Raw genomic sequence first — 57,671 nt, forward strand, 5'->3', positions numbered from 1 at the left:
CCACGCTTCCACCTCTGACCTATCAACCTGATCATCTTTCAGGGTTCTTACTAGCTTGCGCTATGGGAAATCTCATCTTGAGGGGGGCTTCATGCTTAGATGCTTTCAGCACTTATCCCGTCCGCACATAGCTACCCAGCGATGCTCTTGGCAGAACAACTGGTACACCAGCGGTGCGTCCATCCCGGTCCTCTCGTACTAAGGACAGCTCCTCTCAAATTTCCTGCGCCCACGACGGATAGGGACCGAACTGTCTCACGACGTTCTGAACCCAGCTCGCGTACCGCTTTAATGGGCGAACAGCCCAACCCTTGGGACCGACTACAGCCCCAGGATGCGATGAGCCGACATCGAGGTGCCAAACCTCCCCGTCGATGTGGACTCTTGGGGGAGATAAGCCTGTTATCCCCGGGGTAGCTTTTATCCGTTGAGCGATGGCCCTTCCATGCGGAACCACCGGATCACTAAGCCCGACTTTCGTCCCTGCTCGACTTGTAGGTCTCGCAGTCAAGCTCCCTTGTGCCTTTACACTCTGCGAATGATTTCCAACCATTCTGAGGGAACCTTTGGGCGCCTCCGTTACTTTTTAGGAGGCGACCGCCCCAGTCAAACTGCCCACCTGACACTGTCTCCCACCCCGATCAGGGGTGCGGGTTAGAATTTCAATACAGCCAGGGTAGTATCCCACCGACGCCTCCACCGAAGCTAGCGCTCCGGCTTCTCAGGCTCCTACCTATCCTGTACAAGCTGTACCAAAATTCAATATCAGGCTACAGTAAAGCTCCACGGGGTCTTTCCGTCCTGTCGCGGGTAACCTGCATCTTCACAGGTACTATAATTTCACCGAGTCTCTCGTTGAGACAGTGCCCAGATCGTTACGCCTTTCGTGCGGGTCGGAACTTACCCGACAAGGAATTTCGCTACCTTAGGACCGTTATAGTTACGGCCGCCGTTTACTGGGGCTTCGATTCAGAGCTTCGCTTGCGCTAACCCCTCCTCTTAACCTTCCAGCACCGGGCAGGCGTCAGCCCCTATACTTCGCCTTGCGGCTTCGCAGAGACCTGTGTTTTTGCTAAACAGTCGCCTGGGCCTATTCACTGCGGCTCTTCGAGGCTATTCACCTCAAAAAGCACCCCTTCTCCCGAAGTTACGGGGTCATTTTGCCGAGTTCCTTAACGAGAGTTCTCTCGCTCACCTTAGGATTCTCTCCTCGCCTACCTGTGTCGGTTTGCGGTACGGGCACCTTTTATCTCGCTAGAGGCTTTTCTTGGCAGTGTGGAATCAGGAACTTCGGTACTAAATTTCCCTCGCTATCACAGCTCAGCCTTCGCGAGAGGCGGATTTGCCTACCTCTCAGCCTAACTGCTTAGACGCGCATATCCAACAGCGCGCTTACCCTATCCTCCTGCGTCCCCCCATTGCTCAAACGATAAAGAGGTGGTACAGGAATATCAACCTGTTATCCATCGCCTACGCCTTTCGGCCTCGGCTTAGGTCCCGACTAACCCTGAGCGGACGAGCCTTCCTCAGGAAACCTTAGGCATTCGGTGGATGAGATTCTCACTCATCTTTCGCTACTCATACCGGCATTCTCACTTCTAAGCGCTCCACCAGTCCTTACGGTCTAGCTTCAACGCCCTTAGAACGCTCTCCTACCACTGACATCAAAGATGTCAATCCACAGCTTCGGTGATACGTTTAGCCCCGGTACATTTTCGGCGCAGAGTCACTCGACCAGTGAGCTATTACGCACTCTTTAAATGGTGGCTGCTTCTAAGCCAACATCCTGGTTGTCTAAGCAACTCCACATCCTTTTCCACTTAACGTATACTTTGGGACCTTAGCTGGTGGTCTGGGCTGTTTCCCTTTTGACTACGGATCTTATCACTCGCAGTCTGACTCCCACGGATAAGTCTTTGGCATTCGGAGTTTGTCTGAATTCGGTAACCCGATGAGGGCCCCTAGTCCAAACAGTGCTCTACCTCCAAGACTCTTACTACGTGAGGCTAGCCCTAAAGCTATTTCGGAGAGAACCAGCTATCTCCAAGTTCGATTGGAATTTCTCCGCTACCCACACCTCATCCCCGCACTTTTCAACGTGCGTGGGTTCGGGCCTCCATCCAGTGTTACCTGGACTTCACCCTGGACATGGGTAGATCACCTGGTTTCGGGTCTACGACCACATACTCATACGCCCTATTCAGACTCGCTTTCGCTGCGGCTCCGTCTCTTCAACTTAACCTTGCATGGGATCGTAACTCGCCGGTTCATTCTACAAAAGGCACGCCATCACCCATGAACGGGCTCTGACTACTTGTAGGCACACGGTTTCAGGAACTATTTCACTCCCCTTCCGGGGTGCTTTTCACCTTTCCCTCACGGTACTGGTTCACTATCGGTCACTAGGGAGTATTTAGCCTTGGGAGATGGTCCTCCCTGCTTCCGACCGGATTTCACGTGTCCGGCCGTACTCAGGATCCACTCAGGAGGGAACGAAGTTTCGACTACAGGGTTTTTACCTTCTCTGACGGACCTTTCCAGGTCGCTTCATCTACCCCGTTCCTTTGTAACTCCATGTTGAGTGTCCTACAACCCCAAGAGGCAAGCCTCTTGGTTTGGGCTATGTCCCGTTTCGCTCGCCGCTACTCAGGGAATCGCGTTTGCTTTCTCTTCCTCCGGGTACTTAGATGTTTCAGTTCCCCGGGTATGCCTTCTATACCCTATGTATTCAGGTAAAGATACTGTTCCATTACGAACAGTGGGTTCCCCCATTCGGAAATCTCCGGATCAAAGCTTACTTACAGCTCCCCGAAGCATATCGGTGTTAGTCCCGTCCTTCATCGGCTCCTAGTGCCAAGGCATTCACCGTGCGCCCTTTCTAACTTAACCTAAAAGGTTTATAACTCTTACTTACATAAGAGAGAAAAACTAAAATGGCGATTACTCGATGTTTACTTTGCTTCTTCATTACGATTATCTAGTTTTCAAAGAACGAATGGTTTGAGAGAATTGCACTCTCAAAACTAAACAAACAAAGATCGATGCACAAACTGTTTTGTCTGGCTCATACGTCCAGCTTGTCTAGCTTCGGCTCCTAACTTCTCGGCCGTTTCGATCCGTCCCTACAAATCCAAAACCGGGATTTGCAGTGCCAGCTCTCCAACGTCTGTCGAAGTTGAACAGTCGCCTCCGCTTTTCCTATTATCCTTAGAAAGGAGGTGATCCAGCCGCACCTTCCGATACGGCTACCTTGTTACGACTTCACCCCAATCATCTGTCCCACCTTAGGCGGCTGGCTCCTTACGGTTACCCCACCGACTTCGGGTGTTACAAACTCTCGTGGTGTGACGGGCGGTGTGTACAAGGCCCGGGAACGTATTCACCGCGGCATGCTGATCCGCGATTACTAGCGATTCCGGCTTCATGCAGGCGAGTTGCAGCCTGCAATCCGAACTGAGAATGGTTTTATGGGATTGGCTAAACCTCGCGGTCTTGCAGCCCTTTGTACCATCCATTGTAGCACGTGTGTAGCCCAGGTCATAAGGGGCATGATGATTTGACGTCATCCCCACCTTCCTCCGGTTTGTCACCGGCAGTCACCTTAGAGTGCCCAACTAAATGCTGGCAACTAAGATCAAGGGTTGCGCTCGTTGCGGGACTTAACCCAACATCTCACGACACGAGCTGACGACAACCATGCACCACCTGTCACTCTGTCCCCCGAAGGGGAAAATCCTATCTCTAGGAGTGTCAGAGGATGTCAAGACCTGGTAAGGTTCTTCGCGTTGCTTCGAATTAAACCACATGCTCCACCGCTTGTGCGGGCCCCCGTCAATTCCTTTGAGTTTCAGCCTTGCGGCCGTACTCCCCAGGCGGAGTGCTTAATGCGTTAGCTGCAGCACTAAAGGGCGGAAACCCTCTAACACTTAGCACTCATCGTTTACGGCGTGGACTACCAGGGTATCTAATCCTGTTTGCTCCCCACGCTTTCGCGCCTCAGCGTCAGTTACAGACCAGAAAGCCGCCTTCGCCACTGGTGTTCCTCCACATCTCTACGCATTTCACCGCTACACGTGGAATTCCGCTTTCCTCTTCTGCACTCAAGTCCCCCAGTTTCCAATGACCCTCCACGGTTGAGCCGTGGGCTTTCACATCAGACTTAAAGGACCGCCTGCGCGCGCTTTACGCCCAATAATTCCGGACAACGCTTGCCACCTACGTATTACCGCGGCTGCTGGCACGTAGTTAGCCGTGGCTTTCTGGTTAGGTACCGTCAAGGTACCGGCAGTTACTCCGGTACTTGTTCTTCCCTAACAACAGAGCTTTACGACCCGAAGGCCTTCATCGCTCACGCGGCGTTGCTCCATCAGACTTTCGTCCATTGTGGAAGATTCCCTACTGCTGCCTCCCGTAGGAGTCTGGGCCGTGTCTCAGTCCCAGTGTGGCCGATCACCCTCTCAGGTCGGCTACGCATCGTCGCCTTGGTGAGCCGTTACCTCACCAACTAGCTAATGCGCCGCGGGCCCATCTGTAAGTGTCAGCCGAAACCGACTTTCAGCTTTTCCTCATGAGAGGAAAAGGATTATCCGGTATTAGCACCGGTTTCCCGGTGTTATCCCAGTCTTACAGGCAGGTTGCCCACGTGTTACTCACCCGTCCGCCGCTAGACTCCGAAGAGTCTCGCTCGACTTGCATGTATTAGGCACGCCGCCAGCGTTCGTCCTGAGCCAGGATCAAACTCTCCAAGAAAGTTGATTAGCTCATAAAAGTTACGTTGGCTCATGTTCTTTATATTAATAGAAGAAACACGATTAATATTGTTTGTATGCACGATTTTGTTTGTTTAGTTTTCAAAGAACAAATTCACTTTTAAAAGAAGTGAGAAGACTATCGTACGGCTTTTCTATTGATATTTCAATTTAAAATTATTTCCAATTCTAAACGAAATTTTTAATAACGAAAAGTCATTTCTTAAAAAGTGACAAAATATAATATATCACATTCTCCTTTTCAATGTCAATAAACTTTTAAAAGTTACGACTGCTTCCAAAAGGGAACTTTCATATATTAACATCACTGTCCTTATACACGCAATAGAAATTTCTCCCAAATAAATCAGATAAAATTTTTTTAGAAAGTTACCTCAATAATGCATCTACTCCCTGATAACTAAAATATAAACCAAAGCCAACTAGTGATAAACCAGAAATAATTGAAATAGCAATTAAACTTTTTACATTTAAAAGCTTGCGAAACCCTGTAGTTAATCCAGCGACAAAAAGATCCCAAAAAGTGAGGCCGAGGAAAATCATACTACTATAAATTAAAAGTGATTCTGTACCATTCGTTTGGGCTGTTTTTGCTAAGACGGACCCATAAATCCCTAACCAAAAAAGTATAGACAAAGGGCTTGTAATTGACATAATGAATCCGGTTAGGAAGCACTTAAATAACGACTCTTTTTGCCTGCTATAATTAAGGGTTATCGTATTTGCATTTTTAATACTTTCTACTCCTGAATAAATAAGAATAAATCCACCAAATAACCAAAGAAAAATTTGTACAATGGGAATACCAAGAAATTGAACCATCCCTAGATAGACTAACAGCATAAAAATACCATCAGCAATCATCGAGCCCACTCCTACCACCCAAGCATGCCAGAAACCATTCTTAATCCCCTTATCCAACCGAGCAGAATTTACCGGTCCAATGGGTGCCGCTAATGTAAATCCCAAGATTATGTAACCTGCCAAAATACTCATACTCAAGAAAACCACTCCGCTCTCACCAATGTGTTAACTTGTACATTTTATGAAAAAAAGCTAAAAACATGTCCCAAAAATAATTCGAATCCTTTCAATGAACGTGTGACATCTTTGAGAGTAATTACATGAAATATGGATTCGCTGGACAATATATAGAGGTGCTGTGCTTAAGGAAAGGTGGCACTTTGTATGAATAGACTTACTTATACACTGAGGAGGGCAACAATGGGTATACTAAGTGGAAATCCGAAAGAAGAGCCATTGCATTACGGTGAAGTTTTTGATATTTGGACTTCAGAATTAGTGGGAAACAGCATGATTGCCGGATATCAAACTTTGTTAAACCATGCCGGTGATGATGATTTAAAGAAATTATTAGTTGAAGCAATTGAAACCTGCCAACAACAAAAGAAACAAGTGGAAGAACTGTTAAAAGAAAATGGCGTTGGCTTACCGCCAGCTGCTCCTGAGCCTCCTGAAGCATGCCTAGAAGAAATTCCAGTTGGAGCAAGAATTCCCGATCCGGCCATTGCGGCAACTCTTGGTGCAGATCTGGCTGCTGGCTTAGTTGCATGCAGCCAGTTAATTGGGAAATCCATTAGAGAAGATGTTGCGATGATGTATGCGCAATTTCATGCTCAAAAGGTAGCACTTGGTGGAAAGGTCCTTCGTTTAAATAAAGAAAAAGGCTGGTTAATCCCACCTCCATTACACCTTAATAAACACCATGATTGTTAATAATTATCTCGTAAGAAAACACGGTTAGCTTTAACCGTGTTTTTTCTGTTTTTATACTAGCAATTTTCAAGTAACATGGGACATCTATTTGGTATAATAATTATGATTTAAAGAACATTTGAGGTGGCACCATGAAAAAAACGATTGGCATGTTTGCTCATGTCGATGCTGGAAAAACAACATTGGCCGAGCAGCTGCTCTATCATACGAAAACGATTAGACAAAGAGGCCGTGTCGATCATCAGGATACCTTTCTTGATACGCATGACATAGAAAAACAACGAGGAATTACAGTATTTGCTGATCAGGCGGTGTTTTCATACAACGATTCCACTTATTTTATGATAGATACACCTGGACATGTCGACTTTTCCCCTGAAATGGAACGGGCAATTCAAGTGATGGATTACGCGATTGTGATTATTAGTGCGGTTGAAGGAATCGAAGGACATACAGAAACCGTTTGGAATCTCCTGCAAAAACATCATGTCCCCACATTATTCTTTATCAACAAAGTTGATCGAGTTGGTGCAGATTCGGCTAGTGTTTTAGATGAAATTCGCAGTAACTTTACCACAGATGTTGTTGATATCACTGAAAAATTAATGGATGGTCAAATGGATGATGAACTGATTGAATTTATTGCTGAACGGGATGAATCCCTATTTGAAATATACATGGAATCTGGATATCAACCCTTACTTTGGTTAGAAACGATGAGGAAACTAGTAAAAGTAAATCAGCTTTTCCCATGTGTTAGTGGATCCGCTTTACAAGATATTGGCGTTGACAGCTTTCTTGAAAAACTAGATCTTTTAACATCTACAAATTATCCTAGTGAGGAACTTTTCGCCGGTCGTGTATACAAAATTCGCTATGATGAAAAAGGAACACGAATTACGTTTATTAAGGCACTGCGTGGAACATTAAAAGTCAGAGATGAATTAAGTTACAGTGTGGATGAGAAGCTACTCCACGAAAAAATCACTCAAATTAGACTTTATAATGGAAGTAAATTTAAAACGGTCGACCAAGTATCGGCAGGAGATATTTTTGCCGTAATAGGGTTGTCGGAAGTTTCAGCTGGAGATGGTTTGGGGTCATTAGAAGAAAGAGCAGAATACGAGATGATCTCTGCGTTAAAGTCAAAGGTTATATTCGAACCAACAATGAATGTGAAAGAAGTGTTGAGGTGTTTTAAAATGTTAAATGCCGAAGACCCTGCTTTAAATGTCACCTGGGAGGAACGCACCCAGGTGATCCACATTCATGTCATGGGGGTCATTCAACTTGAAGTTCTAAAACATGTAATTAAGGAACGGTTCTCTTTTGATGTCTCATTTGCAGATCCGGAAATCTTATATAAGGAAACAATTGATGCAACGGTTATCGGTTATGGTCATTTTGAGCCGCTCGGTCATTATGCCGAAGTCCATCTTAAATTAGAGCCGAGTGGGAGAAACACTGGGATTTCTTTCGAAAGTGTCTGTCATACCGATGATTTACCTGTTGGGACACAGAACGTTATTAAAAATCACCTGTTTGAAAAAGAGCATCATGGATTACTAACTGGGTCCCCTATTACCGACCTGAGGATCACCTTGGTAAATGGACGAGCCCATGTCAAACATACGTCTGGAGGAGATTTTAGGGAAGCTGCTTTTCGTGCACTGCGGCAAGGTCTTGAAAAAGCAACGAACATCCTGTTAGAACCTTTCTATGATTATAAAATAAAAATGGATTTAGAACATATGGGAAAAGTGTTAACAGACATTCAAAATGCACATGGCAGTTTTAACACTCCAATGATAGAAGGTAACAAAGCCATTTTAACTGGGAAAGTTCCAGTTGCTACCTTTATGAATTATGGCCCTGAGTTTGCTTCGATTACGCAAGGAAAAGGAACACTAAATCTTGTTGTTGGCGGTTATTACCCCTGCCATAATCCGAAAGCAGTTATGGAAAGAATCAATTACAATAAGGATGCTGATCCAGATTATACTTCGTCCTCCATTTTTTGCTCCAAAGGACAGGGTTATTCCGTACCTTGGGATGAAGTGGAAAGTGAAATGCATTGTATGTAAAGTTGACTTGGGTTTAGGGCAGCTATTGTCAACTGTCTCTTCAATTTTTCGATAGATTCGGTCATCAAGAGCCGCTATTGTCAACCGAATCTTCTCTTTTTTGATAGTGTCGGGCGTCTATACCCCCTATTGACGACCGATCCTTTAATTATTCCATAGTGGTGGTAGCCTATATCACGTATAGACGACCGTCCTCTCTATTTTTTCATAATTTCGGTCGTCAATCCTCATCCATTTAAGTCAATCTAAATCTTCTATCCAATGATCGGGTCTTCTTAATGTAGCTGGTAATTTAGTAGTACGATCGCCTTTTGCTGAATTAATTTGCGCTTGCGTCAGAAATAAACTATCTGTCAGATTAGCTCCTCGTAAATCAGCATCTCTCAGGTCTGCACCAATTAGATCTGCCACTCGCATGTCTGCTTTCCTAAGATCCGCTGCAATTAGCAATGCCCCTCTTAAATTAGTTCCTCTAAGGTCAGCCCCTTTTAAATTCGCACCTATGAAGTCTCGCTTTTTTATATGTTTCTTGGTCGAAATCTTTGCGCGTACAAGCTCGCTTGTATGGAGAAGTAACTCATTAACTATCACTCTATGAGCAGGAACATTTAACTCTAAAATAGTTTGAGGACTTAGAGTAGTAATCTTTTCCGTTTCTTCTATAGTTGACTTCAATTCATTAATAATAGGCTGCCCCTCATCCAAGCTAAGGGCTTCATACAAGTAACAAAGCATCTCATGAAGTTGCTGCATAATCGGAAATACCTCAAACATTTCTTTAGCTAAAGAAGGATTGTCGCGCCAATCGCTGCCCTTATAGGTAACTTGCGAAACCTTTTGACCTGCGCCAAAACACTCATATCCAACACAGCCTCTAAATCCTTCGTTTAGAAGATTCTTATGTATCCCACAACGAAAATCGGATTGCAAATTTGGACAAGGAGTACCACCGTCTTTGTCCATTGCAAAGTCAGCTGACTTCGCATAAGGCAAAGCCACACAACACAATCCAAAACAATTCAAACAATCCGAACGTAAACTATCATTATTTTTTATAAGTTGACTAGACAATCAAACCCCTCCTACTATTCTTCTAATTTACCACAAAAAACCTCCCATCCGAAAAATAAGATAAGAGGTTTTTTACATTAAGTCTATTTAGGTTAAAGCTTTTCGTTTAAGCGCACGACTGTTTAAATTTTTCCCATTCCAATGAGCCATTCCGCAAGCGATGAGTAATAACATACCAGTAACGATAAAGACACTGTGTACAGGGAAGATCCCACCCAAGAAACCACCAATAATCGGACCAATCATCCCGCCGATTTGGTTGGCTGTTTGGTTCAAACTAAATGCCCGGCCACGGAAATCCTCGGGTGTTGATTTGACAACAAGACCATTGAGCGCTGGGAAAACGGCACAGAAAAATATTCCAAATACAAAGCGAATCAACGAAAATCCCCAAATTTGACTGAATAATACTTGAGCGATAGTTCCTACCCCACCTCCCAGTAACCCAATAAATAAGACACGTTGAAAGCCAACTTTGTCTGCCCACTTCCCCCAAAAAGGAGCAAATAGCGCACTGGCAATTCCAGGCAGTGAGAACACCACTCCCGCTAATAAAGAGGCATTTTCGGAAGACCCTCCCAATTTTACGATATATAAAGGGAGTACAGGCTCAACGGTCATGATGGAACAGCTAGTAACCACTGTGAGGATAAGAACGAGGAAGAATGGACGGTTCGTCATAGCCAATTTTAAATCATTTCTAACTGAACCACGAACCTTACTAGGTGTGAAGTTTTCCTCCACTACCCAAAAAATGATAAGAAGAGTAGCAAGGAAAACGATCATCCCTGCACTGGCAAATGCCCACCGATTTCCCACCAAATGTGAAATCCCTCCACCTAATAAGGGACCAAGGATACTACCTGAGGCGGATGCTGACGAAATAAGGGAAAGTGCATAGCCCACCTTGTTACCAGGTGTATTAGTACCAATCAAAGCGATAGCACCAGGAATGAATCCACTTAATAATCCCTGCAAGATTCGCAGAACTAATATCTGATAAGGATTAGTGACAAAGGCCATTAACGTATAGATGGCAAAGAGGACAAACCCGGCCCGAATAATCATCGGTTTCCGTCCATATTTATCAGCCATCCTGCCCCAAAACGGTGAGGCGATTGCCCCTGAAAAGAAGGCTGCACTAAATAACAATCCTGCCCACAATTCCGTATGATCATGTACGCCTATTTGCAACAGGAAAATGGGCAAAAAGGGAATGACCATGGAAAAGCTTGCTGCTGTAAAAAAGACTCCGATCCAAAGTACCCACAAATTTCGTTTCCAGTTTAGCATGCTACTCCATCTCCCAAAGCTTAAATATATTTAGAAAATTTATCCGTTGGTAATATGGTCTATAATAACATACTAGTTAATTATTTTCATTTCCGAAATATTCGTAGTTAGAAATTTTACCGAAAAATATACTTAAAGATTCTGCCTTCAAAATAAATAACCATCCTAATGAATGGATGGTTACTGATACGGAATCTATTACAGCGTTTTTTCATTCCCAGAATTTTTCCTTACAAAATGAACAAGGAATGTTCCCGAGAACACAGCAATTAAGATCGAAAAGAAGACAAATTCATCTAATTGGTAACCAAATGCAGAGATAATCATTTTAATAGCAATAATGGCTATTAGGATAAAGGCCGTGATTTCAACTTCAGGAACTTTTTCAATTAATACTAAGAATAGTTGAGCTACCCCTCGCATCATTAAAATCCCAATCACACCGCCAATAAATAGGACCCACTCTTGGTTTGAAACCCCAAATGCTGCAATTACACTATCCAGACTAAAAGCAATGTCCATTAGTTCTACGGTTAAAACCGTTCGCCAAAAGCCGAATTTATTACTTTGAACTTCATCCTCGCCGTCATTATTCTTGATAAAGTTTTGAACCACAATCCAAAGTAAGTAGTGACCACCGACAATTTTTATCCAGCCAATATTAATTAACGTAACTCCTAAACCAATCGCTAAAATTCGGAAAAGGTAAGCACCAAAAATCCCATAGAATAACGCTTTTTTTCGTTGGTGTTTAGGTAAGTTCTTTACTAATAAAGCTAAAACGAGGGCGTTATCGGCAGAAAGTAAACCTTCTAAAATAACTAGTGTCCCTATCACGCCCCAACTCGTTGGGTTCATAAATACGTTCTTTAGGGCTTCTAGTGAAAAAAATGTACTATAGCTACTGATTATTTCATGTAGAAACTCCATTTTTTCTCCCTTTCTATTACTCTATTTTATGATCCTTGATCTAAATTGAAGTCCAGTGTTGGACCTTAGTGATTGTCCCGTCGCTGGGATATATTTAACCCCTCATTTAAATGTATGTAACGTTTAAGAATAAATGCTCCAAAAACATCCTTCCCTTACCCGATAACCAGAATAAGCCGAGAATTACCAATCCTTACTCAAAATTGGTTATTCTCAGCTTATTCTTAGACGTCTATTGGACATCCTTTTCTCGATCTTGTATCAACTTCACATTGTATTTCTCAATGGAATTCAACAAACTGCCGTCATAATTAGGATTAGGAATGTACCATGATTTTTTTGAAAAATAAATCCTCAGATCATCCGACTCAAAAATATAACCATGCCGGGCATAGATTTCATTTCTTGCTAAGCGAAGTTCATTTGGGGTAAGCAGTTCAAGTTCACTCATGGTTAATCTGACATAATCACTTTCAGGAAAGATATATTCACTGGAGAAATCACTTGGCGGGTTACTGTTTGACATACCAAAAACACTCGTATGCATGACAAGCGTTAGATTATCCTTAGTGGTGCCCCCTAGAACCGGTATAGAGTACCCACATGACCCTGAGTAGTTTATTAAGTCCGATTGTGGCAAGGTTACTGGATATTCACCCACGCAATTATTGCCTACAGAAATGAGCCATTCCGCATCTAGTTCCTTTGATAACGTTTGGGCAATGTCAAATACTTCTTTAGCCCATGTTTTTAGAGGCAGCAAGTTCCTATCATCATAAAGACCAAAAATGCGGGCTAACTCTCGGGAAGGAATCTCCGATGCCGATAGGACGATACCTTCATCTTGACGGCTCACAGTCCACTCTCCAACCGAAATTTCTCTGCCAGAAGTGAAGATTCGCAAGTTATTTAACTTAGCGTTGTAATAGTTTATGATCGATTGTTCACTAGTACCGACTACTTCTTTTTGTTTGATCTCGGTACCTCCTTCTTCATCCGTTGATTGATCTATATCCTCCTGATTAATTGCCGTAGTTTCCTTATTGTTAGAAGCAGATTTGGATTCATTCGCTTTTTTTATTGAATCAGCTTGAGTTGCCTTTTGATTGTGAGCCTTGAGATTATTCATCATGAAGTATGCCGCAATGAAGACTATAACGATACCTAACAAAGAAAATATCACAAATTTGAATCCCTTTTTATTGTTTCTATGTGTAGAAGGAATCCCAGCCTCTGAATGGAATGGTGCCTCCTCAGCCTTAATCACGGGAGTTTGATTTTCTGCAAGTTTCTCCCCGCAACCTGTACAAAATAGTTCTGACCTATTTATTTTTTTACCGCAATTGGTACAGAATCCACCCACTAATGAAATCACTCCTTTATCAAAAAAATCCTACTAAAATATCCCCTGCCTGCCTAAGCAGACAAGGGAATCAATCTAAGTAAATTAGGCATGCTTTTTCGATTTATGAATGAATGTCCCAAGAAAGGCAAATACAAATGAAAAGAGGAGACTTTTAATGAACGTTCCAAATGGCCCAAATCCAAGTTGAAGCGAGAACTCAAGCGCATCTTCTGCGTTCTCACTCCCTCCACTGAGCCCAAAACCTATATCAGTGAATGCTGCAAGTAATGACATGATGACAGCATAAACTACACTAAAGATTACCAGATTCTTTATCACATTTGGTTTTCTTTCTAACTTGAAACCCGCCCAAATAAATAATGCAACTGGGATCAGAATCGCAAGCTTTAAATAAAGATCCACATCCGTCCCGACCAAGATATCTTCAAAAAAAGTGGGGTCCCTGTCTGATTCAATTCCAGAAAAAATCCCAAAAGAAAAAGATTCCTCCGATCCCGATACCGATTGTGTAAACGTGATTGGCGTGAAGTGAAGTAAGTTCCAAAAATAACTGCCAAATTGAACGGAAACTGTTGCAATGAGCATAAAACTTTTGTCGAGTAACTCCTCAAATGGTGTATCGAAAAAGAACGCCCCTGCCTCTTTTATTTCTGCTATTTTACTAGAAAGGTAAGCAAAGATAATGACTGAGAAAAGGAGAATGCCGCGAAATGGAATGACAATCGCTTGATGAATCGCTTCTCCTGAAGGAATACACTCGGAAAGGAGACTCGTTGCCCTCCGAAAGGTTACAGCAAATAAACTTCCTAAGCCGCTGAAAAAGAAACCAAAAAGTAAAGTCATTATGAAGGTTTTAAAAAAGGAATAGTTGGTGCTAATATCTAGACTCATATCAAAATTCTTCTGATCCGTATTGAAATCATATGAATACCCAGCAAATAGCGAAAAGATTGTCATAAATATTGAATAAAGGACAGCAATGCCGATTGCATTGATCACATGGTCTTGTAGTTTTGAACTAAGTCTTCGCCTTGATGCAATCATTCCAGCGACAAATAATCCGATGAATGGTATCAGAAGATAAATAATAAACCCATTCTTTGCCGCTGCTTCCACCGTCGCCTGTTCCGCGTCACCGCTAATTTCTCCGTCTACACTAACGGCAATGACAGGATTTTGGAGGTTAGACGCCATCACAATATCAGATATACCATACATTTTATTGAGCTTGGGAAGATCTCCTTCCCGTTCCAATGGAATTTCGTCGATTAATCCGGCAAGATCCATTTCGTCTAAACTATCGTCAACCAAACTGTTAAAGACCTTTTCAGATGTCTTCATCACAGAAAAAGATAATCCAAAAATGATCAGGATGGCAATCAGGGCTGGCAACAAGGCATTTTTAACATATGTAAACTGAAAGCCCGGCATTTTTTGGGGAAGAACTGCCGTTATATTGGTCAATTCCTTTGGCGAGGCTAAGCCTCTCTCATGGGTGTACTGCAGGTTACTCGACCCACATTTCGTACAATAGTTATAACCCTTTGTTGTATTTCCGCCGCATTCGGAACAAAAGGAAGCTTTCTGCTCCTTCACTCGAAATTTTACAGGCGCTCGTTTTAACAGGGTTCCGTCATTGATGCAATAGTTGGCCGTTGAAAGATTCTCGGTCCCGCAATTTTTACAAAACATCTGACAGTCCCCCTTACAGAGCCAGACGGCTTCCGCAACAGGCGCAGAAACTAGCTTGTGATGGGACCTGTTCTTCACAAGTGGCACACACAGTGGTTTCCATGGACTCAATACCACTTGCCAGTTGTTCTTGTCGTTGACCACATGATCCACAAAATTTATCATTCGCAGTAATTTGACTGCCGCAATTAGAGCAGCTCCACGCATGTTCTTTTTTATTTAATTGCTCTAATGCCTTTTGGGCTTGAAAAATACGTTGGTCAAGTTCAGCAATCTTTAAAAAGAATTGTCCCAGTTCTGAATTTTCCAATTTTCCTGTCCGAATTTTTTGATAAGCCACTTCCCCTAGGTGAAGCAGCAATTCGGCACGTTTTTCAGCATGCTCCTGAATAAGTTTTTTTAATTGGCTAACTTCCTGAACGGTTTGTAGTTTCTGCTTTCCTTGCTGCAGCGAATCCTGAAGTAGATTCAATCCTCCGCCAAGTTTCGTTTGCAAATCACTCACCAACAAATCCCCCCTATTCTCTATAAATGCATGTAAAAATCAATATAAAAACGGGAAAATGATACCCATAAAAAATAAGATAGGTCTTACTGCTTATCTCCTTAGATTTTATTTAGGAGTACGTAGTATTATGTCATTAATTTTAGTTCCGTCTATTAGACGTGAATTTCTTCGAGAAATAAAAAACGATTCGAGAGTGTGCTCCGAACCGTTCTTCCATATACTTTAGATTGTAGGAATTAATCTATCTTTTTACACATGTTATACCAACATACTCCTCCATGTTTGGAAGCAGACTCACCGCAGTTAAGGTAGCCTAAATTTTCATAGAAACGGATTAAATCCTGTTTACAAGTAAGCGTAATCGTTTCTCGATTGTTTTTTCTTGCTTCTTTTTCAAGATGGGTTAGTAAGGCAGCTGCTACGCCTTGCCTTTGAAAATAAGGAGACACTGCTAATCCTAAAATACTTTGATGACCACCCTTTGCTGGATTACTCTTGGTCATACTAAATAAATCATCTGTGATGTACATAGTATCAATCACCGGACCATTAACTAATCCTGCAATTTTTCCATCCACTTCGGCAACAAAGAAACTATCTGGAATCAGTTCAATTCTCTTTTCGAATGCATGTTTTGTTGCTGCCTCTTCTTTTGAAAAACATAGATTTTCAATGACCACCAGCTGTTTCAAATCTTCCATTTTTACGTTTCGTATCTTGATCATACTATCAATCCTCCAACTATCCTAATTATATTCATAATTTAGTAGATAGCAAAAAGGAATGCATGACAAAAAGATTAACAGATTTCCACTCTTCATCAAAGTGAACACTCAGTTCTATTTCTCATATTTTTAGCTTGAGATAATGTGATGTATTGGGATCCCCGCTGCTTTTCTTAAATCCGAGCGAAGTATAAAAAAGTGCCCCAGTCTCAGTATCTGTATGGAGAACTATTTCTTCAAAAGTTCTTCTTGCATCAAATAGAATTTTATTTACTAAAAATCTGCCAACACCTTTTCTTCGGTACGCCTTTGAAACGTAAAATCTTCTAAGGCGTCCTATTTGGGGGTCATTCGAATATGGATCGATATTTATTCCACCAATGGCAATTAAGTCATCATCTTCATTAAAAACACCATATAGTCCTTCGCCCCTTTTATTAAAGGTGTTCGTACCATTTTTATAATCATTGACTAAACGAACTATAAACCGAAAACCTTCTTCTTTGCTTTCCAACAATAATGGAGATAAATCAATTCTTGGGAGATCGGTTATTTTCTCGATTCTAAATTCAAGCATAAAAGCCTCCAATGGTAAAAATACATTATTCCCGCGTTTCCTTATATCTTCCGCTTACATCTACATTAAAAAAAACCAGAATTCTGGAGCAGTTAATCGAATTGAGGTTGGTTCCATTTTACTCTTCCTTTACATCATTTGAGAATAATTTTCCTATTTATTTACCAATTTATTCTAATCTAATTTTTACCCCAGATAAGAGAGGTTTAGTATTCACTTCATAAAATATTTTAATAAATTTACCGCGATGTCCTTTACAGGGCTAGTCTTACAAACATACACTAAAATAATTCATCAGTTTGGAGTGAAAAAAATGTCCTCAAACTTAATTGCAAATGTAAGAACAGCTTTGGCATATACGGTACAAGCCATCCGTTATGCGGACAATGCCTTAATCCTTTTCTTGGAAATGTCCGATTTTCCATTACCGCCTAACCCTATTAAAATCCAATACTATCAAGATGTCATTGACCATTTGACAGAGGTGTATCTTGCTATGAAAGGATTACCTATTGATACGTATTTTCCGAGTGATCCCGTCATTCAAGTCGCCCCAGTTGTTGCCCAAATTCAAGATAATCAACACCTTATTAATCTTTCTGACAATCGGATATCCTTAGCATTGGACAAGACGGAGGATACCATTAATTTCATTGATCAAGCTCTATTATTAAGTGTTGATGATGAAAGACTCAATGGTCAGCTTTACTTTATAAAACTTGGTTTAGTAGAAGCACGGGACGCTTTGGTTTCGGGACTAAATGAACCTGATTTTGTTGTAAGTTAAGTGCCTTAAGAAATATCAGCTCTTTCTTTGCTGATGCTTTTTACATCATTTTTACGAAGTGAAGCGTCCTGCATAGTGCAGAAACGATTCGCTTCGTATTTTTGTATTGTTTTTTCGCTAAAAAAGTCCGAATGCAAAGCATTCGAACCACTTCAGTAGCCGCTAGCTTAACACTTCAACATTTAATAATGTTTTAATAAAAACATCAATGTTACCAACAAGCACCCCGCCATGTCCAGTGCACATCGCTTCTGAGTCAAACTCCAGAATCGTTTTAAGGCCGGCCAGAAAGTTAGGCAATTCTTCCTTTGAAACACCGCCGCCCTTTAGCCAAATCGTTCGCCCCCATTATTTTGTACCATATCCACTTCAACAAACCATTCAAAATATCCTCTTTGTTACAAATAATTACCTTGGGCCATCGTTATAATTTACTTGCACTTAGAAATATGTTGAGACAAAAAATCAGCATCATCTCCGACTCCTAAAAGGAGAGCGGATCCCCTTCGATACTGCCAAGGTAAACCAAGAAAGTACAACCCTTCGATTTCAGTTACTCCTCTATAATGATTGATCAGGCCATGATGATCTAAAAGAGACGGGATATCTATCCATGAGTAATTCGGGTTAAAGCCAGTTGCCCAAATGACATTCTCCACTTTTATGGAAGACTGATCCTCAAAATAGATCTCATCATAATCGATTGATTTGGTTCTGCCACAAAGCATGACACTATTATTCATTAATTTTTCTTTTAGCTCATATCCGAATATTGGATCTCCCTGATTTTGAAGATTCTTTCCAATAAACGACTGGCGGTCTGCTTTTAATATTCCGAGTTTGTCAAAGTACCAAAAGATACTTCGCCCGCTGACAGTAAGGGGAAGAAAACGCAGCCGTTTTCCAACAGATAAATATGTTTTATGATGTTCAGATAATTCCACCGCTATTTGTGCGCCTGAATTGCCTCCGCCGACAACTAAGACAGCCCCTTCGTTAAGTTGAGTGCGGTTTTTATATAGAGAAGAATGGAGTTGGATGACATGGGTTGGCAATTCTTTTGCAAATGATGGTAGTTTAGGAGTGTGGTACGGACCGGCTGCTACCACTATATTCCTTGCTTCGATAAAGGAATCTTTGGTTGTCACTGTAAATAGTTGGTTTTCCTTTTGTACTTTTTGAACGTGACAATGATGCTGAATAGGCAATTCAAAGGTACGAGCGTAAAGCTCTAGGTATTCAGCGATTTCATCCTTAGTTGGGAATCCAGAAGGGTCACCTGGTAATGCTAAACCAGGTAAGGAACTATAGGCTCGTGGTGTAAATAAGACGAGCGAATCATATCTCTTCCGCCACACATCGCCTACTGCGGCATTGTGATCTAATATTATAAAAGATAACGAGGATTGCTGGAGGTAATACCCCATTGATAGGCCTGCCTGGCCCCCGCCAATCACAACGACATCATAAATCATTCCAATCTCCCCTTTAGTTTCTCAATTCTCATTTTCAAACGCGGCACATTCTCCAAGTTTAATTAAACAATGTTTAACAAGCTTGTATGAAGGACAAAAGTTGCCGCTGAAGTCATTGAATTGTCCTTCATAAGCGTTGGTCTTATTCTTTTATCTCAATTACAAAGGGGAATGCTCTTACCTTACCATTCTGTTTAAACTCTGCCCAAATTTTATAGATGCCAGGCTTAGCGAAGCTTGTTTCAAAAATCGGTTCTTTATCATTTGACGGATGTACATGAAGGAACTCTTTCCCATACTCGTCAAGAATCACCACGTGCCCCATGGCTCCTAGATAAGGAGTTAAATTGGTTTGATCTAAATCAAAGGATAACGTTACGGATTTCCCCGCCTTAAATGAACTTACATTTAGAGTAACCGTTTCACCATCCACTGTTTTGCTGAACTTCGTTTCTGGAATTAGCTCGTGACCATGACTTTTTTCGTCTGGATTTCCAACGATAAATGGAACTGGCTCTACTTTATATGCGAAATTTGTCGGTTTAATATCGATAAACGCTTTATAGAATCCATCTCGTAGGGTGTTTTTTATTGTAAATTCCCCTTTTCCTGTTCTTTCCGGATGCACATGATAATATTTCTGGAGTTGTTCATCAACGATGATTAGATGTAATTCCTTCTCATGATTCACTTCTAACTCGTCAATTGGATTTCCAGCCTTGTCTTTTAAGAAAATCTTGATGTTATTTTTATCAGTTTGAACAAATGCATTAACCTCGCTGCCTTCATGGTTTCCAGCAGCCATTTCATGACCATGAGTGCTTCCTTTTTCTTCCTCCTGATGACCTTCACTCATTTCTTGGTTTCTTTTGTTTTCATCCATCTCCATTTTTCCGCCATTGTTTTTTGCCTGAGCCGTTGTGTTTTGGTCTTCGGCAACCCATTTATCATAAGCCTGGAATCCAAAAATGACGACCGTAACATAAAGAATCCCTGCTATCGCCCATTTCCTCATACCTGTCACTCCTTTATTCAAGAATTTTTTTGCCTCATTTAGTTTGACTCGCTGTAAACGCAGTGCATTTAACACTACCGATACTGAGCTAAATGCCATCGCAGTTCCTGCAATCCAAGGTTCAAGATATCCCGCCGCGGCAAACGGGACACCCACCGCATTGTAGGCAAATGCCCAAAAAAGGTTTTGTTTTATATTTTCCATCGTCTTTTTGCTCATAAAGATCGAATCAGCGATTGTTCTTAAATCTCCGCGGATGAGCGCAATATCTGCTGCTTCTACTGCTATATCTGTACCGGTTCCAATCGCCATGCCAATGTCCGCGGTTGCAAGAGCTGGCGCATCGTTAATTCCGTCTCCGACCATCGCCACTTTTTTCCCTTGTTGCTGCAGCTTTTTCACTTCAGCTGCCTTTTCTTCCGGCAATACCTCAGCAATGACCTTATCGATTCCTGCCTCCTTGGCAATGGCGTCTGCCGTCCTTTGGTTATCTCCAGTAATCATAATGACTTCAAGTCCTAAATTCTTCAGTCGCTGGATCGCTTCTTTTGAGGTGTCTTTTATGGTATCGGCGACAGCAATCATACCTACATATACCCGATCAATCGAAACGAGCATCGCTGTTTTTCCAGTTTGTTCGAACTCTGACATTCGGTTAATTTTTCCCTGAAAATTCACTTGGTTCATGCTCATTAATTTTCTCGTTCCGACCAATACTTCTTTCTCATCCACGATTGCTTTGATCCCAAATCCCGGAATCGCTTCGAAACGGCCTACTTCTCCTGGCTCGATTCCCTTGTCTTTAATGGCACGAACAATTGCCTCTGCTAAAGGATGTTCAGATTGAAATTCTGCAGAACCTGCCAGGAAAAGAAATTCCGCTTCGTTTATTCCTGGTTCAATAATAATGTCTGTTACCTCAGGTTCCCCCTTCGTAACCGTTCCGGTTTTATCCAGTAACACCGTGGATATTTTTTGAGTAATTTCTAGATGTTCTCCACCTTTAAAAAGAATCCCAAATTCAGCAGCACGACCTGTTCCTGCCATAATCGAAGTAGGGGTAGCAAGACCAAGACCACACGGGCAAGCGATCACCAGTACAGCAATCATTTTTTCAAGGGAATCGGCTAGCTGCCCAGGAATAATCCAAAAATACCAAAGGGCAAAAGTGAGAAAAGCAATGGCTATAACTATAGGTACAAAGATGGCTGATATTTTATCGGCATGACGTTGGATGGGTGCTTTCGAACCCTGTGCATCCTTTACGATTTTGATAATTTGAGCAAGAGCCGTTTCACTTCCCACCTTCAATGCGCGAATTTTTAGAAAGCCATTCTTGTTAATGGTTGCACCAATGACATGATCCCCGACCGTTTTATCAACTGGAATACTTTCTCCCGTCAGCATCGATTCATCTAATGCTGATCGCCCTTCAACTATGACACCGTCTACGGGCACTTTTTCACCTGGCCGGACCAAGACAGTATCACCAATCATTACCTCTTCCAAGGCGATTTCCTGTTCAATCCCATTACGGATAATTTTTGCCGTTTTTGCCTGTAATCCCATTAATTTCTTAATCGCATCAGAAGATTTACCCTTTGCTTTTATTTCAAAAAGTTTTCCAAGCACAATAAATGCGACTAAGATAGCACTCGTTTCAAAGTACCTATCAAACATATTTGGTTCCGGACCAATGGACTGAATGGAAAGATACAGACTGTAAAAATAAGCGGTAGATGTGCCTAGTGCCACTAATACATCCATGTTGGCACTACGATTGCGGAGCGCTTTATAAGCGCCTCGGTAAAATTGCCAGCCAATGATAAACTGCACCGGTGTGGCAAGTGCCAATTGGACCCAGGTATTCATAAGGAAATCTGGAAGTTTGATAAAAGAAGTAAACTCAAAATCAGAAGCCATCGCCCATAACAGCGGTGTCGCAAGGATAATTGCAAAAATCACCTGTCCCTTGAGTTTTTCCAAATCTTTTTCGCGTAGTTCCTCTATTTTCTCTCCTTGTTTCTGAATGGCTTGATATCCAATCTGTTCAACCCTATTCTCAATATTCTCTATGGTAAGCTGAGAAGAGCTATATTCGACTACAGCTGTTTCCAGCGCTAAATTAACATGTACTGTTTTGACACCATCTAATTTTTCAAGCCCTCGCTCGATCCTGGCTGCACAGGCAGCACAAGTCATTCCGACTAAATCGAATTCGACCTTTTCAATATTTTCCATCACCTATCACTCCTTTCTATCGTCAAGTACAATACCCCTGTACTGTATTTGAAAATTAAAACTTCTTATCTCTATATCTACATTTTACAATTTATCATCTTTTTTAAACCGCAAGATGTTTTCGTGTTCCCGCAATTATTTTGCAAGGTGATGAAAAAAACGTACCAATAACATGGCACGTTTTTGCACTTTTAAGCAATATCATATCCCTGTTCGTCGATTGTTTCTTTAATTTGCTCCATGGTAACCAGATTGGAATGAAATTCAATTGCTACATTTCCTTTTTTTAAATCGACTAGCACTTTTTCCACACCAGCTAGACTTCCGACACTGTCTTCTATGACCTTTGCGCAATGCCCACATGACATCCCAATCACATTTAATTCTACCTTTTTCATAATAAATTACCTCTCTTATATATATTTTTCTGACAAGCTACTATCTTAAACACTTCTCAACGCATCGATCGGGTTCAGCCTTGATGCCTTTCTTGCAGGAGCAAGACCAAAAATAATTCCGATTGCTGCCGAGAATCCTAGGGCCAAGATGACGGTCGAGGCTGAAAGGGAGAAACTTGCTCCAATGATCAGGCAAACGACAAACGCGATGAACACACCAAGAAGGAAGCCAATCGTGCCCCCAAAAAGTGACATAAAGACCGCTTCTAGTAAAAACTGCTGCTGGATCCGTTTCGGTTCGGCTCCGAGTGCCTTTCTTAGCCCAATTTCCGTTGTCCGTTCCGTAACAGAAACTAACATCATGTTCATAATCCCGATGCCGCCAACAACTAGTGAAATCGACGCAATCCCACCAAGCATCAGAGATAACATCGTTGTTACTTGTTTAATCGAAGAAATCATATCCTCCATATTCATCACGGTAAAACTGTCAGCTTTGTAGTTAAATGCTTGATTTAATACTGATTCAATATCACTGGTTATTTTTTCAGAGTCATTCGAATCCTGCATATACATGTCAACACTTGTAATGTATCCCGTTCCAAGCAAGCTCATGGAGGTGGTATAAGGAATAATCACCGCATCATTGGTAGACGCTTCTGAAAAGCTGCTTGATTTCTGTAAAGTGCCGACAACTGTATAAGTAACCCCGGCAATCATCAGTTCTTTCCCGATCGGATCCTCTCCCCAAAATAATTCATTTGCAATATCGGAACCTATCAAACACACCGTGTTTTCACTGTTAATATCTAATATATTTAATCCTCTGCCAGTTTCAACAAGGTCTTTTGTCCTTGAAAAATACACATCATTTTTTCCTTGAACCAAAACATCTGTTTTTTCACTACCGTTATAGACCACATTTGTGGTTCCAGTAAGGGTTGGGGAAACTCCAGCAACATCTTCAATTTCTGAAAGTTTTTGAATATCCGTATCGATTAAACCTTTTTTAAGTGGTGTTCCAATTGCCTGAACTGAGATTTTATCAGCACCAAAGGATGAAAACTCGCTTGTCATCCCATTCATTGCACCTTTGACAATCGTAATTAATGCGATAATCGACGCCACACCAATGACAATTCCTAGCATCGTCAAGAAGGAACGCATTTTGTTATGGATAAGATTCATCCAGGACATCTTAAGATTTTCCTTAAACATGAACATGCTTCTCCTTCAGATTTCCGTCTAGAATGTGCACAATCCTGCTGGCATTTTTAGCAATTTCTATATCATGGGTAATCATGATAATTGTTTTTCCTTCTTCGTGTAGTTCGTGAAAAAGCTCCATAATTTGCTGACCGGTTTTTTGATCGAGCGCTCCAGTGGGTTCGTCAGCTAGTAAGATAGTCGGCTCTGTCACCATTGCTCTCGCGATAGCTACCCGCTGCTGTTGACCTCCTGAAAGCTGATTGGGGCGATGATGCAATTTTTCACCAAGCCCCACCCTTGTCAGCATATCGCAAGCCCTTTGTTTGCGGACTTTTTCAGATACCTTCGCATAGATCAGAGGAAGCTCGACGTTCTGTATTGCACTAAGTCTAGGAAGGAGTTGAAACTGCTGAAACACAAATCCAACCTCCTTATTCCGAATCACAGCCATTTGTGACTCATTCAGTTCATCCACTTTTTGATTCGATAAAATATAGTCACCGCTGGTGGGTGAATCTAGACAGCCAATCATATTCATAAGAGTCGATTTCCCTGAACCTGAGGGGCCTAAAATGGCAACGAAATCGCCTTTATTAACTGTGAGATTGATATTATTTAAGACTACTTGATTTTCATCACCCATAAAGTAGGTTTTGGTTATATGTTCCATTTTGAGAATCTGCTCATTCATTATTCATTACCTCCGTGCATCATGGCTGTATCGGAATTGTTTTTCTCTTGATTCATAATGAGGACCACATCGCCAGCGTCCACTCCGCTCTTAATTTCCACCGTCGTACCATCATTGATGCCCGTTTGAATATATTGCTTTGTTGCCATCCCTTTTTCGGTTGGGATCAATACATAAGGTTTATTTTTACTATCAAATTGAATGGCCTTCATGGAAAGGGTTGTGACTCCCTTAGCAGATTGCTTCATTATTTTCGCTTCGGTACTCATGCCCACCTTAATCGCTTGGTCTTTCGTAAGATCAATGGTTGCGGTAAAGTAAGAGACCCCATTCTCGTTGATGGCTTCTTTGGAAATGGCAGAAACGGTTCCTTTTATTTCTTTTTCAAGCGCGTTGATGGCAACATTAACTTTTTGATCTACTTTGAGATATTTGAGGTCATATTCATCGACCTTTACGTTGGTTTGTAATTTGGAATAATCGACAATATCGACAAGCTGTGCTCCAGACATGACTTCTGCGTTTTTCTCGACATGGATCTTGGATATCTCCCCGTCAAGTGCTGCCTTAATTTTGTCCCCTTGCTTAGTGGTCAACAAGACATCGCCTTTTTCTACTTCCTCCCCGACTTCCACTTCAATTTCTTTAATTTGTATGGCAGTATCACTCATCATCGTCTTCCTGTTTTTTGCTTCGACGGTTCCTGAAAAGGAGTAATAGGTAATAATGTCACCTGTTTCTGCTTTCTCTTCTTCAAGATCACTCGCACCCTTTGGCATAAATAAATAGCCAGTAAAGAGAGCCGAAGCAAACAGCCCAATCAACGTCCAAATAACAAACTTCTTTTTACTCTTCTTTTTCACTTTTCTGTCCTCCCGAATGATTTATTGGTTAGTTGTAACTTCGTATGGGTTTTTCTTTTGTTTTGGATGATTTCAGTGTACGGTGTTTCTATTCCATCAAAACCGCAGACTTTGAGAGAACCACCGCAGACTTTTGGGGGAGCTCCGCATGTGGGTGTGTTTTGTGCTAAAAAGATGTTACTCTCGGATAATTTGTATTTACTCTTGAATAAGGGACAAATACTTTCGTATAGCAAGGGATTACTCGTGGATAGGATGCAAATACTCTCGATAACGGTTTTTTAATTTCCCATAACCCGAGTTTACTGGCGGATGTGTCAACTTTACTAGCGGATAACCCATGTTACTGGCGGATAATCCATATTTACTGGCGAGAGTCAATTTAACTGGCGGATGGCATAGATTTAGTGGCGCTTGGCCCGAGTTTACTGGCGGATAACTCCTGATTACTGGCGATAACCAAACTCCTAGTAAGCACAAAAAAACCTTAACTCTATATGTTAAGGTCTTTACTGCTATGAGCTTCCCTTTTAATTAGATAGATCATTATTACAAGACCACCAACTACGCTCATGATCAATAGCAACATATTTAAATAAAATGGCAAGAACGAAACAGCAATGGCAATCCAGGCAAATAGAAGGGCTAACGGGCTCGTGGCTCTAAGGAAAAGATGAACAAATCGGTAACTTGAACGGATAAAAGGTGTGGCTTCTAACAACAAAATAGTTGGGTTCATGATCGAACCATAAATCAATGGGATGACAATGTAAATGGAAAACTCAGTTTTCAACGACACTTCTAATAGAAATGCAAAACCCAATGCAAACCCTTGCATGAAAAAATCAATATGAGCTGATTTTAGTTTTCTAGCATTCGTGAAAACTTTAGTTATCGGTGAACTTTTTTGATAATATACCGCTGAAAGCGGCAATGATAATACCATCCCAATCATAAACGAGAATAATCCCCACTCTAATAGTTGAATATTCACAATAACACACCTGCAACTATATTTCTGTCCTTTGTCTTCATGATAATCCCCCTTCATTTATTTAGTATGGAATCATCATATTTCAGAAGGAGACACTGCCAACCGCAAACATTCATGGACTTACCGCAAATCATTGCGGATTCACCGAACCAATCTACCGTTTAATATCACAAAAAAAGGACCGGCATTCGCCGGTCCCATTCCATCTAATATAAATCTTCTGTCGGCAGAATCCCCAGTCCTTTAGCTTTTTTAATAGCTTCTACCCGAGAGTTGACATTTAATTTTTGAAAAAGTTCGGTCAGACTGTACTCCAAGGAGCGCTGACTAATTAACAAAGTCTTGGAAATTTCCTTATTACTATGACCCTTGGCTAATTCGCGCAGAAGTGTTTCTTCCTTTTTCCCAATCGTTGTTTTATCATTGGCACTCTCCCCTTGCACAACAATCTCCTGACGTCGAAGCTGCTTCAGAAGTTGCATTGGAATAATTGCTTCTTTCCGCGACGCACTGCGTATCGCCTGAACGAGTTGCTCACGGGTCGACGTTTTCGAAATAAAGCCAGACACGCCTGATTCCATCAATAAATTAAAATGTGGGCCAATATCAAATCCCGAATAAATGAGAATTATGGCGTCAGGAACATCTTCAAGCACCTTGCGCGCCAAATCAGCTCCATTGATATTAGGCATATATAAATCAAACAGAATCACGTCAAAACTTTTTAAACGGACCAAATCCGGGACAAGATAAACGTCCGTTTCAATCGTAACATTCATATCCGGTTCTGACTCAATTAGCATCTTTGTTCCTTCGACGACGGATCTATGATCATCCACCAATAATATTTCCATAGTGATCACCTTTTAGCGATGTTATAGTTGGAATAGTAATATCCATATGAAAGCCTTCTTGAGGAGCAGAATGGAACTCTACCTTCCCCTCTAAACTTAGGACCCGATTTTCGATACCCGCTAAACCCATATGTTTAAATGAGCCTCCAATGGAAGTTAATTCGATCCCGACCCCGTTATCAGCATAGGAAAAATGAATATATTCCTGTTTACTGGTTAAATTCATCGTTACCTTCGTAGCTTTCGAATGTTTGGTGGCATTATTTAATAGCTCTTGGACAATTCGATATAATCCTAAAATTTGATCTTCATTTAATGGATGGATTAACTCCATTGTTGAGAAGTCAATCTCATAATTAGAAAACATCCTGGTGTACGAAAACAGACTTTTTAATGATTCCACCAGTCCCATCTTTAAAAGAAATGGCGGGCGTAGTTCGTTACAGGTAATTCGAATTTGATGTATAGCGTCAAGCAATCCCTCTTCAATTTGCATTAGTTCCTCCTGAATCCCATCATTTAACATAGAAGTGGAACGTAATGACTCCAGTTTTCGATACCAAATAATGAGATCTTGTAAGACAGAATCATGTAAATCGCTGGAAAGCGAGGCGCGTTCCTTTTCCGAGAGTCTAAACAAGAGCCGCAGCATCCATTTTGGGCTCTCGTTGATACTTACCATGTCCTCCACACGTTTCATCAGATCTTCAATAAATCCGAGATTATCATACAAAATTGTGACATAATGGACCGCTGTTTCAAGCCACTCTTCCTCTATTTTTTTCAAAGCTTGTTTAATATCAATTTTTAAATACACTGACTGTTCCTTATCAGCGATTTTGATCCATTTTACATTGACACTATTTAAAGTTGATTCTAGATTTCTAGGAACTTCTTCAATAAAAGCATTTTTGACAGGTAATACTCTCTTAACCTCGTCAATTAAACGATTTTCTAGATCTGTGACCTTCATTACGTTCGCAAGATCATGGGAGAATCGATTAATACTTTGCTGCAGCATCTTATATCTTTCTTCACTTTGGATTAACTCAAGTTCCTCTTTCTTTCGCTCGGTTATATCCTTAACCATCCCATGAACACCCATCAGTTCACCATAAAGGAAGATCGGAACAAAGGTAATATGGACAATGCGATGCTCGCTTTGCCTATAGCGTACGATCCGGCATTCAATTTCTCTTGATTCATGGGTGTGAATGACCTCCGAAAGAACTTGATAGATAGATAAGTGATCTTCATCATAAATCAGCCCAATTAAACAACGATCAGGTAACTCGTCTATTTTAATGCCGGTAATTTTTTCAAAAGATTGATTCGCATTAACGAAATTAGCCTTTAAATCAATGGAAAAAACTCCATCCAAATTGTTCTCAAATAAGGACTTATACCTTTGCTCACTTTCCTCTAACGCCAACTCAGACCGTTTTTTCTCCGTAATATCCAACATTAATCCATTAAGTCGTTCAACTGCACCTGTATTGTCCAAAAACGGATGGACAATCAGCCTTCCCCATCTAGTTTCATTTTCGATATGGATATAACGAATGACTTTGTTAACAGGAAGACCCTTATCCAAATTTTTCTTTACTTCCCCCATTAGCATAATATTATCCTCTGGATGGATGTGGTCATGGAGTCGAATTGGGTTATTCATGATTTCATGTCGAGGAATTCCCGATATTTTTTCGATGCTCTCCGAACAAAAGGTATAGTAGCTAAAATCTTTATCTGTTGACCACACTGCGGCATTTACACTTTCTAAAATATTCTCTAGTAATTGTTCTGTCTTTATTCGTTCAGTTATATCGCGTATCACCGCAACTACATATTTTACATTTCCAAAACTATCAAACACAGGTTTCACCTTAGTCTCAACATGGAGCAGGGATCCTTGGGCGTGAATGGCACGATATTCCATTTTAATTTCTGTTTTGGTCTGGACTGCTTGAAAATGCAAGTCACGAATCCGCTGCCTGTCCTCAGGGTGAATTAAGTCAAATGCATTCATTCCTTCGTATTGTTCCTTTGTGTAACCAATCATTGAAAAAATAGAAGGTGATACATAACGAACGATCGCCCTTTGATCCACGAGCACGATTACATCAGATGTGTTGTCTGCAACAATTTTATACCTTATTTCTTCGTCAAGAATGTGTTCGATGGTAGATTTTTGTAAAATGCCAATATAGGCAATCAGTGTTGATTCGTTTTCAATAATAGGGATTAATTGCAGTCTCACAGAGATTGCGGAGCTATCATAACAATAAACAATAAAGGGTTCATTCTCTTTCTTTTCAGTGAAGATTATGTTGGTTAAACCATCATCCCATTTTTTTTGGTCCGAACCGAATAATTGTTGAAAAGCTTCGTTTACCCATAAAACCTGATTATCAAGTCCAATGATATACATTGGATCAGGCATTTTCTGCAGCAATTGTTGCGCGCTGTTAATTAAAGTTAGATCCGTGCTCATTACGTAGCTCCTTTCAATAAGAAAGAATTTCCAGTTTACTCTTCTATGATAATTATAATGGAGATGATACCGATAAAACACGCAAAAATTAGGGGGAGGTCCGCAATTTATTGAAGAAACGTTTTGAATAAGCCCAAATGAAGTAAATAAGAAAAAGCCTCAATTACTCGGGGCTTTGGGGATATACCTTTAGATGTAAAAATTCATATGTCCTTTTTCTTGCTTGTAATAATCCAATCGATCTTGCAAAGAGCCTGTATGAAACTCAAACTTATGACCATCTGGGTCCGTAAAATAGATGGACTTTTGATCTTTTTCATCTCTTGGACGTCCTGATAAAATAGTAACATTCAAATCTGTTAGTTTTTGATACATCTGATCATACTCTGCTTCATCAATAGAAAAGGCTATATGTGTGTAGGATTGCTGTATTTCATTTCGGGGTATATCTTTCTCTAAATTGAGAGCTAGCCACATTCCATTTAGATCAAAATAAGCAGTGCTTCTACCTTTTACTAGCAGCTTTGCATCAAAAACATTTTGGTAAAAATCAATAGATTTCTCCAGATCCGAAACGGAAAATAAAAAATGATTGAGACCTTTAATGGACACGAATTTTCACCTCGATTTATTAGGCTTCAATTTTGGTTTTATAAATAGTTGGTTAATGAATGCCAATACAATGACAATGGATAGCCCAACGATTATATTTAACCATTGAATAGCCATTAATATTCCAAGGCCAACTGACCCATACAAACGTATTGATTCAATTAACTTTCTATGCTTTTCCATCCGATCATTCCCCTTACTATTTTAACTGCTATTGATTAATTAATAACCTCTTCAATAACTGATTCTCCTTCAGTTTGCTCAGCGTCTGTCCATTTCCATTTCTCATGTAATCTAATTCTTCCATCTGGCAGAGTTTCTGGAATCGAGTAACACTGCCCGCCTCTTATTTCATTTTTTGTGTTTACATGGTTATATCTAAATTGTAAATGGCCATTTTCTTTAACAATTCCAATCAACGTTCCCTTTACAATCTCCCCACCACGATATGTTGCTGAAAGTATGTTTCCCTCTTGTTTGTATTCAAAAAATGTACTAGAAGAAACTTCTCCATTTGCTGTATTTTCAATAGATGTAAATTTCCTACCATTGTAATCGATCATCACTTTAATCCCCTCAATCGTTATAATATTCACATATTTTACCATATATTTTACACCTTTTAGTAGTTTTAAATATTAGAAATTTATTAATTTTTTTTCAAATTATAAAGGCATCTATTTAGGGCTCACTTTGGAATAATGGGCTTGCATAAAGAACATACTATCAAAAATGATTTGTTGGATTATATTGGGAGAAATAGCGATGTCAGAATCTGTTGAAATTATCATTCGAACGTTTACTTCATTTATTATATTATGGATATTTGTATTGATTCTCGGTAAACAAACGATTTCCCACAAGACTTATCACCTCTATATAGCTTCCATAACCATGGGAACAATTGCAGGAAATCTAGCCTTTAATCTAGGTATTAAAATCCATTACTTTATTATCTCGTTCGTCCTAATGGGTATTGTTGTTTTTATTCTAAATATAGTGGCCTTACGAAATCCACGCTTAAGAAAATGGATTGCTGGAGAACCTGCTACCTTAATACAAAATGGAGAAATTCTCGTAGAATCTATGGAACGAATGCGGTATTCTCTAGACTCTCTAAATCAGGCATTAAGAGGCAAAGATATTTTTAACATTGAAGAAGTAGAATGTGCCATTTTAGAGATAAACGGCTCACTATCTGTATTAAAAAAGCCCCAATACCTAGCAACCACTAAGGAGGATTTAAAGCAATTTCTTCCGGTTGAATTGATCTATGATGGTAAAATCCTTTACAAAAACTTGTCACAAAACACCTACGATGAGGAATGGATATTGGAAGAGCTTATGAGAAGAAACCTTAATATTGATAACATCTCATATGCTGTAGTAGGGACCAAAGGAAACTTGTTTATTGATTTGAAGGATAACCAAACGAAATAATTACGGGCTAATAATATAAAAGACATCCTTACATGGATGTCTTCTCGGTAAAATTAATCGGTTATTTAATATTCGCAAACTTATTTAGATCATCACGATGTCCAATGACTACTAGCTTATCCCCATCTTGAATAAGATGTTCAGGAAAGGGTGAAATGATTAAATTTTCACTACTTAGAATGGCAATCACATTCACATTATATTGCGCTCGTAAATCCAGATCACGTAAACTTTTTCTGGTCATACTTTTGGGAACTATTATTTCTTCAATATTGTATTCTTTTGACAGTTCGATATAGTTCAACACATTGGGGGTTAGGAGATGATGGGCAACACGTTCGCCCATATCTCTTTCAGGATGTACGACCCAATCTGCTCCTACTTTTGTTAATACTTGTCCATGGCGTTTATTCAGAGCTTTTGCAATCACCTGTTTTACGCCCATTTCTTTTAAAATTAATACAGTTAAAATACTTGCCTGCATATCATTACCGATAGCGACAATAACATAATCAAAATTACGGATTCCAACCGTTTTAAGTGATTCCTCTTCAGTTGAATCAAGGACTACTGCGTGCGTAACCAATAATTTTCCATCTTCTACTCTATCTTCATTTATATCAATTCCCAATACTTCCTGATCTGCTTCAATTAACTTGGATGCAATACTTGTACCAAATCTCCCTAACCCAATGACAGCATAACTTTGCTTTGCCATAGATACTCAACCACCCCAAGAATTTTTAATTAAACCCTAGCCAATTAACAATTTTTCTTCTGCATATCTAACCTTTGTATCTTTACGAGTATTTAAAAGTGCAAATGCCATCGTTAATGGTCCAAGCCTTCCGATAAACATCATGATGGAAATCAGGACTCTACCGAAGGGCGACAGGTCGGGTGTGAAATTCGCGGACAAACCTACTGTTCCAAAGGCAGAAATGGTTTCAAACAGCAGTTTGCTCATATCAGCTTTTTCGGTGAAGGTTAATAAGAAGAAAATGAGGAAGATAAAAAACATTCCTGCCACAACGATCGATAATGCTTTATTGACAAGTTCCCACGAGAGTCTTCGTTTAAAAATATTCACATCATCCCGATTGGTAACCACTGCCCAAAAAGCTAAAATAATAATGGCAAAGGTTGTTACTTTAATTCCCCCACCAGTGGATCCTGAGGACGCACCAATAAACATCAATGCCATCATGAAAACTAGGGATGATAGATTCATGGCTCCAATATCAATCGTATTAAAACCTGCAGTCCGTGTGACGACGCCTTGAAAATAGGATGCCCAAAGCTTATCATCATATGGCAGATTCCCAATTGTTGCAGAATTTTTATATTCTGATAATAATATGATTAATGTCCCTATGATGTTAAGTATTAGTGTCATAAGGAGGGCAACCTTCGAATGGAGAGATAGTTTGCGAAAGGATCTTTTATGAAAGAGATCAAGAATCACCGTAAAACCAATTCCACCCGTGATGAATAGAAAGGTAATCATGATATTAACTGTCGGATCACCTACCCATTTACTTAGGTTGTCAGATTCAAGACCAAACCCAGCATTATTAAATGCTGAAATTGAATGGAATATACCATAGTAAATGGCTTTGCGGAGTGGCATGTCAAAGGACCAACGAATTGCTAAAGTGACTGCACCAATTAGTTCCACCATAAAGGTAATAAAGATGATCCTTTTTACTAGGTTGACTACTCCTGATATAGAAAATACATTTAATGAATCCTGAAGTAATAAGCGTTCTTTTAGTCCAATCTTTTTGCCTAAGATAATAAATAACAAGATACCTGTGGTCATAAATCCCCAACCGCCAATTTGAATCAAACAGAGAAGAACGATTTCACCAAATAAAGTAAAGGTCGTCCCCGTATCTACTACGGCCAGCCCTGTAACACAGACAGCTGAGGTCGCCTCAAATAAAGCATCAATGAAACTAAGTCCACGGCCCTCTTCATAGGTTGCTATTGGTAACATAAAAAGAAAAGTCCCCAATAAAATTAGACCTCCGAAACCTATCACAAGGATTTGAGCAGGATGCAAACGAACTAAATTCCCTTTTCTTTTTATCAATTTCACAATATTGACTCTCCCTTTTAGAAAAAAATGAACCAGACAATTGAACTTGTTTTTATGTTTACCCTAGAGACTAAGATTATGAATCCACCTATAAAATTTAATGGGTATCCTCTAATTTTACGATCATGTCAGTAATATGATTGAGTTCGTGCTCTGCAACCACATTGGAGATCATATCTTCTTTAATCAATTTTCCAATCGCTTCGTATTGTGCATATAAGGCATGTTTTTGTAAAATCGATTGCTGTTTTGCTTTTAGACTCGGATACTTCACAAAAAGTTGCTCTGTTTTGCTCTTTAATTCAGATAGTTCTCGTTCGTATTCTGTAATCAATTCTTGTGCTGCTGTTTCGGTAATGAACAATTTTTTTCTAACAATATGTATTTCGTTTATCGCTGTTTCTAATCTGTGTCCTTTTGCAATCAGTTCTTCATATTCCTTAAACCCCTCTTCTTTTTTATTAAGCCCTAAAACGGATAATAGCGATTTGATAGAAAGTCCTTGAAATACTAATGAGAACAATACCACACTAAATGCAATGATTAAGATTTCTCCTCTGCCAGTAAAATCATGAGGAAGACTTAAAACAAGTGCAATAGATAATGAACCTTTTAGACCTCCCCAATTGATTACGTGTTTCCAAGGAGTAGGAAAGTTTTTGGTAAATATAAGACTTGTATAGACTGCAATGCTTCTGGCAATAAGCACAACCAAAATGGCAAGAAAAACCAAACCCCATTTGTCCGCTAAGTTAATCTTGGTTATTTCCAATCCAACCATGAGGAAAACGATTGAATTGGCCAGCAGTGCAGTAACCTCCCAAAAATTATTAATGTTCAGCTTCGTCGTGGGGCTCATTCCAACCTTTGCTCCATAATTCCCAAAAATCAGTGCAGCCACAACAACCGCGATGACTCCTGAAGCATGAAAAGCTTCAGCCAGTAGGAACGAACCATAAAACAGAATCACACTAAAGATGATTTCCAATGGGTAATCGTCAAAGTAACTGGTTAATTTAGAAAACCCATAGCCAAGGGCACCGCCAATAATGAGACCAAGTGAAATAACCTTAATAAACTCCCATAATCCATATCCGACACCAACTACACCCAGGTCAATGTACGTTAGTAAATAAAAAGCGGAGATTTTAAAAAGAACAACCGCCAGTCCATCATTAAATAAACTTTCGCCTTCAATAACTATAGCAAGCCGTTTGTTCACTCCGACACTTTTAAAAATGGAAATAACGCTGACAGGGTCCGTGGCACTCATTAAAGCAGCAAACACAAACGCGGTAGGAATCGAAAAACCTAAAAGCCAGATAGTAGAAAAACCAACAATGAGAAAGGATAAAAGCGTAGCTCCAAACGCAAGAGCTAATATGGGTCCTTTATTTTCTTTTAAATGGGAAAAAGGCAGTTTCAGTGCCGCTTCGCCTAATAAGGCCGGCAAAAAGAGAGTAATAATTACAAAGTTAAATACTTCTCCTTCTGTAATAAAATCCTTTAAGGGCTCGAAAGCAGGAATGTTTATTAGACCTATAATCGCCCCAACAATAACTAACGAAATTGGGTAAGGCTGTTTTAATTTTTTTGAGATGGCAGTAATACCAGCTGCAATCATCACTAACGTTAGTCCGAGTTCGAAAATATGGTGCATATCTAGTTTATCCACTTTTTTTACCCCCTCATTTATTCATCATATCCATTATGTCTAACAATCATTAATATTTCGATTGTTTGAAAAAGACGGGATCATTTTCATCATATATTTTCGTCTTCGTTAACCCTGAAAAAGCGATAAAAGAAAAAGGAATTGCTTAGCAATTCCTTTGTTTTCCCCAGCTTCTGTTATCTAATTAACTTCTATAAAACTGGGATATTCTCAAAATGTTCTACCGTTGGAAATGGATCATAGAAACGATGTAAAAGTTTTTTCCATTCTTGATACTCATTCGATTGCCTAAATCCAACGGTATGGTCTTCTAATGTTTCCCACCTTACCAATAATAAATATTTCCCCTTAACCTCAAGACAACGCTGTAATTCGTGAGATATGTAACCTTTCATTGATGCAATAATTTCTGAGGCCTGACGAAAGGCATCCTCATATTCCTCTTCCATCCCTGACCTAACCGTAAGCATAACTGCTTCCAATATCATATAAGTCCCTCCTATCTTAAATGTAAAAAGTAAATAAACTCAATTAATTCTATCATATAATTCCAAGGTTAATCGGACATAAAATTAGCTCACACCCAACTAGAGGTATGTGCATACCATGCCTATATGTTTATTTCAATATAAGAGGTGTAGACTATGGTATCGTATATGGATTATACATCCCCATCCACTCAATACACGTATGATGTTAATCAAAGCCCTCTCTTCATAAAAGACAATCAAAACTATATTAATGTATTAGGTGTTAAACAGTTAAATACCCTGGAAAATGTATCTCTCTTAGATATCTTTTTAAGTACAAATAATGTCGTTGAACCGCACTATCACCAAAATGCAGCCGAACTAGTTTACTGTATTTCTGGTTCAGCTACCGTATCTATTTTGAACCCTTTTACGAAAAAGATAATGAATTACACGATTACACCAGGTCAGGTAGCTAATGTTCCACAAGGTTGGTGGCATTACGAAATTGCTTTAGTTGATAACACTCATCTTTTGGCGATTTTTGATGCACCAACTCCAGAAGTAATACTTGGGTCGGATATTTTAAAATTCACACCTGCCAATATCATGTCGCATACCTATTGTCTGGATGAAAATCAATGGAACCAAGTAATTGCACCCGTCAAACCCTCCACCTATATTGGTCCATATAATGATTGTAACCAGGGAAGTGAAATATCACCCGATCGGTATGTAAGTCAACAGTATCAACAACCAACCCCTCAATATATACCACCATACTATCCAACACCCTATGTTCCGAACTTCCTCCGATATTGGTGATAACTTGGTAAAGGGATTGCGTTAAAGCAATCCCCCTCAAGCCATATTTTTATGTTTTTTCTATTGCTTATCCTAAGAATGGAAACGATGAACCGCCAAATGCTTAATGTACCAATCGCTGGATTTAATATGCTTTTGAAAAAAGCATATTAAATCCATGTAAGAAGTGATATTCACTAAAATTTCACTTTTTATTGGCTCTTCTTGTATTTTTCGTCACACCTTATCTTCTCTGCCGGATATACAATCTAACTGAAGACATCCGAGTAAAGGAGTGGAGCGCTCTCTAATGTTAAAAGTTTAATAGTGTAGTAATCATAAATATGAATCTTTACAAAAACTTAGGAGGTATTCTTGTGTTTAATTTATTGATTTTCGGCTTAATTGCTATTACCTTGGTGTTGTTAAGTATCTTTGTTGATGGGCTGATGAGATTAAATAAGGAAGAGAAAGAAGCAGAAAAAAATACTGTACGCGACGGAATGCATGGATATTTATTTGGACTGGGCAAAGTGAAAATATTCAAAACCATTCATGATGCCGATGGCAATCTCAGATATTTGGTATATTTGCCACAGTACGAGTGGTTCAAAGCACCAACCTACAAATGGTATGAAGTCTATGCGACTCATAACGGATTCCAGCACATCGAAGTAGAAAGATAGTCTGCATATATAGTAAAATGGCTTGGAGTAATCTCCAAGCCATTTCTATTCTTCTTACTTAATATTTTCGATGATTGTTGCTACGCCTTGTCCACCACCGACACATAATGTAGCTAAACCATATTGGTTTTCTCTTTTCTTCATTTCATGAATTAAAGTCACTAAAATTCTTGCTCCACTTGCACCGATTGGGTGGCCTAGTGCAATGGCACCGCCGTTTACATTTAGTTTTTCTTTACTAAAATGAAGCTCGCGATCCACTGCAATCGATTGAGCAGCAAATGCCTCATTTGCTTCAATTAAGTCAATGTCTTCTAAGGATAAAGACGCTGAATTAAGCGCTTTTTTCACAGCTGGAACAGGACCGATTCCCATAATACTTGGATCTACCCCCGCTGAAGCATTCGCTTTAATTGTTACGAGAGGAGTAACTCCTAATTCCTCTGCCTTTTTACGGCTCATCACAACAAATGCTGCAGCACCGTCGTTAATGCCTGAAGCATTAGCAGCGGTAACAGATCCATCCTTTTTGAATGCAGGACGAAGTTTGCCTAAACCATCTGCAGTTGTTCCAAAACGAGGGAACTCATCTTGGCTGAATAATGTCACTTGTCCTTTACGGCCAGGTACCTCAACAGGGACAATTTCATCAGCAAAACGATTTGATTCAATCGCTGCTTGAGCCTTTTGCTGACTCCATGCAGCAAATTCATCCTGTTCTGCACGTGAGATTTCATATTTTTCCGCAAGGTTTTCAGCTGTGATTCCCATATGATAGTCATTTTCTGCACACCATAAACCGTCTTGAATCATGCTGTCTAACATTTTCTGATCGCCCATTTTGAATCCGTTGCGTCCGCCTTTTAACAAGTATGGAGCTTGACTCATGCTCTCCATTCCACCTGCTACAACAATTTCAGACTCCCCAGCAAGAATGGCTTGTGTTGCTAAGTGAACAGCTTTCAAGCCTGATCCACAGACCTTATTAATTGTCATAGCTGGTGACTCTTGAGGAACACCTGCAGCTAGAGAAGCTTGTCTTGCCGGATTTTGGCCCGATCCTGCTTGTAGAACGTTCCCCATAATAACTTCATCCACATCATTTGGAGAAATTCCAGCTTTTTCAATCGCTGCTTTAATTACAGTTGTACCTAACTGAGTAGCTGATACCTTTTCTAAACTTCCTAAGAAACTACCAATTGCTGTTCTGACGGCACTTACGATGACAACTTCATTTGCTGACATTCTGATCTCCTCCAAAGCTAATTTATGTATTCGAATAATAATTCCTCACAAATTTTACTACATTTTGCCGTACTTTTTGTGACAAACTATTCGACAAATTCAGAGTTATTATTCTATTAATTTCACCCTTCATTGTTCAGAAATCAATTAAACTTTTTTAAAAATGCAATGAATGGCAATGGATAATATCACATTCAATAAAAAAAATGAAAAATATTAATGTAAGGGTATTCATGTTGAAATATATTATAAAATGACGGATTTTGTAGAAAAGTATTTCATGTAATTATTTTTCAATATTATTTATTGAAAATAATTACAACAAAAAAGAGAGAGAATCGAGATTCCCTCCCTTAATAATCGCTATCCTGCTTAAATCACTAAGCCTCCATCAACACTTAAGATCGTCCCATTTATATAATTGGCTTTATCAGAAGCCAAAAATAAGTACGCTGCGGCAATATCTTCTGGTTTTCCCAGCTTCTTAAGCGGTGTCTTTTCCTTCATAATCTGAAGTACTTTATCCGGCACAGCAGCAGTCATGCCTGTTTCAATGAAACCTGGTGCGACTGCATTGACCCTGATCCCTTTTGGACCAAACTCTTTTGCCCAGCTTTTGGTCAGCCCAATCACGCCAGCTTTAGTTGCTGCATAGTTTGTTTGGCCAATATTTCCGTATAACCCAACAACGGAAGAGGCATTAAGAATAACACCCGACCCCTGTTTGAACATGATTGGGGCTACAGCTTTTGTACATTTAAAAACACCGGATAGGTTTACCGAAATGACTTTCTCCCAATCCGATTCCTGCATTTTTGTTAAAAATCCATCAAGTGTAATTCCGGCATTGTTAATTAATACATCAATGCGGCTATGCTTATCTACCGTTGAGCGAACCATCTCTTCTATCTGGGTACTGTCAGTTACATCCACCTGAAAAAACTCTACTTTTTCATGATTCAATTCTTCTAAGGTCATTCTACCAGCGGATTCGTCATAATCACATATTACAACACTTGCACCCTCTTGGAGGAATTGTTTAGCCGTTTCTTTTCCTATGCCCTGTGCTCCACCAGTTATTAACACAACCTTTTCACTAAATACCAATAATATCACCTCATATTAAGCATTTTTGAACAAAACAGCTACACATGTTCATCATCCCTAGGCAAATTGGTAAAGTAATCAACAACACACAATGATACCGGATACAAAATCCATTATTACCCTTTTAACCCATACTATGCTAGGTTCTCTGAATTTAGCACCTTTGTTAGTTTTATATTGTAATTTGCGGAAAAAGTGAGAATTTTGTCAAAAAATGATGAAATGTATTTTGTGAATTTTTAAACTTTCACCTTTAAATATTTCAAACAAGTTAGTATGATGAATACGTCAACAAAAAGTAATCGAGGAGGAATAAAGAAATGAACCAAGATTTTAATTTTTATGATATGTGGAAGGATTTTTATTCCCAATCAAGTAAATTATTTGATGGAAAATTGGGTACGGAAGACTTTAATTTTTATGATATGTGGAAAGATTTTTATTCCCAATCAAGTAAATTATTTGATGAAAAATTCGGCAATGACTACCCTTCTCAAGGGATGGGACAGGTGTTGGAGATGAATCTTCAATTTAAAAAAATGATCGATGAATCTACGTTAAAATACTTAGAATTCATGAATGTACCATCTACAAAAGACATTGCTAACCTTTCGTCATTAATTGTTAATGTAGATGCAAAAGTTGACGATATTGAAGAAAGATTGGAAGAAAAATTAGACAATACTGAAGATCAAGTGTCATTTAAGTCAGAATTGTCGAATGTAAAAAAAGATGTAAAGAATTTGGATAATAAATTGAATCAAATCCTTACATTGTTAAATTCACAAAAAGAAAAGAAATAAAAACGGATTACATAATAGCTTGTAATACAAAGTAATGTATTAAACTAGCAGGATTATTTAAACAACTATAATAGATGGGGTGCAGAAAAATGGCAGAATTAAAAGGCAAAGTAGCGATTGTAACAGGCGGCAGCAGAGGTATCGGTGCATCGATTGCATTAGAACTAGCTAAGAATGGCGCGAAAGTTGTTATTAACTATAATATCCGCAAAGAATTAGCCGATAAAGTAGTCGCTGAAATTAATGAATTTGGCGGAGAGGCATACGCTGTTCAAGCAGATGTTTCTGAAAGTAATGAAGCAGCATACCTTGTACAAGAAACGATTAACCATTATGGCAAATTAGATATCCTAGTTAATAATGCAGGAATTACAAGAGACAGCACGTTCAAAAAATTAAGCCAAGAAGATTGGAGAAAAGTAATTGATGTAAATTTAAACAGTGTTTACAACAATACTTCTGCTGCTCTTCCTTACCTTCTTGAATCAGATGCTGGCCGTATTATCAACATTTCGTCTATTATTGGACAAGCAGGCGGATTTGGACAAACCAACTATGCAGCAGCAAAAGCAGGACTCATTGGATATACTAAATCACTTGCTCTTGAACTTGCTAAAAGCAATGTAACTGTAAATGCGATTTGCCCTGGATTTATTGGTACTGAGATGGTACAAGCCATTCCAGAAAAAGTTCTTGCAGGAATCGTTGAAAAAGTTCCGCAAAAACGTTTAGGCAAACCAGAAGAAATCGCTCGTGGTGTTGTCTTCTTATGTAAAGATGGTGACTATATCACTGGTCAGCAATTAAATATTAACGGTGGACTTTACATGTAATTGTCATGAATGTCCGACTTTCTTTATATATTAAGAGAGAAAATAAATCATGTAAGGAGTGAACAGTCATTAACGTTTTGATGCCAAAAGAATGGAATGGTGTGCTTGAATTTGCACCTGAAAAGTATCAAGAAATGTATCAACGTGTCTACAGGGCAACTCAAGTGTTAACGACCGATGCCGAACCGGAAGTAGCACCTACACCGAAAGAAGTTATTTGGACTAGAAATAAAACGAAGCTCTACCGATATATTTCTGATCAACCCAAAAAATACAAAACTCCCCTTCTTTTAGTTTATGCTCTAATTAATAAACCATATATTTTGGACCTAACAAAAGGCGGCAGTTTAATAGAATATTTAGTTGAACGTGGGTTTGATGTTTATCTACTTGACTGGGGTACACCAGGTTACGAAGATCGCAATATGAAACTAGATGATTACATTATGGACTATATCCCACGTGCAGTTCGTAAGGTAATGAGAAAATCGAAAGTTGAAGAAGTATCGATCCTTGGATATTGCATGGGTGGAACGATCACGTCTGCATTTGCGGCACTACACCCTGAATTACCAATTCGAAACCTTGTCTTTATGACCAGTCCGTTTAGTTTTGAAAATAGCGGATCATATGGTCCGATGCTGGATGAGCGCTATTTCGATATTAATAAAGTTGTAGAAACCCTTGGTGTTATTCCACCAGAAATGATTGACTTTGGAAACAAAATGATCAATCCAATGGGAACCAACTTTGGACCATTAATTAGTCTCGTAGAGCGTGCTGATAATGAGAAGTTTATTAAGAGCTTTAAACTTCTTCGCAGATGGTTAAACGATGGTATCTTATTTCCTGGTGAAGCCTACCGTCAGTGGATTAGAGACTTCTACCAAAATAATAAACTGATCAAAGGCGAAATGGTTATTCGAGGTAAAAAGGTTAAACTTGAAAATATCAAAGCCAATATCCTAAACCTAGCTGGTAAAAACGACCTAATTGCCCCACCCCATCAAGTTGAAGCATTGATGGATGTAGTTTCAAGTGAGGATAAACAATTTAAGATATTACCTGTTGGGCATACTTCGATTACTTATGGCAGCCAAGCCACAAAAATAACTTATCCAACCATTGCAGATTGGTTAGAAGAAAGATCCAACTAATTCTAGTTTAGATGAGTGTCCCAACTGGGGCACTCCTTTTATTTTATCAAGTGAAATAGTAATGGCGAGTATACAGTTGGCAATAGTGGTAAAAATAATTATATGTAATTATTAGGAAAAAAACAAGTATAATAGATTAAATTTATATTTAATTTGGATAATTCAAATAATTTAAAAATAATAAACACTTCATCGATTCATTCAATGCTTCATGTGCTGTTTGATTTGAAGAAATTGGAGCTTGGTCTAAGATACTGATCTTCATCCTACCTTCCTCCTTTTAATAAATTCTTTTCTAAAGTAACGATCATATAATAAAAAAATACCAAAATGGGGTCCATACTACGGAACCCATTTTGGTACTTGTGGAATTAATCGATTGAACTAAGTATTTGATTCACCCAGAAGTTTTCCCATTCCCTATATTCCTGATTCACTTTACCACTATTTATATCGATTGTTCTTTTATCTGAATCAATCCAGCGAATCATTTGATTATTTTTAAAATAGTAGCGGTTTTCTAAAGGCTTAGCAGTTGTGGTGAAAATAAAGAAAAGTGATCCGTCATCCCAAAAATAATATTCAGTCGTTACCCCATTGTCCTTTTTAACGATTTTCTTAATAATTCCATTATCGTTAATGTACTGGGTAAAACTTGCACCTAACTTATTAACGTTATAGTTCTTTAGCACCTTATTTATACTATTATACTCGGCCCTAATTACTTTTACTTCGTCCTCAACGTTTAAGGAAGAAAGATCTTCCTCTGTTGTTACAACTTCACTTGACTCACGAACATCCCCAGCTGTCACAACTTCGTTTTCCGCCGGATCATCTTCTTGATAATCAAATATTAATCCAACATTAGTGAAGTCTTCGTCAACCAAGGTAGTCTCATTGCTCTTTATCACATTTCCGTTTATTTCAGTTTCAGCATGGATAGTAATCGATCCATCAAATACGACCGGTCCAAACTGATCAATTTCTCCGATCCGTTGATTCGTATTCTTGCCGTTTACAAATAGGAAAGCATCATCTTCATCTGAATAAATAGATAGATTATTTTCGGGAAGGGTAAATTTAACTTCGATTTCCTTACTGTTAATACTCTTAGGGTCAATTACTTCTTCCTTATCAAGTGTTGCATATTTCCCCTTATAGAGAGCCTTTAGTTTGTATTCACCAATTAGGTAAGGACCAAATGTTTTTCCCTCACCACGATTAATCTTGCCAACCCTTTTTTTATTAATATAAATTTCTGTCCCGTCATAATTTGTTGAAATAACCGGATAAAACGATTTAATGTTAATTTTATAGTTATCGAACAGTAGCCACTTTTTCCCTGATGGATGGATGTTCACAAAACCTGCTTTTTCTAATGCAGAAAATGTAGGATTCTGTGAATTTTCTTCTATGTACGATATGAAAGGGAATACATTTTCCGCTGAAATCTTTATATTTGGATCTGTCGTATCAACAATTCCAACAAGCATACTCGCATCTTTTTCCTTTAATGCTTCGTCAAATTTTTGAATCACTTTTTGTTTACTTGTTAACGTGGAACCGAGATAATATCCACCTAGTAAAAGTGCTGCCAGAATGCTCCCTATTGTAAGAGTTAATTTCTTGCTTCGAGATGCTTGTTTTTTTGACCTTTCATTATTTACAATAGGTTCTTTTATTTCATGAAGATTAGGAGAAGTTGTACCTCCCGAAGCATCGGCTCCCTGTCTCTGTTCATAGCTATCTTGAACATTAGCAAACTGCTTTCCACAATTTGAACAGACCCGATAATGCTTTGGAACCTTCGTTCCACACTCCGTACAGAACTTAAAATCCATTAACCTATTACCCCCTTAAACAATCTAATATGTATTTAATAAAGTCAACTTAGGTGTTTAATTTCATTTTATTGCTCAAAATTGGGTCCAATGACACAATTGACACCCTAATTACCATTTACTATTATTAGAACCTATTTATGGAAAAATGACAACAACTTGGTGCCTGACACCAATTTTGACACGAAATTGTAATAAATATTGGTATTTGTCGAATATTTTACCAAGTTTTTTGAAGGAGAATGTCGAATTAAAGAGAATGAAGTAAAGGAGGTTTTAAAAAGGAGGAGAAATACATGAAGAAATTAATAACAGTATTATGTGGAATCATTATTGGATTATCGTTGTTTGTGAGTACTGGGAATACGGCAAAGGCATCAGAAACAGATGAATGTGGTTGCATAGTTTCACCCGTATTAGGTGCTGAAAAGAATAAGATTGTAGCAGGTTTATTAAGTAGTCAAGAGTTTAAGAATGTAAAAGATTCACTTAAAAGTGAAGGATATAGTTATAGAGGAGTCAAAAACATAGAAGTACTTATCAATCATACGTATGACGATACAGTAATGGTGGGAGTACCTTTCTATAATGCAGATGGTACTTTAGAAATGGCAGCATTTTTTAATGGAATTTATATGGATCCAGATCTATTTGAACATTAATATTATATAAAACAAAATCCTTCCCAACTCGGAAAGGATTTTTTTCATTCATATCTAGTTCATCCAAACTGCCAAACACTATGACTCAAGTTTCCATATCGAAAGCTGCGATGCAGCAACTTCGCTTTTTGACTATCATCAGCAGCTCCCATTGCATAAAAAATTGGAATGAAGTGTTCATTTCCATAACGTGGTACAGCATATTCTGCATTAGGTGCAAGGGAGTCATATTTAAATAATGACTCTAGGTCCCAATTATTTAAGTGGTGGGCCAACCAGTCATCAAATTCAAGAGCCCATTGATCGATTTCATTATCTGCCCATTTCACTGCTCTCAGGTTATGGACTGTTCCTCCACTTGCAATGATTAATATATCATTTGCTCTTAATGATGATAAGCTTTTGCCTACTTTATATTGCTCTTCCGGTTTAAGATTCGGATTTACGGACATCGAAATGACAGGGATATCTGCATTCGGATACAACAAGCGAAGTACAACCCATGCTCCATGATCAAGGCCGCGTTTCGTTTCTACTTCAAATGGTACACCGTTTTTTGCGAACAAGTCTTTAATTTCTTGTGAAACCTGCTGGTCCCCTTTAGCTGGATATTTAATTGTATATAGTTCCGGGTCGAAACCACCAAAATCATAAATGGTGTCATATGTGTCGACTTCGCTTACTTTTTGCATTGATGATTCCCAGTGTGCTGAAAACAATATTATTGCCTTTGGCCGAGGAAGGTTTTTTCCGAGCTGGCTTAGAAACTGAGTATACTCATTATTCTCAACAGCTAATAATGGTGCTCCATGTGCAATAAAAAAAGATGGCATCATATTTTCGTCCCCCTTTTAATTATTTTAGCTTTTTGATAAAGAAGTAGTTTCTTCTTTCTGACCTTTGAAAATGAGTTGATCGAGTGCAAACATTTTACTACCATTAATCGCAATAAAAATAGCCATTGCTAAAAAAGCCAAATCTAATTCGTAACCAGCCATTTGTCCGTTTCCTAAAAATCCAACAGCTAGTTTTACTTTAACAATTGCACCAATCATTAGTAAAGATAATAGAGCTGAGACAATTTGACTGCCTAAACCTAGAACTAATGCAACTCCACCAATCATTTCTACTGTTGCCACTCCATACGCTAAGAATCCTGGTAACCCAATACTGTCAAACCAGCCAACGATATTTTCAATTCCACCTTGGAATTTAACTATCCCATGTACAAAGAACGTAATACCTAAAACCACTCTTATAATTAATGTACTAACCTCGAATTTTTTTAACATGATTATTTTCCCCTTTTATTATTATTATTATTTTTCTACTTTTTCCATTAACCAGTTCATGAAATCCCGATGGTTATCCAATGAAACGGTGTGTCCTTCTTTGTAGGTTTTAAAGGTGACATCTGCCCCTAAACCACTAAAATATTCATTATTTGTCAATCCCCAATCAAATGGAAGAACCTGATCCATCTCACCATGGGAAATAAACAAGGACAGTTTATCAACAGGCTGGATCACGTATTCTTCTTTTACAAAAGCAGGAATGTATCCGCTTAGTGCAATAATACCCTTTATTCGACTACCCAATGTTAATCCAAGCGTCATCGACAATATTGCTCCCTGACTAAATCCAAGTAAGAACAATTGGCTCTCATCCAAAGGATATTCCCCGCAGGCATAATCAATAAAACTTGTCAGTTTATGGATTCCTTCATCGAACACATCCCTGTGCGGTTTTCCATATCCTTGAATCGTAAAAAACGCATAGCCTGGTGGTTGTGGAAGATGACCACGGATACTAAAAATGTAAAAACGGTCTTCTAATCCGTTTACCATTGACAGCATATTTTGTTCATTACTGCCAATCCCATGCATTAAAAACAACGCAGGATAAGTTTTTCCAGGTTCAGTCTGTGCTGGACGACGAAGCTCATAAATCATTGGTGAATTCATCCTATCATCCCTTCTTTTAAGCAAACATTCCTAATATTATTAGGATGGCTGTTAATATGATTACTTAACCTTAATTTTCAATCAAGCACTCGGAATCGAAATAAATAAAAAAGATTCATATTAGGAAACTAGTAGACAAAAAGATATTCACATCAAAAGTTTTCCGATGTGAATCTTTGTTGTTTATATAATAACAAGAGAATTGTTTCATTGTCAACGATTATTTTCTAATATAAAAACTTGTTCTATATCAGAATACAAAAAATAGGAATCAAGTTGATTCCTATCATCCACCCTACTAATCCGCTAAAAACTTCTGTATCTCAGAAACAAGTTCCATGGGATTTTCAAACATACTCATATGGCCTGAATCTTTAATTATTGATTGCTTTATATTTGCTCTACTGACAGAAAATGTTTTTTCTGCTGGAATGATTTGATCCTGTTCACCTGCTACTAAAAGAATCGGCAATGTCGAGGATTCCAATACTTGATTCCGATCTGGCCGGTCCTTCATCGCATTAAGTGCATCTATCGCACCCTCTGCCGAAGTAGTATAGCCAATTTCCATTGCAATACCAACATAATTCTCATCCTGATTTTCGGGTGAAAATAATTTTGGAACCAAGCCGTCGATAAGTGAGTAGATTCCTGACTTGTTTACCTTTTCGATATTTGCACTCCTGGCCTTTTTCGCTTCTTCCGAATCTGGAAAGGCTGTTGAATGAATAAGCGAATATCCGTTTAACTGACCACCGTACTTTTCTGCAAAAGCAAGTGTGATATACCCGCCTAACGAGTGACCAAACATCGTGACTTCAGGTAAATTTAAAGCATCCAAAAGATTTTTCACTTGATCCGCTAGATTTTCAATCGTACTGCTGCCTTGAAGAGGATCTGACTGTCCATGTCCAGGAAGATCCAGTGCAATCACCCGGTAATCAGCTGACAACGTTGGGATCACAAACTCCCAATAGCTAGAACTCCCACAAAAACCATGTAGAAGCACGATTGGCTTTCCTTCTCCACTATCTATGTACGCCATCGTTGTATCTTTTGCTTTGATTTTCTTAAGTTCCATAGGCTTCACCCCAGAGTTTAATTAGCTAATTTGCTCTTCACTATTTTCATTACTTAATAATACTCTTTTATTGGGGATTAATGTTAAGTTTGATTTTTTCAATAGATATTCTAGATGATCGATTGGCATAGAACCATGACCTTTACTATCTGCAAGTGTAAATTGAACAGTGACGCCATTATAACTTTTAACGGTAAAGGATTCAGCGGAATTGAAAAAACTTTTAATACCTTGAGATATTTGATATTTTGTACCTTCTTCAATTAACATTATCTTACTCCTTTATTGATGTTCTTCATAAGTAGTATGCCTAAAAAGGGTTTATACATACATATTTTTTCCAATTGAATTTTATCTAACAAAAAAGAGAGAGATGGTGTCATCTCTCTCTTACACTTCCATTCCCTCTTCTTCATCCATCATGGCATCAAACGCCTCAGAAACCTTATCAAATTCTTCATCACTTTCGATTGCGGCTAAATCACCTTCATCATCGACTTTCATAAAAAAGATATCAATATCTTCATCAGATTCCTGCCTAATTTCGTCCGCAAACCCGACAGCAACGTAATCGGTACCCTCGATTGTCATGACACCAAGCACTTCAACTTCTTGTTCTTCTCCGTTTTCATCCGTAATCGTAAAAATTTCTTGGACTTCAATTTTACTCATTTTACGTTCAACTTCCTTTAAAAGTATTTTTATAAAACAGTATCCCTAAAAAGATGGAGTTTATTCGAAAACATGTATTTCCATTATTAATTCGACAAAAATCCTATATAATTAATTCATCATGCTTACTAAGGAGAATTTTATGAATCCAAAACAGTTAGAAGAAAAAATAATTGAAAACTATCGTGGCGAAGAGAAAATGATGATTCTCGTCTTTGCGCAATGGTGTGTGAATCATGACCTTAATCCAGAAGAGCTATATTTACGGGCCTATCCCAATCAAGGAGCTAATCCTGCTTTAAGAGAGGCCATTGAGTTAACTGTACCTAAAGAAGAAGCTGGAGAAGTCGGTGACCAAACCTTGCTTGGTGTTTTAGCACTGTTTGGTAATGATGACCTTGCGTTTGTGGTTACGGAAGAGATCAACAATTTGAGGAAATAACGTTTTGTGCAATTTTTGAATGGTTTTGTGCGGAATTCGGGTCATTTTGTACGAATTTATGAAGTTAAGTACGAATAACGAACAGTTTTGTACAATTAGACATTTTCTTCCAGATTTTCTCAAATTAAGCAGACATAGTTCACAAGCTATGTCTGCTTAAATACTTAATAATGATACTCCCTATTAACTGGCGAAGGCTTCATTAAGAAATCCTTTAATGCCTCTCTGTTTTCCTCCAAATTTATCTCAAGGACCGCCCCAGCGTGGGGATAGGTTTTATTTACATAGCTATTTTGAACCGGAATCCGTAAACTATCGATATTTTTGATTGGATAAAATACAAGTTTAGATAGTACTGATAAAATCTCTCCTTTATCCATATCCGATTCCACATGATTTAAACTTTCTTCCACAAAATCCGGAAGTGCAGCTAAGGACTCGATATGACTAAACTTATTTTTCAACTGTTCCTTTACCTTGACGATGACTTCCTGTTGTCGTTTAACACGACCAAAATCACTTTCGTCATCATGTCTAAACCGTACATACTTTAACAATTCTCTTCCTTTCAGCGCGTTTTCTCCTGGTTTCACTTTCATATTAAAATCATCAATCATCTTTTGGCTAACATTAACAGTAATACCCTCCGGAGCAATCAAGTCAATAAAATTTGCAAACCCGTTAAAGTCTATAGAAATGGAATGGTCCACTTTAATACCAAAATTTTGATCAATTGTCTTTTTTAATAATTCATTTCCCCCGATAAAATAGGCCATATTGAGCTTGTCGTAGCCTTTTTTATGGCCGGGAATCTTGACATAACTATCCCTCATCAAGGAAATTAACTTGATATTACCTTTTTTAGGAACATATTGTGCAATAATAATGGCATCTGAGAAAGATTGAGGTTCACCTCTTGAATCACTTCCAATTAATAGAAAGTTCATCATTCCTTTTTTATCTTTATGATTGGTACTATCTTCAATTTTATTTGGTGAAGAGGGTTGAACTTGATCTTGGTCACTTAAATTTCCTGCCGAACAGCCTCCTAAAAACATAGAAAATAAAATTATCATGAATATTCTCAAGCTTTTCACCAACTTTCAAAAGAATTCGATTAATTATATAAGTTGTTACCTACTTAATTTCTCTTTTTTTCCCTTGTTTATTCTTCCTTACTATTATCTCTCTCCACATTAGCGATGGGTAAATTGCATAAAATTTCCCATTCTGCACAAAATGAAAATAAAAATTTTGAGGGATATCAATGACCACTAAGAAAGAATTACTAGATGCTGAAGATAGTTCACAAAGGAGTAGGGGTCAAAATTGGCTCAACCGTTTATCAAAATCCAATGACTTCGTTCATGAGCAAACTTCCTTAAAAGAGGAAGATCCTTATTGGCTTTCTTACTATCGCACTCTGATTTCATCTGATATCCTCCATCAGGATGTTTTGCCCTACTTGCAGGAGCAGTTATCATTAGAAGAATTAAAACGCATCATTCCTGTCGAAGTAATTATTTTTACGAAAGATCCTAAGGAAATCATTCAAAACCTCATGAGGGGATTCCTCGCTCTTCAAAAGCATGAAGATGATGAAGAATGTTTATTGGTTAATATTGGAAACAATAAATTTCGGGATGTCAGCATACCAACATTGGAATCCTCCGCTATTGGACCGCAAGTAGGTTTTATTGAAGAATTAGACATCAACATTAACTTAATTCGAAAACGGCTACCCGTCCCTGAATTGCTGGTCATTGAAATGAAGGTCGGCGAACTTTCAAAAACAAATGTAGCGGTTCTCTATATAGATGGGATTGCTGACCCGGAAAATGTTAACACGGTTGTCCAAAGAATTAGCGATGTTCAATATGATCATATCCTGGACAGTTCTTATCTTTCTTCAATGATTGAGGACAATACAAATTCCTTATTTCCTCAATCCATTTCAACTGAACGAGTAGATCGGGTTGCTGCTGGTTTAACAGAAGGGAAAATTATCATTGCCGTGGATGGTTCCCCAAATCTCGTCATTGTCCCTGTTACCTTATTTGAGTCTTTTATTGCAATGGAAGATTATAGTTATTCTTGGATTATTGGGAATTTCTTCCGTTTCTTACGTTATTCTTCGTTTTACATTTCAACATTGCTCAGTCCTATGTATGTTGCAATTATGACCTATCATTATGAATTAATTCCTGCCCCATTACTAGAAACCTTGGTTGGTTCAAGGGCATCAGTTCCCTTTCCGCCTTTTTTAGAAGCTTTATTACTAGAAATCATGATTGAAATGGTAAAAGAGGCAGGCATTCGATTACCATTTAAAATCGGACAATCTCTTGGCGTTGTAGGTGGTATTGTTATTGGACAGGCAGTAGTTGAAGCGGGGTTAACTAGTAATGTTTTGCTTATTTTAGTAGGTCTAGGAACCTTAGCTTCCTATACGGCACCGGTCTATAAATTTAGTAACACCGTCCGGTTTATTAAGTTTCCAGTCATTATTCTTTCCCAATTGTTTGGATTGTTCGGGGTGTTTTGGGCGGTACATTTTACAAGCATCCATTTATTACGATTAACATCTCTCGGTCGTCCGTATTTAAGTATGTATCCAATCCGAACCACATCCTTTCAAGACCTGTGGATTAGACTTCCTTTTTCCAAGCAAAAAGACAATCCGACCACACTAAGGCCACAAAAGAAAAGGAAATCTACTGGAAATTGGGAAAACCCAGAACCAGTAAACGATTTTTATGAATAAATGCGTAAAGGGGAGATATTCGATTGCAAGTGAATAAAAGACATCAAGTTTCTCCCTATTTAGTTTTCTTTATTGTTTACAATTCACAAGTTGGGGTTGGCATATTAGGATTCCAAAGAACCCTTGCTGCAAAAGCAGGATATGATGCTTGGATGGGTGTAATCTTGGCAGGGTGTTTAGTTCAACTATTCATATGGATGATGTTTAAACTGCTCGAAAAAACCGATGGAGATATTGTTGATGTCCATAAAAAGGTGTTTGGGAATATTCTTGGTAATTTTTTTAGTATTATTATTATGATTTATTACTGGTTGGCCAGTGTCTCGGTCTTACTTGGATTTATTGAGATTATTCAAGTTTGGATGTTCCCTACACTACCCTCATGGATACTTTGTTCATTAATCTTAGTTTTAGTTTATTATTGTGTGTCTGGAGGATTTCGGGTTATTGTTGGTGTTTCTTTTTTGTCATTTATTTTTCCACAAATCACCCTAATCGTCCTTTATATTTTCCCATTAAAAGAAGCACATTTTACTAATTTACTTCCAATCATGAATCATTCTTTTTTGGATATGCTTGATGCAGTCAAAAGTTCTATGTATACGTTAGCTGGAACAGAAACGTTACTAATGTTCTATCCATTTATAAGAGATCCTAAATCGTCAAAAAAGTTCGCTCATTTAGGGGTATTGTTTACTACCTTACTATATACGGTTTCTGCGATTGTATCATTTACGTATTATAGTGAAAAACAGTTAAAAGAAATCATTTGGCCGGAACTAAATTTAATCAAAATTATCCGGCTATCTTATATAGAACGCTTTGAATACATATATATATCCATGTATTTAATTATCGTTTCAGCATTGGTCGCTCTTCTATTATGGAGCTCGACACGAGGTTTAAAGAGAATTTTTAAAAAGAAGCAAAAGAACTATTTAATCATTTTAAGCCTACTAAGTGTGGTTATATCTCAATTAATAAACGAACAAATGAAAGAAACACTTGATAAATACGTAACCCAACTGAATTTATGGATCTTTTACGTCTACATCCCAATCCTCCTAATAATTTTCACAATACTAAGGAGGAGAAAACAAAATGGCTAATCGAACCTTAATAGGAATATGGGTTACTATTTTCTTATTATCCGGTTGTTCTATGATACCGTCCAATATCGTCAATCAAATAAACATGGCCCAGGGTGTAGGATATGATTGGGCCGGAAAGAAAATGATAAAAGGATCCATTACCTATCCAATTTATAAGAAGGATCAACCCTCTACCACTGAAGTCAAAATATCGTTGGGTGAAACGAGTAAAGAATTTCGGAGCAACGTTAATAATGAGTCAAGATATCCATTAGTCAGCGGTCAATTGCGCCTTGCACTATTTGGAAAATCACTAGCAAAAAAAGGAATTACTGATGTTGTTGACACCTTAAACCGTGACCCGTCCATTGGCAGTATTATTCAAATGGCTGTGGTCGATGGAGATGCCAGTGAGCTATTTAAAATAGAGAAATTCAAAAAAGACAATGTTTCATTGTTTGTACAAGAAATGCTGGATCAATCCATGAAATCAGATAATCTTCCTGAATCAAATTTACAAACATATTTATTTCAATTTAACCAAATTGGAAAGGATCCCTACTTGCCATTAATCAAACAAGTAGAAGATAATATTAAAATTATTGGCATTGCAATATTTAAAGATGATCGATATGTCTTTCCTATTTTTATGGAGGATGCATTCACTTTTAAATGTTTAGTTGATAAATATAAACAAGGCTTACAGCGTTTCACTTTAAAAAACGGTGAAAGAGCCGTTCTAGATAATCTTCATTCCAAAGCACACTATCAAGTAAAAATAAAAAAAGGCCGACCAGAATTTACGATTAATCTAAAAATGAAAACAAGGCTTCAAGAATTCACATCACCTAAGAAAAAAAGGGTAGCATTGAATAAAAAACATCTCCAAAAAGAAATTGCTGAGCAATTAGAAGAGGACTCATTAAAACTTATCAAAAAATTTCAAAAACATGGCGTGGACCCATTTGGTCTAGGTGCAAAATATAGAGAGAATGATCGCGGTTTTAATGAAAAACAATGGAAGAGATTCTATCCTACCGCAAAAGTTCATGTACATGTAAAGGTGAATATCATGCAAACTGGGGTAGTCGATTAATTTATTAAAATGAAACGGATATTTTTAAGGAACTTGGTCAAAATATAATCAGGGCTTGTAGCTCAAGTGGTAGAGCAACCTATAGTCCTTCACGCTGACTATAGTGTGTTTTGTGGGTTCAAATCCCACCAAGTCCTTTTTCGATTGACCAAGAAAAAAGGTAGGTCAGTTAAAACACTGACTTACCTTTTTCATTTAACTGTCATATTCTTTTAGTTTCCAATGTTTATTGCTTTGCTCGGGTCCATTGATTTAATTGCCTCATTTAAGGCGATGGAAGCAAAAATAGCTGTATCTTTACTTATATTAGTGGTGCTATAGCCTGAATATTTTGCTCGCACACCTAAAGCATTTATATATGCCTTCTGGAAGTCTTCCTGCTTTAATTCCCAATCAGGACTATCCCAAACTTGGACAAAGCCTCCACCAGAAGTTTTGTCTCCTTTATAAGCGGAAATTGATTTAGCAGCGTTTAAAACATTAGCTAGAGTCGCGTCTGCACTAAAATCAGTTCCTGGGGCCGTTACGGTAACAGTTGTTGTAACAGGCGGAAGGCTCGGATTTGCCATGCTTGTACCAGTAATCGTAACGGTACCTGGATTACGTCCGATAACCAATCCATTTTTATCTACCATCGCAATATTTTGATCACTTGATGTCCACTGGATTCTCTTGTCGTAAGCATTGCTAGGTTCAAGTAAAGTAGTCAACTGCAATCTATTTGTACCTGTCACCTTTGCTGTTGAGGAATCAGTTTTTTTGGAAGGTCCGTAGATAGTAGCATTATTAGGGCTGACCAACTGAAGATCCGTTGGAACAGTTGACGCGTCAGCAACCTTTATCTTAATTGTTTCTGTAAGCTGTTGATCCTGCTTACTTTTCGCGGTAACAGTTACATCCGCAACTTTATTTTCCCCAGTTCCCACTGCCTGAAGTGTCGCTGTATTTCCATTTCCTACAACCTTTACAATACTTTCATCCGAAGACTCCCATGTTACTGTATCGTTTGTATTGCCGTGTAATGTTGCTGTCACTGTAGTAGAGTCTGTTCCTTTTTCTCCATTGAAAATAAGTGTTGAAGAGTACTTGTCAAAATCAATTCCGGAAACATTATTAATACTCTCGTTTCCATCGTTCATCACCATATAGCGAGTATCTTTCTTTGCGTTAAAGATAATTTTGCCGCCCTTTATGTTGTAATTGACAGTATCTCCCAATGTGTTATCCTCATTAACAATTTGAATGACTGGATTTCCTGTTTCCCATGGATTTACAAGAGCGATTTTTCCATTGCGCTTACTGTTTAAATCCACGTACGGTACTGTATGTGTGTCTGCGTCATACTCACTTGAAACCTCTACATTTCCTTTCGCGCCAAGCTTGTGGAAGCTGACATCTTTGTTCATGTCCCAGTTTGGAAGAGCCCAAATGGTACTTGGAACACTTGGGGTAGTGCTGCTCTGGATCAACATAGAGTTTAGCCCTTCCATGGCTGCTATCGTTTCAACGGCTCCACCGTTTCCATAATACGTTAGGTTACTGTTTCGGATTTTTGCGTTTAATACTCCCTCAAACTTGTTAAGCAAATCTGCTGCTGGCCAGCCAGCTCTCGCCATGATCGAGTAAACTTTAGGGAAACCATTGTTCTGACTGCTCCATCCCGAGAAACTCTTTTCCGCCCATGCATTCATATACTCGAGGGTATTGCGGACCTTTTGCAAGGTTTCTTTATCACCGTCAAGCATTTGCTGGTTTTCAAATGGAAAAACAACGCCTTCGAGTTCAACTGGTTGATCCCCCGGTTCAATCATATCGACATGCGGCTGATTCGGTGACTGATAATCAGTAGCCAACAAAGTTGGGACGAAATTACTGTTTGTGTTTGCATCGAATTTTCCTTTTGGCAACATCGCTTCAGGGTAAGCGGTGTGATCAGAAAGATCCTGCCAACGGTTAATGTTAGCTTGGTCTTCGTTCATTTCTTCTGCATGGGTGATTAGGATTTTTGCGAGATATTTAATAGCACCAATATCTAAATCAGGATTGATGTCGGCTGCATCTCCTTCGTGGATAGAGGAACCTAGTACTGAATAATGGTATTGTCCGTTGCCATCCTCTGTTTTTACAACATAATCACTGTAGAACGTCATCAATTGTTTTAGATATGGGTAAAGAACATTTTTCAGATAATCCTTGTCCAATGTATATTCATAGTAGAAAACCATTGGGACTGCAGCGTACATACCATTTGATTTCTGGTCTGTTGAACTAGAATTAAAGCCATAGATCTTGACTGGTCCTGTTTCTTTAAGTGCAGGCTGAGGATTAGCCATTAAATCGAAAGGCGTTGTCGATCTAATATGTACAGCACCTTCAAAACCTTGTGCTGCCGCATTGTTTAGAGACCATGGAAGATCGTTTGCTATTACTCTATTATACGGGATGGTCGTATCAATTCGATTAGTTGTCCCAGCCGCATAATAATGAGCTTGCTGATTATAATTTAGGAAGTACCTTCCACCCCAGCCCATATTGTCAGCAGGAATCCAAGAACCATACATCGGTGCAGGCAAATTTTGCGAGTTTACCTTTCCATTGGCACTTGTTGGACGATTGGAACTTCCAAGAATATAAAGTGATCCATAGTAATACTTGTTAATTTCTGGATCATTAAATTGCGTATAGCTCTTAAGCCAGTAATTTTTCCACCAATTTAAGTGATCGTCTCTAAGCTGGTTGATTGCTTCAGGTGTTTGATAAGCTGAAATCCCTTTCAGAGCATCTGCCTGAACATCTGAGACACTTTTAATCTTATCGTGGGCACCGCTGCTGCTAGCAAAATAGGAAACTAGGTAAACCTTCGAACCAGACTTTACCGTAAAGTCACCGGCCTGGCCTAGTGATTCTTGATAGTTCTTGCTGTACTGATCATAATAATCATTTGTTTCAATCTTTTCTTGTGTGTTAGTCAACTCTGCGCCAACAACTGTTGTAGCAGTTGCCATTCGGCTGCGATAATTGGAAGTATTTCCATCCTCGCCGGCTTCTGTATCCCTGGTTGTCCAAAGGACTGGAGATTGCCCCGTTTTATCAATCCCGCCTGAATAAGGGAAAGTTTGTTGGGCATCTTCCATTTGATCTGCCCCCGAACCAGGATACGCTTTAGCAGGAACCCATAATTTCGTGTTTAACGTAATCTCTTCAGAACCGGTATTGGTAATTTCAGTAACAAATACATTATCGGTGTCCGCTGTCCAGGATTTCATTTGGACCATCGCATCATTACCTTTATTGTCTTTTAACTGAATATCTGTGTTCACTTCTGCATTTAGGATGTCCTGCTTCATTTTGAAAA

49 protein-coding genes, 1 tRNA gene, 2 rRNA genes and 1 pseudogene (2 of these 53 running past the window's edge) are annotated in these 57,671 nt (G+C 38.9%); 15 read left to right on the top strand and 38 right to left on the bottom strand.

Annotated elements, in window-relative coordinates; all coding sequences use genetic code 11:
• The 3 genes from QNH17_RS16560 to QNH17_RS16570 all read right to left on the bottom strand — a co-directional run.
• A 23S ribosomal RNA gene (locus QNH17_RS16560) occupies positions 1-2,889 on the bottom strand (it extends 46 nt beyond the left edge of the window).
• A gap of 322 nt (positions 2,890-3,211) precedes the next feature.
• A 16S ribosomal RNA gene (locus QNH17_RS16565) occupies positions 3,212-4,749 on the bottom strand.
• The 16S and 23S rRNA genes sit together here, the layout of an rRNA operon.
• A gap of 389 nt (positions 4,750-5,138) precedes the next feature.
• Entirely contained in the window at positions 5,139-5,771 is a 633-nt protein-coding gene (locus QNH17_RS16570) for a LysE family transporter (protein ID WP_283873611.1), read from the bottom strand.
• A gap of 222 nt (positions 5,772-5,993) precedes the next feature.
• On the opposite strand from QNH17_RS16570, the gene QNH17_RS16575 reads away from it, so the two are divergent.
• Positions 5,994-6,506, top strand: a complete 513-nt coding sequence (locus QNH17_RS16575; protein ID WP_283873612.1) for a DUF3231 family protein — start codon at positions 5,994-5,996, stop codon at positions 6,504-6,506.
• A gap of 131 nt (positions 6,507-6,637) precedes the next feature.
• Entirely contained in the window at positions 6,638-8,590 is a 1,953-nt protein-coding gene (locus QNH17_RS16580; protein ID WP_283873614.1) for an elongation factor G, read from the top strand.
• A gap of 240 nt (positions 8,591-8,830) precedes the next feature.
• Here the strand turns inward: QNH17_RS16580 and QNH17_RS16585 are convergent, their stop codons facing one another.
• From QNH17_RS16585 to QNH17_RS16620, 8 genes are all read right to left on the bottom strand, one after another.
• On the bottom strand, positions 8,831-9,661 hold the full coding sequence (locus QNH17_RS16585) for a pentapeptide repeat-containing protein (RefSeq protein WP_283873615.1): 831 nt from the start codon (positions 9,659-9,661) through the stop codon (positions 8,831-8,833).
• 87 nt (positions 9,662-9,748) lie between these two features.
• Positions 9,749-10,954 (bottom strand): MFS transporter, encoded by a 1,206-nt coding sequence (locus QNH17_RS16590; RefSeq protein ID WP_283873617.1) that lies wholly within the window; start codon positions 10,952-10,954, stop codon positions 9,749-9,751.
• Between the two features lie 198 nt (positions 10,955-11,152).
• Complete coding sequence (locus QNH17_RS16595) at positions 11,153-11,884, bottom strand: TerC family protein (RefSeq protein WP_283873619.1); 732 nt, start codon at positions 11,882-11,884, stop codon at positions 11,153-11,155.
• Positions 11,885-12,116: 232 nt separating this feature from the next.
• Complete coding sequence (locus QNH17_RS16600; protein WP_283873621.1) at positions 12,117-13,247, bottom strand: YARHG domain-containing protein; 1,131 nt, start codon at positions 13,245-13,247, stop codon at positions 12,117-12,119.
• A gap of 84 nt (positions 13,248-13,331) precedes the next feature.
• Entirely contained in the window at positions 13,332-14,942 is a 1,611-nt protein-coding gene (locus QNH17_RS16605) for a zinc ribbon domain-containing protein (RefSeq protein ID WP_283873622.1), read from the bottom strand.
• A 13-nt stretch (positions 14,943-14,955) separates the two neighbouring features.
• Complete coding sequence (locus QNH17_RS16610) at positions 14,956-15,447, bottom strand: zinc ribbon domain-containing protein (RefSeq protein ID WP_283873623.1); 492 nt, start codon at positions 15,445-15,447, stop codon at positions 14,956-14,958.
• 239 nt (positions 15,448-15,686) lie between these two features.
• A complete protein-coding gene (locus QNH17_RS16615) occupies positions 15,687-16,175 on the bottom strand; it encodes a GNAT family N-acetyltransferase (RefSeq protein ID WP_283873624.1) in 489 nt (162 codons plus the stop codon).
• Positions 16,176-16,296: 121 nt separating this feature from the next.
• On the bottom strand, positions 16,297-16,752 hold the full coding sequence (locus QNH17_RS16620; RefSeq protein ID WP_283873625.1) for a GNAT family N-acetyltransferase: 456 nt from the start codon (positions 16,750-16,752) through the stop codon (positions 16,297-16,299).
• A 313-nt stretch (positions 16,753-17,065) separates the two neighbouring features.
• Here QNH17_RS16620 and QNH17_RS16625 point away from each other — a divergent pair, with 313 nt between their 5' ends.
• The gene (locus QNH17_RS16625) at positions 17,066-17,539 is read left to right on the top strand and encodes a hypothetical protein (RefSeq protein WP_283873626.1); all 474 of its coding nucleotides are present in this window, start codon (positions 17,066-17,068) and stop codon (positions 17,537-17,539) included.
• 431 nt (positions 17,540-17,970) lie between these two features.
• Here QNH17_RS16625 and QNH17_RS16630 read toward each other — a convergent pair whose 3' ends face one another.
• The 12 genes and pseudogenes from QNH17_RS16630 to QNH17_RS16685 form a co-directional block, all read right to left on the bottom strand.
• Positions 17,971-19,020 (bottom strand): flavin-containing monooxygenase, encoded by a 1,050-nt coding sequence (locus QNH17_RS16630; RefSeq protein WP_283879523.1) that lies wholly within the window; start codon positions 19,018-19,020, stop codon positions 17,971-17,973.
• Between the two features lie 1,048 nt (positions 19,021-20,068).
• Positions 20,069-22,258, bottom strand: a pseudogene (locus tag QNH17_RS16635) (heavy metal translocating P-type ATPase); the annotation flags it as partial.
• A gap of 203 nt (positions 22,259-22,461) precedes the next feature.
• Positions 22,462-22,668, bottom strand: a complete 207-nt coding sequence (gene copZ, locus QNH17_RS16640; RefSeq protein WP_283873628.1) for a copper chaperone CopZ — start codon at positions 22,666-22,668, stop codon at positions 22,462-22,464.
• A gap of 45 nt (positions 22,669-22,713) precedes the next feature.
• Positions 22,714-23,886, bottom strand: coding sequence for an ABC transporter permease (locus QNH17_RS16645; protein WP_283873630.1), 1,173 nt, complete (start codon positions 23,884-23,886; stop codon positions 22,714-22,716).
• Positions 23,879-24,568, bottom strand: a complete 690-nt coding sequence (locus QNH17_RS16650) for an ABC transporter ATP-binding protein (protein WP_283873631.1) — start codon at positions 24,566-24,568, stop codon at positions 23,879-23,881. The genes QNH17_RS16645 and QNH17_RS16650 overlap by 8 nt, the downstream gene beginning before the upstream one ends.
• Positions 24,568-25,431 carry an efflux RND transporter periplasmic adaptor subunit gene (locus QNH17_RS16655; protein WP_283873633.1) on the bottom strand — a complete coding sequence of 288 codons (864 nt, stop codon included), beginning with the start codon at positions 25,429-25,431 and terminating at the stop codon, positions 24,568-24,570. Before QNH17_RS16655 ends, QNH17_RS16650 begins: the two co-directional genes overlap by 1 nt.
• A 493-nt stretch (positions 25,432-25,924) precedes the next feature.
• Positions 25,925-26,425: a hypothetical protein gene (locus tag QNH17_RS16660; protein ID WP_283873634.1), complete on the bottom strand. Its 501-nt coding sequence runs from the start codon at positions 26,423-26,425 to the stop codon at positions 25,925-25,927.
• A gap of 206 nt (positions 26,426-26,631) precedes the next feature.
• Complete coding sequence (locus QNH17_RS16665; protein ID WP_283873635.1) at positions 26,632-27,279, bottom strand: response regulator transcription factor; 648 nt, start codon at positions 27,277-27,279, stop codon at positions 26,632-26,634.
• The gene (locus tag QNH17_RS16670; RefSeq protein ID WP_283873636.1) at positions 27,257-29,770 is read right to left on the bottom strand and encodes a sensor histidine kinase; all 2,514 of its coding nucleotides are present in this window, start codon (positions 29,768-29,770) and stop codon (positions 27,257-27,259) included. The genes QNH17_RS16665 and QNH17_RS16670 overlap by 23 nt, the downstream gene beginning before the upstream one ends.
• Positions 29,771-29,959: 189 nt before the next feature.
• Positions 29,960-30,382: a FosM family fosfomycin resistance protein gene (fosM, locus tag QNH17_RS16675; RefSeq protein ID WP_283873637.1), complete on the bottom strand. Its 423-nt coding sequence runs from the start codon at positions 30,380-30,382 to the stop codon at positions 29,960-29,962.
• Between the two features lie 6 nt (positions 30,383-30,388).
• Positions 30,389-30,565, bottom strand: a complete 177-nt coding sequence (locus QNH17_RS16680) for a hypothetical protein (protein ID WP_283873638.1) — start codon at positions 30,563-30,565, stop codon at positions 30,389-30,391.
• A gap of 35 nt (positions 30,566-30,600) precedes the next feature.
• On the bottom strand, positions 30,601-30,945 hold the full coding sequence (locus QNH17_RS16685; RefSeq protein ID WP_283879524.1) for an avidin-fold protein: 345 nt from the start codon (positions 30,943-30,945) through the stop codon (positions 30,601-30,603).
• Positions 30,946-31,147: 202 nt separating this feature from the next.
• Here QNH17_RS16685 and QNH17_RS16690 point away from each other — a divergent pair, with 202 nt between their 5' ends.
• Entirely contained in the window at positions 31,148-31,822 is a 675-nt protein-coding gene (locus tag QNH17_RS16690) for a DUF421 domain-containing protein (RefSeq protein WP_283873639.1), read from the top strand.
• A 61-nt stretch (positions 31,823-31,883) separates the two neighbouring features.
• Here QNH17_RS16690 and QNH17_RS16695 read toward each other — a convergent pair whose 3' ends face one another.
• From QNH17_RS16695 to QNH17_RS16710, 4 genes are all read right to left on the bottom strand, one after another.
• Positions 31,884-32,540, bottom strand: a complete 657-nt coding sequence (locus QNH17_RS16695) for a potassium channel family protein (protein ID WP_283873640.1) — start codon at positions 32,538-32,540, stop codon at positions 31,884-31,886.
• A gap of 36 nt (positions 32,541-32,576) precedes the next feature.
• A complete protein-coding gene (locus QNH17_RS16700) occupies positions 32,577-33,926 on the bottom strand; it encodes a TrkH family potassium uptake protein (RefSeq protein ID WP_283879525.1) in 1,350 nt (449 codons plus the stop codon).
• A 94-nt stretch (positions 33,927-34,020) separates the two neighbouring features.
• Positions 34,021-35,598, bottom strand: coding sequence for a cation:proton antiporter (locus tag QNH17_RS16705; RefSeq protein WP_283873641.1), 1,578 nt, complete (start codon positions 35,596-35,598; stop codon positions 34,021-34,023).
• A 191-nt stretch (positions 35,599-35,789) separates the two neighbouring features.
• Positions 35,790-36,086: an antibiotic biosynthesis monooxygenase family protein gene (locus QNH17_RS16710; protein WP_283873642.1), complete on the bottom strand. Its 297-nt coding sequence runs from the start codon at positions 36,084-36,086 to the stop codon at positions 35,790-35,792.
• A gap of 156 nt (positions 36,087-36,242) precedes the next feature.
• On the opposite strand from QNH17_RS16710, the gene QNH17_RS16715 reads away from it, so the two are divergent.
• Positions 36,243-36,893 carry a cupin domain-containing protein gene (locus QNH17_RS16715; RefSeq protein WP_283873643.1) on the top strand — a complete coding sequence of 217 codons (651 nt, stop codon included), beginning with the start codon at positions 36,243-36,245 and terminating at the stop codon, positions 36,891-36,893.
• 356 nt (positions 36,894-37,249) lie between these two features.
• Positions 37,250-37,558 (top strand): hypothetical protein, encoded by a 309-nt coding sequence (locus tag QNH17_RS16720; protein WP_283873644.1) that lies wholly within the window; start codon positions 37,250-37,252, stop codon positions 37,556-37,558.
• A gap of 54 nt (positions 37,559-37,612) precedes the next feature.
• On the opposite strand, the gene QNH17_RS16725 is transcribed toward QNH17_RS16720, so the two are convergent.
• Positions 37,613-38,803: an acetyl-CoA C-acetyltransferase gene (locus QNH17_RS16725; RefSeq protein WP_283873645.1), complete on the bottom strand. Its 1,191-nt coding sequence runs from the start codon at positions 38,801-38,803 to the stop codon at positions 37,613-37,615.
• Between the two features lie 372 nt (positions 38,804-39,175).
• Positions 39,176-39,910 carry a 3-oxoacyl-[acyl-carrier-protein] reductase gene (gene fabG, locus QNH17_RS16730; protein WP_283873646.1) on the bottom strand — a complete coding sequence of 245 codons (735 nt, stop codon included), beginning with the start codon at positions 39,908-39,910 and terminating at the stop codon, positions 39,176-39,178.
• A 320-nt stretch (positions 39,911-40,230) separates the two neighbouring features.
• On the opposite strand from fabG, the gene QNH17_RS16735 reads away from it, so the two are divergent.
• The 3 genes from QNH17_RS16735 (at position 40,231) to phaC (ending at position 42,703) form a co-directional block, all read left to right on the top strand.
• The gene (locus QNH17_RS16735; protein WP_283873647.1) at positions 40,231-40,713 is read left to right on the top strand and encodes a polyhydroxyalkanoic acid synthase subunit PhaR; all 483 of its coding nucleotides are present in this window, start codon (positions 40,231-40,233) and stop codon (positions 40,711-40,713) included.
• Positions 40,714-40,802: 89 nt separating this feature from the next.
• Complete coding sequence (locus QNH17_RS16740) at positions 40,803-41,546, top strand: 3-oxoacyl-ACP reductase (protein ID WP_283873648.1); 744 nt, start codon at positions 40,803-40,805, stop codon at positions 41,544-41,546.
• Positions 41,547-41,626: 80 nt separating this feature from the next.
• Complete coding sequence (gene phaC, locus QNH17_RS16745) at positions 41,627-42,703, top strand: class III poly(R)-hydroxyalkanoic acid synthase subunit PhaC (protein ID WP_283879526.1); 1,077 nt, start codon at positions 41,627-41,629, stop codon at positions 42,701-42,703.
• A gap of 371 nt (positions 42,704-43,074) precedes the next feature.
• Here the strand turns inward: phaC and QNH17_RS16750 are convergent, their stop codons facing one another.
• Positions 43,075-44,544 carry a zinc ribbon domain-containing protein gene (locus tag QNH17_RS16750; RefSeq protein ID WP_283873649.1) on the bottom strand — a complete coding sequence of 490 codons (1,470 nt, stop codon included), beginning with the start codon at positions 44,542-44,544 and terminating at the stop codon, positions 43,075-43,077.
• A 296-nt stretch (positions 44,545-44,840) separates the two neighbouring features.
• On the opposite strand from QNH17_RS16750, the gene QNH17_RS16755 reads away from it, so the two are divergent.
• A complete protein-coding gene (locus QNH17_RS16755; protein ID WP_283873650.1) occupies positions 44,841-45,206 on the top strand; it encodes a hypothetical protein in 366 nt (121 codons plus the stop codon).
• A 59-nt stretch (positions 45,207-45,265) separates the two neighbouring features.
• Here the strand turns inward: QNH17_RS16755 and QNH17_RS16760 are convergent, their stop codons facing one another.
• From QNH17_RS16760 to QNH17_RS16785, 6 genes are all read right to left on the bottom strand, one after another.
• Complete coding sequence (locus tag QNH17_RS16760; protein WP_283873651.1) at positions 45,266-46,042, bottom strand: dioxygenase family protein; 777 nt, start codon at positions 46,040-46,042, stop codon at positions 45,266-45,268.
• Between the two features lie 24 nt (positions 46,043-46,066).
• Positions 46,067-46,498, bottom strand: a complete 432-nt coding sequence (locus tag QNH17_RS16765) for a DoxX family protein (RefSeq protein ID WP_283873653.1) — start codon at positions 46,496-46,498, stop codon at positions 46,067-46,069.
• Between the two features lie 27 nt (positions 46,499-46,525).
• The gene (locus QNH17_RS16770) at positions 46,526-47,170 is read right to left on the bottom strand and encodes an alpha/beta hydrolase (RefSeq protein WP_283873655.1); all 645 of its coding nucleotides are present in this window, start codon (positions 47,168-47,170) and stop codon (positions 46,526-46,528) included.
• A 298-nt stretch (positions 47,171-47,468) separates the two neighbouring features.
• Positions 47,469-48,251 (bottom strand): alpha/beta fold hydrolase, encoded by a 783-nt coding sequence (locus QNH17_RS16775; protein WP_283873657.1) that lies wholly within the window; start codon positions 48,249-48,251, stop codon positions 47,469-47,471.
• 21 nt (positions 48,252-48,272) lie between these two features.
• A complete protein-coding gene (locus QNH17_RS16780; protein ID WP_283873658.1) occupies positions 48,273-48,521 on the bottom strand; it encodes a hypothetical protein in 249 nt (82 codons plus the stop codon).
• A 120-nt stretch (positions 48,522-48,641) separates the two neighbouring features.
• Complete coding sequence (locus QNH17_RS16785; RefSeq protein WP_283873659.1) at positions 48,642-48,923, bottom strand: DUF1292 domain-containing protein; 282 nt, start codon at positions 48,921-48,923, stop codon at positions 48,642-48,644.
• A gap of 142 nt (positions 48,924-49,065) precedes the next feature.
• On the opposite strand from QNH17_RS16785, the gene QNH17_RS16790 reads away from it, so the two are divergent.
• The gene (locus tag QNH17_RS16790) at positions 49,066-49,365 is read left to right on the top strand and encodes a protein YxiS (RefSeq protein ID WP_283873660.1); all 300 of its coding nucleotides are present in this window, start codon (positions 49,066-49,068) and stop codon (positions 49,363-49,365) included.
• Between the two features lie 164 nt (positions 49,366-49,529).
• On the opposite strand, the gene QNH17_RS16795 is transcribed toward QNH17_RS16790, so the two are convergent.
• Positions 49,530-50,441, bottom strand: a complete 912-nt coding sequence (locus tag QNH17_RS16795) for an LCP family protein (RefSeq protein ID WP_283873661.1) — start codon at positions 50,439-50,441, stop codon at positions 49,530-49,532.
• Positions 50,442-50,632: 191 nt separating this feature from the next.
• On the opposite strand from QNH17_RS16795, the gene QNH17_RS16800 reads away from it, so the two are divergent.
• The 4 genes from QNH17_RS16800 to QNH17_RS16815 all read left to right on the top strand — a co-directional run bounded on the left by QNH17_RS16800 (position 50,633) and on the right by QNH17_RS16815 (position 54,453).
• The gene (locus QNH17_RS16800) at positions 50,633-52,129 is read left to right on the top strand and encodes a spore germination protein (RefSeq protein WP_283873662.1); all 1,497 of its coding nucleotides are present in this window, start codon (positions 50,633-50,635) and stop codon (positions 52,127-52,129) included.
• Positions 52,130-52,158: 29 nt separating this feature from the next.
• On the top strand, positions 52,159-53,238 hold the full coding sequence (locus QNH17_RS16805; protein ID WP_283879527.1) for a GerAB/ArcD/ProY family transporter: 1,080 nt from the start codon (positions 52,159-52,161) through the stop codon (positions 53,236-53,238).
• Positions 53,231-54,316 carry a Ger(x)C family spore germination protein gene (locus QNH17_RS16810; protein WP_283873663.1) on the top strand — a complete coding sequence of 362 codons (1,086 nt, stop codon included), beginning with the start codon at positions 53,231-53,233 and terminating at the stop codon, positions 54,314-54,316. The genes QNH17_RS16805 and QNH17_RS16810 overlap by 8 nt, the downstream gene beginning before the upstream one ends.
• Positions 54,317-54,367: 51 nt before the next feature.
• A tRNA-OTHER gene (locus QNH17_RS16815) sits at positions 54,368-54,453 on the top strand.
• A 75-nt stretch (positions 54,454-54,528) separates the two neighbouring features.
• Here the strand turns inward: QNH17_RS16815 and QNH17_RS16820 are convergent.
• Positions 54,529-57,671: the 3' portion of a glycosyl hydrolase family 95 catalytic domain-containing protein gene (locus tag QNH17_RS16820; RefSeq protein ID WP_283873664.1), read on the bottom strand. It continues 457 nt past the right edge of the window; 3,143 of the gene's 3,600 nt are visible here — the last part of the coding sequence; its start codon lies beyond the right edge, outside the window; it ends in the stop codon at positions 54,529-54,531.

Origin of the sequence: Neobacillus sp. SuZ13, assembly GCF_030123365.1 — a bacterium.
Classification (GTDB): Bacteria; Bacillota; Bacilli; order Bacillales; family Cytobacillaceae; genus Neobacillus.

Coding starts and splice junctions, on each gene's coding strand:
- QNH17_RS16625 (WP_283873626.1), top strand. CDS start 17,066: ATGTCCTCAAACTTAATTGCAAATGTAAGAACAGCTTTGGCATATACG.
- QNH17_RS16620 (WP_283873625.1), bottom strand. CDS start 16,752: ATGCTTGAATTTAGAATCGAGAAAATAACCGATCTCCCAAGAATTGAT.
- QNH17_RS16770 (WP_283873655.1), bottom strand. CDS start 47,170: ATGAATTCACCAATGATTTATGAGCTTCGTCGTCCAGCACAGACTGAA.
- QNH17_RS16755 (WP_283873650.1), top strand. CDS start 44,841: ATGAAGAAATTAATAACAGTATTATGTGGAATCATTATTGGATTATCG.
- QNH17_RS16605 (WP_283873622.1), bottom strand. CDS start 14,942: ATGTTTTGTAAAAATTGCGGGACCGAGAATCTTTCAACGGCCAACTAT.
- QNH17_RS16760 (WP_283873651.1), bottom strand. CDS start 46,042: ATGATGCCATCTTTTTTTATTGCACATGGAGCACCATTATTAGCTGTT.
- QNH17_RS16670 (WP_283873636.1), bottom strand. CDS start 29,770: ATGAGCACGGATCTAACTTTAATTAACAGCGCGCAACAATTGCTGCAG.
- QNH17_RS16615 (WP_283873624.1), bottom strand. CDS start 16,175: ATGATCAAGATACGAAACGTAAAAATGGAAGATTTGAAACAGCTGGTG.
- copZ (WP_283873628.1), bottom strand. CDS start 22,668: ATGAAAAAGGTAGAATTAAATGTGATTGGGATGTCATGTGGGCATTGC.
- QNH17_RS16580 (WP_283873614.1), top strand. CDS start 6,638: ATGAAAAAAACGATTGGCATGTTTGCTCATGTCGATGCTGGAAAAACA.
- phaC (WP_283879526.1), top strand. CDS start 41,627: ATGCCAAAAGAATGGAATGGTGTGCTTGAATTTGCACCTGAAAAGTAT.
- QNH17_RS16590 (WP_283873617.1), bottom strand. CDS start 10,954: ATGCTAAACTGGAAACGAAATTTGTGGGTACTTTGGATCGGAGTCTTT.
- QNH17_RS16595 (WP_283873619.1), bottom strand. CDS start 11,884: ATGGAGTTTCTACATGAAATAATCAGTAGCTATAGTACATTTTTTTCA.
- QNH17_RS16695 (WP_283873640.1), bottom strand. CDS start 32,540: ATGGCAAAGCAAAGTTATGCTGTCATTGGGTTAGGGAGATTTGGTACA.
- QNH17_RS16690 (WP_283873639.1), top strand. CDS start 31,148: ATGTCAGAATCTGTTGAAATTATCATTCGAACGTTTACTTCATTTATT.
- QNH17_RS16785 (WP_283873659.1), bottom strand. CDS start 48,923: ATGAGTAAAATTGAAGTCCAAGAAATTTTTACGATTACGGATGAAAAC.
- QNH17_RS16680 (WP_283873638.1), bottom strand. CDS start 30,565: ATGGAAAAGCATAGAAAGTTAATTGAATCAATACGTTTGTATGGGTCA.
- QNH17_RS16740 (WP_283873648.1), top strand. CDS start 40,803: ATGGCAGAATTAAAAGGCAAAGTAGCGATTGTAACAGGCGGCAGCAGA.
- QNH17_RS16575 (WP_283873612.1), top strand. CDS start 5,994: ATGGGTATACTAAGTGGAAATCCGAAAGAAGAGCCATTGCATTACGGT.
- QNH17_RS16800 (WP_283873662.1), top strand. CDS start 50,633: ATGACCACTAAGAAAGAATTACTAGATGCTGAAGATAGTTCACAAAGG.
- QNH17_RS16810 (WP_283873663.1), top strand. CDS start 53,231: ATGGCTAATCGAACCTTAATAGGAATATGGGTTACTATTTTCTTATTA.
- QNH17_RS16780 (WP_283873658.1), bottom strand. CDS start 48,521: ATGTTAATTGAAGAAGGTACAAAATATCAAATATCTCAAGGTATTAAA.
- QNH17_RS16795 (WP_283873661.1), bottom strand. CDS start 50,441: ATGATAATTTTATTTTCTATGTTTTTAGGAGGCTGTTCGGCAGGAAAT.
- QNH17_RS16750 (WP_283873649.1), bottom strand. CDS start 44,544: ATGGATTTTAAGTTCTGTACGGAGTGTGGAACGAAGGTTCCAAAGCAT.
- QNH17_RS16790 (WP_283873660.1), top strand. CDS start 49,066: ATGAATCCAAAACAGTTAGAAGAAAAAATAATTGAAAACTATCGTGGC.
- QNH17_RS16765 (WP_283873653.1), bottom strand. CDS start 46,498: ATGTTAAAAAAATTCGAGGTTAGTACATTAATTATAAGAGTGGTTTTA.
- QNH17_RS16715 (WP_283873643.1), top strand. CDS start 36,243: ATGGTATCGTATATGGATTATACATCCCCATCCACTCAATACACGTAT.
- QNH17_RS16735 (WP_283873647.1), top strand. CDS start 40,231: ATGAACCAAGATTTTAATTTTTATGATATGTGGAAGGATTTTTATTCC.
- QNH17_RS16775 (WP_283873657.1), bottom strand. CDS start 48,251: ATGGAACTTAAGAAAATCAAAGCAAAAGATACAACGATGGCGTACATA.
- QNH17_RS16665 (WP_283873635.1), bottom strand. CDS start 27,279: ATGGAAATATTATTGGTGGATGATCATAGATCCGTCGTCGAAGGAACA.
- QNH17_RS16710 (WP_283873642.1), bottom strand. CDS start 36,086: ATGATATTGGAAGCAGTTATGCTTACGGTTAGGTCAGGGATGGAAGAG.
- QNH17_RS16685 (WP_283879524.1), bottom strand. CDS start 30,945: ATGATCGATTACAATGGTAGGAAATTTACATCTATTGAAAATACAGCA.
- QNH17_RS16650 (WP_283873631.1), bottom strand. CDS start 24,568: ATGAATGAGCAGATTCTCAAAATGGAACATATAACCAAAACCTACTTT.
- QNH17_RS16645 (WP_283873630.1), bottom strand. CDS start 23,886: ATGTTTAAGGAAAATCTTAAGATGTCCTGGATGAATCTTATCCATAAC.
- QNH17_RS16725 (WP_283873645.1), bottom strand. CDS start 38,803: ATGTCAGCAAATGAAGTTGTCATCGTAAGTGCCGTCAGAACAGCAATT.